This window comes from Streptomyces sp. NPDC101776 (assembly GCF_044766845.1).
Taxonomy (GTDB): Bacteria; Actinomycetota; Actinomycetes; order Streptomycetales; family Streptomycetaceae; genus Streptomyces.
This window is the reverse complement of record NZ_JBIWMV010000033.1, coordinates 1-57,671: the sequence shown is the minus strand read 5'-3', so window position 1 is coordinate 57,671 and position 57,671 is coordinate 1. Positions and strand designations below refer to the sequence as shown.

The 57,671-nt window shown below is 69.1% G+C and carries 51 protein-coding genes and 1 pseudogene (1 of these 52 running past the window's edge); 24 read left to right on the top strand and 28 right to left on the bottom strand.

What is annotated here, in order from left to right:
- The 3 genes in view from ACIRRY_RS48805 to ACIRRY_RS48795 are tightly spaced (at most 44 nt apart) and all read right to left on the bottom strand, a layout consistent with a single transcriptional unit that may run on beyond the window.
- Positions 1-847, bottom strand: partial view of a PEP/pyruvate-binding domain-containing protein gene (locus ACIRRY_RS48805; protein WP_403986610.1) — the 5' portion only. It extends 1,403 nt beyond the left edge of the window; 847 of the gene's 2,250 nt are visible here — the first part of the coding sequence; the start codon lies at positions 845-847; its stop codon lies off the left edge, out of view.
- Positions 848-861: 14 nt separating this feature from the next.
- The gene (locus tag ACIRRY_RS48800) at positions 862-1,743 is read right to left on the bottom strand and encodes a class 1 isoprenoid biosynthesis enzyme (protein WP_403986607.1); all 882 of its coding nucleotides are present in this window, start codon (positions 1,741-1,743) and stop codon (positions 862-864) included.
- A 44-nt stretch (positions 1,744-1,787) separates the two neighbouring features.
- On the bottom strand, positions 1,788-2,384 hold the full coding sequence (locus tag ACIRRY_RS48795; RefSeq protein ID WP_403986604.1) for a hypothetical protein: 597 nt from the start codon (positions 2,382-2,384) through the stop codon (positions 1,788-1,790).
- Positions 2,385-2,673: 289 nt separating this feature from the next.
- Here ACIRRY_RS48795 and ACIRRY_RS48790 point away from each other — a divergent pair.
- Positions 2,674-2,867: pseudogene (locus tag ACIRRY_RS48790) on the top strand (hypothetical protein); the annotation flags it as partial.
- A gap of 678 nt (positions 2,868-3,545) precedes the next feature.
- On the opposite strand, the gene ACIRRY_RS48785 reads toward ACIRRY_RS48790, so the two are convergent.
- Together ACIRRY_RS48785 and ACIRRY_RS48780 are read right to left on the bottom strand one after the other, a co-directional pair.
- Positions 3,546-3,965, bottom strand: a complete 420-nt coding sequence (locus ACIRRY_RS48785) for a hypothetical protein (protein ID WP_403986601.1) — start codon at positions 3,963-3,965, stop codon at positions 3,546-3,548.
- 104 nt (positions 3,966-4,069) lie between these two features.
- Positions 4,070-4,981 carry an RHS repeat-associated core domain-containing protein gene (locus ACIRRY_RS48780; protein WP_403986598.1) on the bottom strand — a complete coding sequence of 304 codons (912 nt, stop codon included), beginning with the start codon at positions 4,979-4,981 and terminating at the stop codon, positions 4,070-4,072.
- A 210-nt stretch (positions 4,982-5,191) separates the two neighbouring features.
- Here ACIRRY_RS48780 and ACIRRY_RS48775 point away from each other — a divergent pair, with 210 nt between their 5' ends.
- Positions 5,192-6,307, top strand: coding sequence for a hypothetical protein (locus ACIRRY_RS48775; RefSeq protein ID WP_403986595.1), 1,116 nt, complete (start codon positions 5,192-5,194; stop codon positions 6,305-6,307).
- Positions 6,308-6,357: 50 nt separating this feature from the next.
- On the top strand, positions 6,358-6,930 hold the full coding sequence (gene mug / locus ACIRRY_RS48770; RefSeq protein WP_403986643.1) for a G/U mismatch-specific DNA glycosylase: 573 nt from the start codon (positions 6,358-6,360) through the stop codon (positions 6,928-6,930).
- Here mug and ACIRRY_RS48765 read toward each other — a convergent pair.
- The 11 genes from ACIRRY_RS48765 to ACIRRY_RS48715 form a co-directional block, all read right to left on the bottom strand.
- Positions 6,915-7,199, bottom strand: a complete 285-nt coding sequence (locus tag ACIRRY_RS48765; RefSeq protein ID WP_403986592.1) for a MarR family transcriptional regulator — start codon at positions 7,197-7,199, stop codon at positions 6,915-6,917. The genes mug and ACIRRY_RS48765 overlap by 16 nt on opposite strands.
- Before the next feature lie 293 nt (positions 7,200-7,492).
- Positions 7,493-8,083 carry a peroxiredoxin family protein gene (locus ACIRRY_RS48760; RefSeq protein ID WP_403986589.1) on the bottom strand — a complete coding sequence of 197 codons (591 nt, stop codon included), beginning with the start codon at positions 8,081-8,083 and terminating at the stop codon, positions 7,493-7,495.
- A gap of 4 nt (positions 8,084-8,087) precedes the next feature.
- Entirely contained in the window at positions 8,088-8,951 is an 864-nt protein-coding gene (locus ACIRRY_RS48755) for an alpha/beta fold hydrolase (protein WP_403986586.1), read from the bottom strand.
- Positions 8,948-10,309 carry a dihydrolipoyl dehydrogenase family protein gene (locus tag ACIRRY_RS48750; protein WP_403986583.1) on the bottom strand — a complete coding sequence of 454 codons (1,362 nt, stop codon included), beginning with the start codon at positions 10,307-10,309 and terminating at the stop codon, positions 8,948-8,950. Before ACIRRY_RS48750 ends, ACIRRY_RS48755 begins: the two co-directional genes overlap by 4 nt.
- A 41-nt stretch (positions 10,310-10,350) precedes the next feature.
- Positions 10,351-10,638 carry a hypothetical protein gene (locus ACIRRY_RS48745; RefSeq protein ID WP_403986580.1) on the bottom strand — a complete coding sequence of 96 codons (288 nt, stop codon included), beginning with the start codon at positions 10,636-10,638 and terminating at the stop codon, positions 10,351-10,353.
- 48 nt (positions 10,639-10,686) lie between these two features.
- Positions 10,687-11,304, bottom strand: a complete 618-nt coding sequence (locus ACIRRY_RS48740) for a VOC family protein (RefSeq protein WP_403986577.1) — start codon at positions 11,302-11,304, stop codon at positions 10,687-10,689.
- 160 nt (positions 11,305-11,464) lie between these two features.
- Complete coding sequence (locus ACIRRY_RS48735; RefSeq protein WP_403986574.1) at positions 11,465-12,160, bottom strand: type 1 glutamine amidotransferase domain-containing protein; 696 nt, start codon at positions 12,158-12,160, stop codon at positions 11,465-11,467.
- 251 nt (positions 12,161-12,411) lie between these two features.
- Positions 12,412-12,630: a hypothetical protein gene (locus ACIRRY_RS48730; RefSeq protein WP_403986571.1), complete on the bottom strand. Its 219-nt coding sequence runs from the start codon at positions 12,628-12,630 to the stop codon at positions 12,412-12,414.
- 176 nt (positions 12,631-12,806) lie between these two features.
- Positions 12,807-13,520: an SDR family NAD(P)-dependent oxidoreductase gene (locus tag ACIRRY_RS48725; protein ID WP_403986568.1), complete on the bottom strand. Its 714-nt coding sequence runs from the start codon at positions 13,518-13,520 to the stop codon at positions 12,807-12,809.
- Between the two features lie 21 nt (positions 13,521-13,541).
- Positions 13,542-14,522, bottom strand: coding sequence for a DUF4331 family protein (locus ACIRRY_RS48720; RefSeq protein ID WP_403986564.1), 981 nt, complete (start codon positions 14,520-14,522; stop codon positions 13,542-13,544).
- 410 nt (positions 14,523-14,932) lie between these two features.
- Positions 14,933-17,725 (bottom strand): AAA family ATPase, encoded by a 2,793-nt coding sequence (locus tag ACIRRY_RS48715; protein WP_403986561.1) that lies wholly within the window; start codon positions 17,723-17,725, stop codon positions 14,933-14,935.
- 136 nt (positions 17,726-17,861) lie between these two features.
- Here ACIRRY_RS48715 and ACIRRY_RS48710 point away from each other — a divergent pair, with 136 nt between their 5' ends.
- Complete coding sequence (locus tag ACIRRY_RS48710; protein WP_403986640.1) at positions 17,862-18,140, top strand: LuxR C-terminal-related transcriptional regulator; 279 nt, start codon at positions 17,862-17,864, stop codon at positions 18,138-18,140.
- Between the two features lie 216 nt (positions 18,141-18,356).
- On the top strand, positions 18,357-18,668 hold the full coding sequence (locus ACIRRY_RS48705) for a hypothetical protein (protein WP_403986558.1): 312 nt from the start codon (positions 18,357-18,359) through the stop codon (positions 18,666-18,668).
- Between the two features lie 436 nt (positions 18,669-19,104).
- Here the strand turns inward: ACIRRY_RS48705 and ACIRRY_RS48700 are convergent, their stop codons facing one another.
- The 4 genes from ACIRRY_RS48700 to ACIRRY_RS48685 form a co-directional block, all read right to left on the bottom strand.
- The gene (locus ACIRRY_RS48700) at positions 19,105-20,301 is read right to left on the bottom strand and encodes a PP2C family protein-serine/threonine phosphatase (RefSeq protein ID WP_403986555.1); all 1,197 of its coding nucleotides are present in this window, start codon (positions 20,299-20,301) and stop codon (positions 19,105-19,107) included.
- A 958-nt stretch (positions 20,302-21,259) separates the two neighbouring features.
- On the bottom strand, positions 21,260-21,400 hold the full coding sequence (locus ACIRRY_RS48695) for a recombinase family protein (RefSeq protein WP_403986637.1): 141 nt from the start codon (positions 21,398-21,400) through the stop codon (positions 21,260-21,262).
- Between the two features lie 322 nt (positions 21,401-21,722).
- On the bottom strand, positions 21,723-21,974 hold the full coding sequence (locus ACIRRY_RS48690) for a hypothetical protein (RefSeq protein ID WP_403986552.1): 252 nt from the start codon (positions 21,972-21,974) through the stop codon (positions 21,723-21,725).
- Positions 21,975-22,145: 171 nt separating this feature from the next.
- Positions 22,146-23,291, bottom strand: coding sequence for a LacI family DNA-binding transcriptional regulator (locus ACIRRY_RS48685; protein ID WP_403986549.1), 1,146 nt, complete (start codon positions 23,289-23,291; stop codon positions 22,146-22,148).
- A gap of 99 nt (positions 23,292-23,390) precedes the next feature.
- Here ACIRRY_RS48685 and ACIRRY_RS48680 point away from each other — a divergent pair, with 99 nt between their 5' ends.
- Positions 23,391-25,619 carry a glycoside hydrolase family 36 protein gene (locus tag ACIRRY_RS48680; protein ID WP_403986546.1) on the top strand — a complete coding sequence of 743 codons (2,229 nt, stop codon included), beginning with the start codon at positions 23,391-23,393 and terminating at the stop codon, positions 25,617-25,619.
- A 105-nt stretch (positions 25,620-25,724) separates the two neighbouring features.
- Here the strand turns inward: ACIRRY_RS48680 and ACIRRY_RS48675 are convergent, their stop codons facing one another.
- The gene (locus tag ACIRRY_RS48675) at positions 25,725-26,738 is read right to left on the bottom strand and encodes a hydroxyacid dehydrogenase (protein ID WP_403986543.1); all 1,014 of its coding nucleotides are present in this window, start codon (positions 26,736-26,738) and stop codon (positions 25,725-25,727) included.
- A 359-nt stretch (positions 26,739-27,097) separates the two neighbouring features.
- Between ACIRRY_RS48675 and ACIRRY_RS48670 the strand changes: the two genes are divergently transcribed.
- The 7 genes from ACIRRY_RS48670 (at position 27,098) to ACIRRY_RS48640 (ending at position 37,506) form a co-directional block, all read left to right on the top strand.
- Positions 27,098-28,429: an ABC transporter substrate-binding protein gene (locus ACIRRY_RS48670; RefSeq protein WP_403986540.1), complete on the top strand. Its 1,332-nt coding sequence runs from the start codon at positions 27,098-27,100 to the stop codon at positions 28,427-28,429.
- Between the two features lie 84 nt (positions 28,430-28,513).
- Positions 28,514-29,473, top strand: coding sequence for a carbohydrate ABC transporter permease (locus ACIRRY_RS48665; protein WP_403986537.1), 960 nt, complete (start codon positions 28,514-28,516; stop codon positions 29,471-29,473).
- Positions 29,474-29,499: 26 nt separating this feature from the next.
- The gene (locus ACIRRY_RS48660) at positions 29,500-30,339 is read left to right on the top strand and encodes a carbohydrate ABC transporter permease (RefSeq protein WP_403986634.1); all 840 of its coding nucleotides are present in this window, start codon (positions 29,500-29,502) and stop codon (positions 30,337-30,339) included.
- Between the two features lie 50 nt (positions 30,340-30,389).
- A complete protein-coding gene (locus ACIRRY_RS48655) occupies positions 30,390-33,791 on the top strand; it encodes a Tat pathway signal sequence domain protein (protein ID WP_403986535.1) in 3,402 nt (1,133 codons plus the stop codon).
- A gap of 71 nt (positions 33,792-33,862) precedes the next feature.
- Complete coding sequence (locus ACIRRY_RS48650) at positions 33,863-35,092, top strand: hypothetical protein (RefSeq protein ID WP_403986532.1); 1,230 nt, start codon at positions 33,863-33,865, stop codon at positions 35,090-35,092.
- A gap of 18 nt (positions 35,093-35,110) precedes the next feature.
- The gene (locus ACIRRY_RS48645; RefSeq protein WP_403986529.1) at positions 35,111-36,703 is read left to right on the top strand and encodes a glycoside hydrolase family 43 protein; all 1,593 of its coding nucleotides are present in this window, start codon (positions 35,111-35,113) and stop codon (positions 36,701-36,703) included.
- Positions 36,700-37,506 carry an alpha/beta fold hydrolase gene (locus ACIRRY_RS48640; RefSeq protein WP_403986526.1) on the top strand — a complete coding sequence of 269 codons (807 nt, stop codon included), beginning with the start codon at positions 36,700-36,702 and terminating at the stop codon, positions 37,504-37,506. The genes ACIRRY_RS48645 and ACIRRY_RS48640 overlap by 4 nt, the downstream gene beginning before the upstream one ends.
- Positions 37,507-37,715: 209 nt before the next feature.
- Here the strand turns inward: ACIRRY_RS48640 and ACIRRY_RS48635 are convergent, their stop codons facing one another.
- Positions 37,716-38,231 (bottom strand): SRPBCC domain-containing protein, encoded by a 516-nt coding sequence (locus ACIRRY_RS48635; protein ID WP_403986523.1) that lies wholly within the window; start codon positions 38,229-38,231, stop codon positions 37,716-37,718.
- Between the two features lie 192 nt (positions 38,232-38,423).
- On the opposite strand from ACIRRY_RS48635, the gene ACIRRY_RS48630 reads away from it, so the two are divergent.
- Positions 38,424-39,374, top strand: a complete 951-nt coding sequence (locus ACIRRY_RS48630; RefSeq protein ID WP_403986520.1) for a LysR family transcriptional regulator — start codon at positions 38,424-38,426, stop codon at positions 39,372-39,374.
- 371 nt (positions 39,375-39,745) lie between these two features.
- Here the strand turns inward: ACIRRY_RS48630 and ACIRRY_RS48625 are convergent, their stop codons facing one another.
- From ACIRRY_RS48625 to ACIRRY_RS48605, 5 genes are all read right to left on the bottom strand, one after another.
- On the bottom strand, positions 39,746-40,735 hold the full coding sequence (locus ACIRRY_RS48625; protein WP_403986517.1) for a sugar kinase: 990 nt from the start codon (positions 40,733-40,735) through the stop codon (positions 39,746-39,748).
- Positions 40,736-40,777: 42 nt separating this feature from the next.
- Positions 40,778-42,250 carry a DHA2 family efflux MFS transporter permease subunit gene (locus ACIRRY_RS48620; protein WP_403986513.1) on the bottom strand — a complete coding sequence of 491 codons (1,473 nt, stop codon included), beginning with the start codon at positions 42,248-42,250 and terminating at the stop codon, positions 40,778-40,780.
- A complete protein-coding gene (locus ACIRRY_RS48615) occupies positions 42,247-43,179 on the bottom strand; it encodes an aldo/keto reductase (RefSeq protein WP_403986510.1) in 933 nt (310 codons plus the stop codon). The genes ACIRRY_RS48620 and ACIRRY_RS48615 overlap by 4 nt, the downstream gene beginning before the upstream one ends.
- Positions 43,179-43,769 carry a carboxymuconolactone decarboxylase family protein gene (locus ACIRRY_RS48610; protein WP_403986507.1) on the bottom strand — a complete coding sequence of 197 codons (591 nt, stop codon included), beginning with the start codon at positions 43,767-43,769 and terminating at the stop codon, positions 43,179-43,181. The genes ACIRRY_RS48615 and ACIRRY_RS48610 overlap by 1 nt, the downstream gene beginning before the upstream one ends.
- A 322-nt stretch (positions 43,770-44,091) precedes the next feature.
- Entirely contained in the window at positions 44,092-44,916 is an 825-nt protein-coding gene (locus ACIRRY_RS48605; RefSeq protein WP_403986504.1) for an alpha/beta hydrolase, read from the bottom strand.
- A 201-nt stretch (positions 44,917-45,117) separates the two neighbouring features.
- Between ACIRRY_RS48605 and ACIRRY_RS48600 the strand changes: the two genes are divergently transcribed.
- The 10 genes from ACIRRY_RS48600 (at position 45,118) to ACIRRY_RS48555 (ending at position 56,662) form a co-directional block, all read left to right on the top strand.
- Positions 45,118-45,921, top strand: coding sequence for an IclR family transcriptional regulator (locus ACIRRY_RS48600; RefSeq protein ID WP_403986501.1), 804 nt, complete (start codon positions 45,118-45,120; stop codon positions 45,919-45,921).
- A gap of 554 nt (positions 45,922-46,475) precedes the next feature.
- Complete coding sequence (locus ACIRRY_RS48595) at positions 46,476-48,086, top strand: ABC transporter substrate-binding protein (protein WP_403986498.1); 1,611 nt, start codon at positions 46,476-46,478, stop codon at positions 48,084-48,086.
- A 66-nt stretch (positions 48,087-48,152) separates the two neighbouring features.
- Positions 48,153-49,091: an ABC transporter permease gene (locus ACIRRY_RS48590; RefSeq protein ID WP_403986495.1), complete on the top strand. Its 939-nt coding sequence runs from the start codon at positions 48,153-48,155 to the stop codon at positions 49,089-49,091.
- Positions 49,088-51,079: a dipeptide/oligopeptide/nickel ABC transporter permease/ATP-binding protein gene (locus ACIRRY_RS48585; protein ID WP_403986492.1), complete on the top strand. Its 1,992-nt coding sequence runs from the start codon at positions 49,088-49,090 to the stop codon at positions 51,077-51,079. The genes ACIRRY_RS48590 and ACIRRY_RS48585 overlap by 4 nt, the downstream gene beginning before the upstream one ends.
- Positions 51,072-52,127 (top strand): oligopeptide/dipeptide ABC transporter ATP-binding protein, encoded by a 1,056-nt coding sequence (locus tag ACIRRY_RS48580; RefSeq protein WP_403986489.1) that lies wholly within the window; start codon positions 51,072-51,074, stop codon positions 52,125-52,127. Before ACIRRY_RS48585 ends, ACIRRY_RS48580 begins: the two co-directional genes overlap by 8 nt.
- 51 nt (positions 52,128-52,178) lie before the next feature.
- Positions 52,179-53,657, top strand: coding sequence for an aldehyde dehydrogenase family protein (locus tag ACIRRY_RS48575; RefSeq protein WP_403986486.1), 1,479 nt, complete (start codon positions 52,179-52,181; stop codon positions 53,655-53,657).
- A gap of 413 nt (positions 53,658-54,070) precedes the next feature.
- Positions 54,071-54,619 carry a hypothetical protein gene (locus ACIRRY_RS48570; RefSeq protein ID WP_403986483.1) on the top strand — a complete coding sequence of 183 codons (549 nt, stop codon included), beginning with the start codon at positions 54,071-54,073 and terminating at the stop codon, positions 54,617-54,619.
- A 60-nt stretch (positions 54,620-54,679) separates the two neighbouring features.
- On the top strand, positions 54,680-55,219 hold the full coding sequence (locus ACIRRY_RS48565) for a hypothetical protein (RefSeq protein ID WP_403986480.1): 540 nt from the start codon (positions 54,680-54,682) through the stop codon (positions 55,217-55,219).
- 68 nt (positions 55,220-55,287) lie between these two features.
- Positions 55,288-55,647, top strand: coding sequence for a hypothetical protein (locus tag ACIRRY_RS48560; protein ID WP_403986477.1), 360 nt, complete (start codon positions 55,288-55,290; stop codon positions 55,645-55,647).
- 109 nt (positions 55,648-55,756) lie between these two features.
- A complete protein-coding gene (locus ACIRRY_RS48555) occupies positions 55,757-56,662 on the top strand; it encodes a hypothetical protein (RefSeq protein WP_403986475.1) in 906 nt (301 codons plus the stop codon).
- 393 nt (positions 56,663-57,055) lie between these two features.
- Here the strand turns inward: ACIRRY_RS48555 and ACIRRY_RS48550 are convergent, their stop codons facing one another.
- A complete protein-coding gene (locus tag ACIRRY_RS48550) occupies positions 57,056-57,520 on the bottom strand; it encodes a hypothetical protein (RefSeq protein ID WP_403986646.1) in 465 nt (154 codons plus the stop codon).
- Positions 57,521-57,671: the final 151 nt, after the last annotated feature.

Here is a 57,671-nt window from a genome sequence, read left to right as displayed (position 1 = left end):
GGCGGATGTCCCGCCGCCACTCGCCGCGCGGGGGCGCCGGCCAGGCGACCGAGTGTTCGTCGCCGCCGGCTGTCGGCCGAGCCTGCAACAGCGTGATCCTGCCGTCCAGGAGGGCCCACTCGACCTCGGCGCGGCAGGACAGGTGGGCGGAGACCTGCCGGGTCAGCTCGGCGATCGCGACCGCCTGGTCGGGCGTGATCGCGTCGTATGAGTTACGCACACAGGTGGCGGCAGAGACCGTCACCGTCCACTCGTCAGCGGCCGTCTCGCCCTGCATCAGCCGGTCCGCGCGGCCTCGCACAGCGGAAACGGACACGGCCGTGGTGTCACCATCCTTCGGGTCGGTGGCGAACGCGGCGCCGGCGGCGTCGGGTTCAAGCATGCGTTGCACCAGGACGGCCATTAGCGGTGCTTCGGTGACTCTCTCGCGCTGAGGCAGAGCCACGTTCTCCGCGGACCCCCAGCACTTCAGTACGGCGGCTCGCAGGGCGGTGGCTCCCCTGACGTCCAGCACACTCGTGAAGTGGCCGGCGCAGGACGCCTCGTTCGTGTCCTCCACGGTGCTGGAGGAGCGGACGGCGAGCAGGTCCGAGTGATGAACGTCCGTGATCTCGTCCAGGGCGCGTTCAAGATGTGCCGACGTTTCACCGTCGTCCGAACCGGTCTTGCCACGCTCCTGGAAGTGCTGGTGGATCCAAGCCGGAATCACCATGCCGTCGGCGCAGGGAAAACCCGACCTCAGCAACTGTGCCAGCGTCGCCGCCTTGCGCCCGCTCACCCGGGTGTCGGTTGCCCGGTCGTCGGTGAGTGCCACGGTCGTCGGTGGCGCGTCCGACGGTCTGTCCATGCGGAATTCCCCCTCTAAGCCCGAGCAGCCGTCACACCATCGGCCGTGGCACGATGACCGCTGCGGCCCGGCTCCATCATCAAGTCGGCGGCGATGCGCAGGGTTTTCGAGCGAATGCGCGCGTAGTGCTCCTCGTAAAGACGCGTGAACTCGGCGAACGCCGTGGGACACAGCCGACACCATTGTTCCTCGTTCATCCGGGTCCTCGACTTCTGTGCGTCCGTGAGTCGTCGAGCCTCATTCGGGTGCCGGGCAAGGGTGGAGAGGAGAATGTTTCCAGCGCCTGTCTCGCTGTCCTTCTGCCAGTCCCTCAGATCGTCGGCAAACCTGCAGGCAAGGCCGAGCGCACAGAAGTCGTCCAAAGCGGCCTTCGGAGCGTCGACACCCTGGAACAGGCCCGTGATCTCGGCGAGTTGCCTCATCACGGCACCGCAGTCCACGTCAGCGTCCTCCAGAAGATCGTCCACCGATGGAGCGGCCCGCCGGTTCTCGATCGACGTCGCGTAGCGCCGGTACTCCGTGTCGACGGTCTGACGCAGTGCCTGCCGGATCAGGTCGCACCGGGAAGGGTCGCAGGTGCAGCCCAAGTACGCCCGCAGGTCCGCAATAGCACGTTCGACGTTCGCAGCCGTGGCCAGATCGTCGAAGTGAACGGATTCCCTCCCGATCCGGCGCTCGAATTCGTCATCCATCAGGAATGCGATCCTGTTGACCAGGATGAGCAGTTGTGCCGTTCCTCGCCGCACCGGCCGTCCAGTGAACTCGGCGAAGCCCGACAGCAGAAGGTTGAGGAAGAGGTCGTAGGCGGCGATCTCCCGGCCCCGGCCACCTGCCGCGGGGGGCAGATCCGTCCGGTAGGGGCGGAACAGCAAGTGCCGCCCGTAGACGGGAAGCAACCGGAGTGCGGTACGCGCGCGACCGCCAGTCCGCGGTAGCGCGGTCATGGGATCGCCCAATGCGCAGGCACGTGTGGCGACATGGTACTGACGACGACCCGTCTGCTCTCGGGGAACAGCGCATGCGAGCAGGTCGCCATGTGCTCCGGATGGGTGGCGAACAGTTGGGTCAGGTAAGCCCTCGTCCGGCGATCGGCTCCGGCGTGCTGGGCGACGAAGTGCTCACACGCTGCCGAAACCTTCTCTCGGTCACCGAGTTCGGCCCCGAAGAGCGTCAGGGAATGACGCATATACCGCCAGTAGCGGCGGCAGTCGTCGACGTCGAGAACCAGCTTCAAGGCACTTCCGGTCCGCAGACATGACAGGGCGATGATACCGGCGAAAAAGTCGACATAATCGCCGCGCATGCCGTGCAGATCTCGGTGAAGCTCGCCGAGATCGGTGAGCAGTCGGCGAACCATGGGATTCGCTATGCCGCCGTCCGGTACGGTCTCGTCACTGATACCCAGGAGACCCACCAAGAATTCCTTTTCCCGCCCACCGTCGACGATCCTGCGTAACATCAGGGCTTCCCCATGCCCATCGACCGATCCCACACGGGAAAGCAAGGGAAGGGTCGCATAGGTGGTGAAGATGAACATGCCTGCGCCACCCAGCATCCTCGGGGCCGCCCAGATTTTGCGGACAGCACGCAGGTCTTTCGCATACTCCGGTGACTCTACGTACCGAATAACCCTCTCGGGCATGCTTGCAGCCCCCCCCGATCCCCCTCACGGATAAGAAGGGTCCCGCCCATCGCCCACCGCGGTCAATAGGTTGAACGACTCGAAGATTCGTTCTATGCAATGTCGCGGGGCATCACTGCGATATGCGCCGCCGTACCCACGCCAGCCAGTACCGGACGCCGCCGGCGACCCGCGGTGCGGAAGCCTGGAGCCATGCGTGACCTGGGTGCATTGCTTCGGATCCGAGCGATTGCGAGCCTGCCTTTTCGGGCCACAGGGTGTGTTCTCTGCCCGACTCCCTGTGCCAGGAGTCGGTGTGCGAGATGGAGGCGGCGCTGGGAGCCGGGTGAGGCAACGGACGACACACAGCTGGCCGTTCTGGTAGGCGAGTCAATCCTGCTGTCGGCCTGGTACTGCAGCCGCAGATCTTCGAGTTCGTGATAGAACCTGATCGTTTCCCGCTCGGCGACCGTGTCTGGAAGGGGTCAGATGTGCCCCGCAGGCCGCCGCTCCCTGCCGCGCTCCAAGGCAGTGACCGCTTCCGATCGTATGCGATCGACTGCCCAGGAAGTGAGGCTGTAGTACTAGGCCGTCCTGCCGCAGGTGGCACTCGATCCGTGCTTCCGCTCCGGCAATCACGACGCGCATCCATACGGACCTCGCCCATCAACCGCCACGACCACAGTGATTCCTGGCCATGACCGCTGTCTCAACGACGACTATGAGGTAACCCGAAAGATTGAACGCCCTGACCAGCGCTTCCACGCGACTTGTCCAATTGGGCATCCGCTAGACATGGTGGCCCGGAATTAGACAGCGAAGCGCGGAACCTACAAAATGTCTGTAGGGAATCATCGTCCATGTCTTACGGCGCTTTTGTGACTTGCGACTTCGCGCGGTGTCTCACGGAATGTCAGCAGAGAGCCGTCTCACCGCGATGTCAATTTCTCGGAGATCCGCCATCGTGAAGGTCAGCCGCGACCGACAGAGGGTGCCGCACCATGGCACGGCACCCTCTCGGTTCGAGCGGATCAGAGGTGCTGTTCCGCCCGACAGTTGTTGCCTACAAGGTCCTCCTCATCCGTCGCTGTGGCATGTGAGCTGTGCATCGATCTGCGCGGCGGTTCTGGCACCGTCGCGGGTCCAGTACTGGCCGTCGGGTATGTGGGCTGCTTTGACCTCGCGGATGTTGAGCACATCCCCGGTGCCGTCATCGGCTCCGGCGAACGTGACGGAGATGTCGAGGTTGGCCGGCAAGATCCTGGGCTGTGTCCCTGAACTCGCCTTCAGGAAATCGTCCGCCATCCACAAGGTGACCGCACCCTGCCTTCCTTCTGCGGTCTTCGGGCCGCTTGCCCGCCAGAGCAGCTTTTCGGAGTCGCTGTTGTACACCTCGACCGTTCCCACCTTGTCCGTTGGGCAGGTGGGCATCTTGACCGAGATGCGGGAGTCGTCGATCCGCATTCCGGTCAGGATTGTCGTGGCCGGGTCGGACATGCTGTAGACGCCGTACACCCAGGTGCCCGCGGCCGCGAGGACGGCCAGTACGAGTACCGAGCCCCCCACGGCGAAGGGCCACACGGGTACTTTCCGGGGTTGACTCAAGGGCATGGGTAGCCGCCGTCCGCGTATCCAGCGCGGCGCTCCCACTTGTTGCGGCACGCTACGCCACCAGCTCTGAGGTACATGTAGGCGAAGCGCCATCCGTACTTCATCCACTGCTTTTTGTGTTTATTTTCGTGCCGGATCCGGGCTTTGGATGTGTAGTAGCTGTTGTTCCAGGTGAAGTACGTCGTAGCGAGTGTGGTTCCGCCGCGGGCGTGGAGACCGTAGCCGCCGGTGCACACGTGCATACCGTAGCGGTACCGGCATCGGTAGCCGAGGTAGCGGGACCCGACGTACGCGAGGCCGAAGCCGACGATGCGGGCCTGCTGGCGGTTGTTCCACCGGTTGGCGGCCCGGTAGAAGCGCTTTCCGTAGTGCCAGGCGAGCTTCGCGCCGACGCTGACGTGGAAGCCCCAGAACCTGCCGTCGAGGTCGTAGCGGTTGATCGGGTCGCCGCCGCAGTACTCGTAGGCGTTGGCCGAGCCGCCGGGTACGGGGTCGATGGACAGGAAGCGTCCGGTGGCGGGGGCGTAGAAGCGCACGCCCATGAGGGTGACGCCGGTGACCGTTTCGCTGGAGCGCTGCTTTTCACCGAGCCAGCCGTAGCGGGTGGCGGTGGTGTCGCCCTGGGGGGTGCCGTACTCGTCGTAGGCGAGTGCGGTCAGGGTCTGGCTGGTGTCCAGGGGGAGTTCCACGGTGACATCGCCGTGGATATCCGCGAGTTGCAGGACGGTGTCGCCGGTGGCGCTGGTGACAGCGCCGAGGTCTCCGCCGATGTCCTGGACGTTGCGGCTGATCGTGGAGCTGGTCTCCTGGATCCAGTCGGGGCTGTCGCCGTCGGCGCCGTAGTGGCTGGTCTTGGATCCGGTCTGGGTCCAGGTGCCGCTGCTGCTGGTTTCGGTGCGCACGCTGTACGCGGATGCGCTGCTCCGCCGGGGCGACGTGAGCGCACGGCAGGTGGAGGGCGCACTGCAGGACTTCCGGGGGGCCTTGAGCGCGCCTTCGCCGAGACCCGCGTCCCGCCCGGCCGGTCTGCCGCGCAGGCACCGGGTGACGCCGGTGGAGCGGGTGGCCGCGAAGCCGCCACCGCGATCTCCGAGGCGGCGGCCCGCCGCGTCATGGCCACCCAGACCGACCTGCCACCCGGCTTCACCGTGCACCCCCGTGTGCTGCCGCAGCTGGACAGACGGGCCACGGCGCTCGACAGCGGCACCATCGACTGGGCCACGGCGGAGACCCTCGCCTTCGGCTCCCTGCTCCTCGACGGGGTTCCGGTCCGTCTGACGGGGCAGGACTCGCGCCGCGGCGCGTTCGGGCAACGGCACACCGTGCTCATCGACCGGAACACCGGTAGGGAGCACACACCGCTGAACTCGCTCGGCGCACAGGCACAGTTCGCACCCCACGACTCCTCTCTGTCCGAGCTCGCGGCACTCGGTTTCGAGTACGGCTACGCCCTCGCCCGGCCCGACGCACTGGTGCTGTGGGAGGCGCAGTTCGGCGATTTCGCGGACGAGGCCCAGACCGTCATCGACGAGTACATCGCGTCGGCGGAGCAGAAATGGGGGCAGCTCTGCGGGCTGACGCTGCTGCTGCCGCACGGTCTGGAGGGCCAGGGCCCGGACCACTCCTCGGCCAGGATCGAACGGTTCCTCCAGCTCTGCGCACAGGGGAACATGAGTGCCGCCATGCCTTCTGTGCCCGCCAACTACTTCCATCTGCTCAGGAAGCAGGCGCTCGGTGCGCGCGAGGGCAGGAGACCTCTGGTCGTCTTCACCCCGAAGTCGATGCTGCGCCTGAAATCGGCCACGTCCACACTGGCGGACCTCACGACGCACGGCTTCAGCCCGATCCTGCCGCAGGAGACAGCCGACGCCGACCGGATCAGGCACGTCATGGTGTGCTCGGGCAAGATCTTCTACGACCTAGACGCCTACCGGCGCGCCCAGGACGCCACCGACACGGCCATCATCCGCGCGGAGCTCCTCCACCCGTTCCCGGAGCGCGAACTCGGCAAGGAGCTCGCTCGTTTCCCCACTGACGCCGAAGTGCGGTGGGTGCAGGAGGAGGCGGAGAACCAGGGGCCCTGGCTGTTCGTGGCGCCGTACCTGCAGCGCCTGGCGGGCCGGCCCGTCGCATGCGTCAGCCGGCCGCCGGCATCGGCGCCGGCAGTGGGTTCCGCCCACCGGCACACCGCCGAGCAGGGGGCGCTGGTGGCGACCGCCTTCCGCTGAACTCCCGTCCGCCGGACGGGACCTGTGTTTCGACCAATTGTGGAGCGGTCATCGACAGCGATACGTACCCGACCCTGGACGACGTCCTCGCCGAGCACCTGGACGTCGTCTTCGTCGGGATCAATCCAGGTCTGGCATCAGCGGTTCGGGGCCACAGCTTCTCGACGCCGGGCAACAGGATGTGGCCGGCCCTCCACCGCTCGGGTTTCACACCGCACCGGTTCCGGCCCGAGCAGGAACGCGACCTGCTCGGCCTGGGCCTGGGTATCACGAGCATCGTCCGGCGGCCCACGGCTCGGGCCTCGGAGCTCACGGCCGACGAGTATCGCCAGGGGGGTTCGGACCTCGTCCGGCGCATGGAAGCCCTGAGCCCGGCATGGCTCGCCTTCCTGGGCGTCACCGGGTACCGCGCCGCGTTCGGCGCGGTCGACGCGAGCGTGGGTCGGCAGTCCGCGGTCATCGGCGGAGCACGCGTATGGGTCCTGCCGAACCCCAGTGGTCTCAACGCGCACTATCCGCCGTCGGAGCTCGCCGTGGAGTTCGCCGGGCTACGGGTCGCCACCGGCCTGCCCGATCGTTCGGGCCTGATCGGCGACGGCCCGTTCGCTCAGCGGTTTGAGTGAAGGTCGCCATGGCGGCGCAGCCATGTGCGCGCGGTTCCCTCCGCCTCGGCGAGCCGGACGCGTCCCGCGTCGGTCAGGGTGACCTCGATCGTCCTGCGGTCTCCCGCACGGCGATCGCGTTCGATCAGTCCGGTCGCCTGCAGACCCTTGAGCACGAAGGTCATACGGCTGCCCGATTCCTTGAGGGACGCTGTCAGCTCGGCCACGGGCACGGCCCGCCCCCCGGCTCCGGCCACGGCGCCGAGAACGAGGTACTCGTGGAGCGACATACCGTGGAGCATCCGCAACTCTCCGTGCAGGAGCCCGAGGCTCCGCAGGACGAACGGAGACTGTCGCGTGGTGTCCGACGGACCAAGGGCGCTCATGACTGCTGCAACCAGGTCCGGTGCGACGCCGATGGCGGCCCTGGCGGACACGACGGCCTCGGATCAGGACACGGAGGCGCCCGGCCGGCAGCTCTTCCGCCGGGCGACACACCGCTGTCCCGGCGGCGGCCGGCCGGGATCGCCGTCGCCCTGCGCGCTTTCTCCGCGGTCACCGCGCACGAGTGCCGTAGGCGCACCTACGCCGTCGGTTCGGCGGCTTGCCTGTCCCACCCGTGGAAGGACGAGTGGTCGCCGGAATCCCACGCCTCGCGCAGGCCAGGTCTCGCGAGGTCCCAGTCCGACCGGGTCTCCCTGGTCGCCTCGCGCAGGTCACGCCACAGGTCGTAGGCCGACGGACGCCCCCAGAACCAGTAGCCGTTGTAGACGCTGTGCACGACCAGCCCCGGCTTCAGGACCAGTGTGTGCGGGATCATCGGGTCGTGCTCGGGGTCGGTGTACTCCTGGATGTCCAGCTCCCGTTGGACGATCCGGCCCGGGTCGGACAGGAAGGTCCACTGCGCCTTTACCGACAGGCGGAACTCCTGCAGCGTGTGGTGTTCGTCGGTGGAGATGGTCGCCATCTGTGTGTAGGCCACCGCCGCTTTAGGCTGGAGCACCTCGGCCAGCTCCAGGTGCTGCTGGTGCTCCTTCGGGCAGTAGTGCCCACGCGCCAGCGTGAGGACCAGCGGGTCACGGCCCTGGAGCTCGCTGAGCTTGCGGACCGTGCCTGTGTGATCGGGCAGTGCGAAGTCCGGGAAGACACCGCCCGGAACGATGTCGGAACGCATGGCGTCAGCCACCTTTCTCTGTCGGCGCCAGGAAAGACCGGATCAGCAGCGCGGCGTCGTCGGGGCAGGTGTCCAGGACGAAGTGGCCGCCGTCGAGCAGATGCACTTGGGCCTCCGGCAGGTCGGCCTGATAGGAGTCGGCCTCCTGTGCCTGGAACGACGCGTCATGGCGCCCCCACAGAACCAGTGTGCGGGGCTGGTCGCGGCGCAGCCACTCCTGCCACACGGGATACGCCGCGACGTTGGTGCGGTAGTCGTAGAACAGCTCCACCTGGATGTCGGTCCGGCCTGGCCGGCTCAGGAACGCGAACTCGTCCGTCCACAGGTCGGGGTCGTAGCGGTCGGGCGCCGGGTCGTTGCCGACATGCCGTGCCCGAGTGGCGTCCAGGGACAGGAAGTTCTCCCGCAGCGCCGCCTCGTGACCGGCCCGGTCGGCCCAGAAGGCGCGCCGGGTCCGCCACAGCGGCCCGAGCCCGTCGGCATGGGCCACGGCGTTCTGCACGATCAACGCGTGCAGCCGCTCCGGATGCGCCACGGCCATGCGGAATCCCACGGGCCCGCCGTAGTCCTGCACGTAGAGCGAGTAGTGCTCGATGCCGAGCGCCCCCACGAAGCCGTTCGCCACCTGCGCCAAGTGGTCGAAGGTGTAGACGAAGTCGGACGGCGCGGGCGCACTGCTGTGTCCGAATCCCGGGTAGTCGGGGGCGATCAGCCGCCACCGGTCGGACAGTTGCCGGAGGAGGGGTTCGAACATCCGCGAGGAGGACGGGAATCCGTGCAGGAGCAGCAGCACCGGGGCATCCGCCGGCCCGGCCTCCTGGTAGAAGATGTCGAGGTCGTCGACCTTCAGGGAGCGGTAGCGCGTCATGCGGAGGCCCTTCCCCCGACCGCGCTGCCGCGCGCGATCCGGTGGCGCAGGTCGGTGAGCGTGGCGACGTAGATCTCCGAGAAGGTCGGGAACGGCTGGATGGTGTCCCGCAGCACCTCCAGCGGGATCCGGGCGCGGACGGCCAGGGTCGCCTGCTGGAGCCACTCCCCCGCTTCCGGACCCACCGCGTACGCGCCGGTGACGGTTCGGCCGTCGCTGAGCAGCGTCAGGAACCCCACGGCGTCGGCGTACGCACGGGTGTAGGCGGCCGTCTTGGCGACCTCGGAGATCGGGACCGTGGCGCTGAACCCCGCCTCGCCCGCGCCCACGGCCGCCGCCTGCGGGTCCGTGTAGACCACGCGCGGTACGGCCGTGTAGTCCGCGTCGCGGGGATGGCCGAGGATGTTGTCGGCGACGACCTCTCCTTGGTATTTGCCGACATGGGTGAGCATCCAGAGGCCGGTTGCGTCACCGATCACCCACAGCCGTTCGGCGGCGCGCAGCCGGCGGTCGACCGGGATGCCACGGTCGCTGCCGCTCACGCCGACCGTTTCCAGGCCCAGTCCATCGACGCGCGGGCGGCGTCCGGTGGCCACGAGCAGCTTGTCGCCGCGCAGCTCCTGACCGTCGTCGAGGACCAGGACGTAGTCCTCGGCGTCGCGCCGGGCGGCGACGGCGCGCCGGCCCAGGACGAGTTCGACGCCGTCACGCCGCAGTGCCTCGCCGAGCGCCCGGCCAAGCGGCTCGGGCTCGCGGGGCAGCACGTGGTCGTCGTGGCCGGTGAGCACCACCTCGCCGCCGAGGCGCCGTACCGCCTGGGCCATCTCGACACCGACCGGTCCGGCCCCCAGAACGAGCAGCCGACGCGGGACCGCCTTCATGCCGGTCGCCTCTCGATTGGTCCAGATCCCGGTCAGGTCGCGCAGGCCGGGAACAGGAGGCACGACAGGCGAGGCCCCGGTGGCCAGTACGACATGCCCGGCGGTGAGGCGGGTGCCGGCCACCTCCACCGCGCCGGGTCCCGCGAGTCGGCCCGAACCCCGCAGCAGGTCTATGCCCTTGCCTTCCAGCCAGCGTTCCTGTCCGGCGTCGGAGTAGTCCGACACCATGAAGTCCCGCCAAGCCAGGGCCTTTTCGACGTCCACCTCGGCGGTGGCCGCGGCCTCGCGTGCGCCCCGGACGGCCTCGCCCGGGCGCAGCAAGGTCTTGGACGGGATGCACGCGAAGTACGAGCACTCCCCGCCCACCAACTCCCGCTCCACGAGCGCCACTCGCAGACCACCGTCCGCGAGGGCCCCCGCGCAGTGCTCACCCGGTGAGCCGCCGCCGATGACGATGACGTCGTAGTCGAGTCTCATCCGTCCGTCTCCCATCACCCCTGCCCGGTCAGCACCTGTGGTCACCGTGTCTGGTCACCGGCGCGAACCGGCATCTCGTTGACGACCACCCGCCGTTCCCGCGTGACGATGCAGCCGATCGCGTCCGCGATGTCGTCGGCCTGCAAGAGCTCGACCACGCTGACGCGGACGCGCCGCCTCCGCGAAACCGTTGGACCGGACTTGGTCAGGTTGTGGACACCGCTCGCCGACCGGGCGACCTGTCCGGCTGTCGAGCTGACGTTCACGATGTCGGCCACCCGCCGCGGGGACGTGGCGGCGTCGATCAGGTGCGCCGAAACGTTCGGCACCCGCGGCGAGGGTGACGGCCCCGCCCAGTGGGGTGCCGGACACGGAGCTCATGTCGGCAGCTCAGTACCGGCCTGCTCGCTCACCATGTGCCGCGCGTACCAGTCCGGCCAGTCCTGGTCCTCCTCATCGGTGCGCGCCTCGTGCTCACCGTGCGCGACCGCCGCACGGCGCAGCGCGCTCGCGAGGTCCGAGGCGGAGGCGAAGACCGTCGTCGCGGGGTCCAGGCGGCCCGGGAGCCGGGTGGTGATCTCCTGCAGCATCCAGCCGTTGCCGTCCGGATCGCTAAACGACAGGAACGAGCCGTAGCTGCCACGTCTCGGGTCCGGTCCCGGCACGCGCGCGTCGGTTCCCGCGTGGTGGAAGACGCCTCCGGCGTCGTGGAACACGTCTGTGGGGTCCGCGCCGCGCCGTTTGAGCTCGTCGTGGGCGGCGCCGATGTCGTCGACGATCAGATGCAGGCCCTGGGCCGAGCCCGGCGTCTGCGACGAGACCGAGGTGCCGAAGATGACCGATGCGGGCGAACCCGGCGGGGTCACCTGCACCACCCGGAAGTGCTCGTCGGTGGCGACGTCGGCGTCGAGCCGCCAGCCCAGTGCCGTGTAGAAGTCCCTGGCCCGGTCCACGTCCGCCACCGGCACCACGACGACCTCGAACTTCATGTCCATGGTTCACGCCTCCGAACTGCGCCGAAAAGCCGACATCAGGAGGGTCCTCCTGGCGGCCGGTGCCTCGCGCCAGGGATTCTCACTGGCCGGCCCGGACCCGGATCGTCCGGGCGACCGGAACAAGGGGCCCGCAGCACACGGGCCCCACCGGCCTGCGCGGCTACTTGAGCAGCACGAGCAGCCGCTCGGCCAGGACCGCGGCTGACGCCGGGTTCTGTCCGGTGATGAGGTTACGGTCCTCCACCATGTACGGCTTCCAGATCTCGCCGCGGCTGAACTCGACGCCGATCTTCTCCTTCAGCTCGGTCTCCAGCAGCCACGGCGCCCGGGAGGCCAGCCCGACGCCTTCCTCCTCCTCGTCGGTGAAGCACGTGATCCGGTAGCCGGTGAAGGGCGACTTGCCATGGATCCTGGTGGCCAGGATCGAGGCGGGGGCGTGGCACACGATCGCGAGAGGCTTGCCCGAGGCGAGCTGCGTCGTCAGGATCCGGCCCGCGTCGGCGTCCCACGCCAGGTCGGACATCGGGCCGTGGCCGCCGGGGAGGTACACCGCGTCGTAGTCCTCCAGACGGACATCCGACAGCTGGAGCGGCCGACGCATCACTTCCGCGGACCGGATGATCTCCTCCAGGTCGAGGGCTGCCTGCTCGCCGCCCGCCATGGAGGGGCGCAGGCTCATCATGTCGACGTTCGGTGTCACGCCGTTCGGGGTGGCGACCACGACGTCGTGCCCCGCCTCGGTGATCGCCTTGTACGGGGCCGCGAACTCCTCGGCCCAGTAACCGGTCGCGTACCTGGTGCCGTCCTTGAGGACCCAGTACGTCGCTCCGGACACCACGAAAAGCACCTTCGCCATCACGACCACTCCTGCCGTCCGGGATCCGGCCCCGCGCCGTCGGCGCGAAACCGCTGGCTCCCGTCACCATGCCCCGCGAAGGCGGTCGGTCGCACCGGTGGAACACACTGGTCCTCACCGGCCCGCCCGGCGTGCTGTGGCTCGATATGTGTCGGCGACCCCTCACCTCAGGACATGGTCGACAGACCTGCCTCTGTCCCTGCCTGCGCTGCGCATCATGGGTCTCTCGCTGCCGACCCGCCCTGCACCGCTCACCGCGACCACGACGACACGTCCGCTCCTTGGACCTTCCCGGCCGAGGTGATCACGTCCGCCCCGCCCTCGGACACGATCCGCACCCGATACCGGCCCCCGAACCCGTTGGCCGAGGCGAAGACCTCGACGGGGCCGGTGACATCGAGCAGTCGCACGCCCTGGAACACCAGGACCGTGACGCTCAGCGTGTTCGTTCCAGGACGGTTGCCGTTCATCGGATGCTTCCGGGCCGTGCTCGACGGGCACCTCGGACTGTCCGGCAGCACGGACCGGCCGGTCGCGGCAGGCCCGGCGTGCCCAGCAGCTCACTTCGTCCATGCTCCGTCCCCGACAGTGGCCGACGCCACGACCTGTCCGCCCCCTGCTGGGAGACGCAGCCCCCCAGCACTGCTCAGTGGCCGGCGCTCCGGCCCCCGTCGACGGGTAGCGTCACGCCCGTCACGAAAGACGCCGCCTCCAGGTAGAGGACTGCCTCGACGACGTCGGCCACCTCTCCCATCCGCCCGAGCGGATGCCTTCTCGCGAGTTCCCCGCCGGGGTCGCCGGGGTGCATCGGGGTTCTGACGATGCCCAGCGCGACCGTGTTGCTGCGGATGCCGTGAGCCGCGTACTCGATGGCGAGGGACTTGGTGGCGGACTGGAGGCCGCCCTTGGTCAGGGAGGCGAGCAGCGAGGGTTCGGTGGAGCTGGCGTGGTCGGCCAGGCTGGTGGTGATCTGGACGAGGTGACCGCTGCCTTGGCGGAGCATCTGCTCGACGGCGAGCTGGGTGATGCGGAAGAAGCCGGTGAGGTTGACGCCGACGACCGCCTCGTAGTCCTCCAGGGAGTACTCGGTGAACGGCTTGCCGATAAAGAGGCCGGCGTTGTTGACCAGAGTGTCGATGCGTCCGAACCGCCCGGTCACGGCGGCGGCGAGGCGTTCGGCCGTGCCGGGGTCGGCGATATCGCCACGGACGGTGAGAACGTCCGGGTCACCGGAGGGAGGGATAGTTCGGGAGGTCGCGGCGACCCGGTAGCCCAGCTCGCGGTAGGCATCGACCAGGCCCGCACCGATGCCCTGTGACGCACCGGTGACGACGGCGACCTTCCTGCCAGAGGTGTTCATGATCAACCGCCTCGGTCCCGATCACCTGTGGGGTGACCCGAGATACGGGAACTCGGCCAGCATGTCGTCATGCGGCGACAGTCCGTCCGAGGTGACCTTTCCATGGGTCAGGAAGGACATACGGGCGCTGAACACGTCGTCGGTGAGGCTCCGCCCGTTGGGGTAGGCGGCCGGCTGGCCGCGGTCGTAGCGCAGGACGTCCGGCAGGACGGTGGTGACCGCCGCGGTCGCCTCCTCTGTCGGATAGCCGTTCTCCTGCAGGATCTTCACCCACGGTTCCAGGTACTTCGCGACGTCGTCCGCGGGATGCCCAGCGTTGTACTCGTCCTTGGCGTAGTCGGGATTGATGAACGGGTTGATGGTCGGGTTCCCTCCGCGGTCCACCTGAACCAGGGTGTTGCCCCGGCGTACGCTGACGGTCGCCCAGACGGAGATCGCCGGGTCGGGTCCGAGCATGTCGTCGGGTACCTGCAGCGCGATGCACTGCACGTCCTTGCCGGCGAACGAGTCCTCGCCCGTCCACTCGAAGCCGTGCAGCGCTCCCTCGGCATCGGCGAAGAAGGGATCGCTTCGAACTCCCACGAACAGTTCGCAGGCGCCCGCCCCGACGGGGTGTGCCGCCGCGTCGAAACCGACGGGCACCGCCGAGGCGATCACCTCACCTGACGGCTCCGTCTGCCGGGCCTCGTCGCCGACGGCGTAGAAGACCGTGCCCGTCTGCCGGCCTGCTTCCGCCTCCGTGAACACGGCGGAGAAGGCGACGTCGGCCCGGTTGTCCCCGTCGTTGTCGACGTTGATGCGGTACACCGCTTCCGGATGGAACTCCGGGCTCATCAGGAAAGGCGGGGTGGCGCTGAGCCCTGTGGTGAAGGGGTTCACGTCGATGATCAACGTCCTGCCCCCCGAGGCGCCGGGCGTCCCGAAGACGTAGAGGTCGGTCAGGTCCAGGCGCGCGTCATCGCCGGGGAACCTGAGATAGGCCGCACTGAAGTGATTGGACATCCCGTCTCCCTTCCACGGCCGCGAGGGGTCCCGCATGGCCTCCCTCCACAGTCACGCCGCGCCAGGCGGGTCGCGCCCGTGGAAGTCACTGGTTCATCGCGCGACAGGCGGCGGAGAGCCTGGCTCGATCCCTGATCGGCCGATGGCCGGCAGCGGGCCGCCCGTCGCCCACCTTCTCGCCACGGGCGGCGGACCGGTCTGTGCACCGATCCCCCAGATGGAGTTCGAGCAGATGCAGAGCGTACTGGAGGAACATCTGCCAGGCTCGCCACGCAGCGCACGGGAATTCGCGACGCTTGTCGGTCCCAACGGGTCGTGGGACCGTCGCACGTGGCGACGCTCTCCCCGCATCCTTTTGACCGACACGGCAAGCGCCGGGGTGGCCTACGATGTTGACGGCGACCGGCAGCTCATGCCCTGAGCCCCTGCTCCGGTGCGAGCTCGTACGCGCTGCGCGGCAGGACCTCGCGAAGCTGTCTCCGGGAGGTGATCGACAGCTTGGTGAAGATCTTCCGCAGGTGCCACTCGACCGTCCGCGGGCTCAGGAACAGCCGGGACCCCACCTCGGGGTTGGAGAAGCCGTCCGCCACGAGCAGTGCGATCTGTTGCTCCTGCGGCGTCAGCTCAGCCCCCGACGATGCCTCCAGCCTGTGCTTGCGGATCGACTCCCCACTGGCGAGCAGTTCGCGGCGGGCCCGTTCGGCGAACGCCTCCATCCCCATAGCCGCGAACATCTTGTGCGAGGTCCGCAGATGGCCTCGTGCCTCGACGCGCCGGCGCTCCCGGCGCAGCCACTCCCCGTACAGCAGATGGGCCCGGGCCAGCTCGGGCCGCAGCCGTGTCCGGGACAGCCGTTCGATCGCCCTGCGGTAGAGGCGGTCCGCAGGCGGCCCTTCACTCAACAGGGCCTGGCTTCGTGCCAGGACTCCCTGAGCCCAGTCGGTGTCGCACGGCCCTGCCGCGTCCGTGAGCTGCTCCAGCGCCGCGCCGGCGGCCTTCACATCACCCACGTGCACGGCCGCCTCCACGAGTTCGGGCAGTGCCCAGACCGAGACCCACAACTCGGGGATCCGGGCACTGGTCTGCGCCGCGGCCAATGCCTGCTCGTAGCGGGCGAGACCGTTGTAGAGCACGGCGGCCGACCACTGGGCGACGGTGACGCCCATCAGCCGGCCACCCCCACCGGCTTCCTCGATCGTGGCCGAAATGAGGGGCTCAACGTCAGCGGTGCGGCCTCTCAGCGCGCCGAGGCGGAGCTTGACGTGCGGGGCGGGGGGAACACCGGTCGCCGCGGCGACGGTGTCCGCCTCGTCGACGATCTCCGCGGCGACAGAGAAGTCTCCGGCCCACGTGGTCGCCATTCCCAGCGACGAGAGACAGAACGAGAGCTCGGTGAGGGCGCCCGCGGCACGCGCCACCTCGACGGCCCGGCCGCACAGGGCGCGCATCGCCCGGTCGTCCCAGACGGCCGCGCTGACGCCGTTGGCCACCCAGCCCCACGTCAGGAGATCGCGGGCAGGCAGATTCTCCAGTGCAGCTGCCGCGCGCCGCAGGACGGGGACGGCGGCGGCCCGGCCTTCGGTGACCAGCAGGGCATAGCCCTCGATCACGAGATCGATGGTACGGGGCGCCGCCCCCGACGGCGGGAGCGTCTTCATGGCCTGGGAGATCGCCATGAGGCCGTCGGTGTCGGCGGCGACCAGCGCGGAGGTGCCCCACGCGAACAGATAGGTCTCGCGGGCGAGGCTCGTGTCGAACCGCTCAAGCCGTTGCGCTGCCGTGAGCAACAGCAGTGGTGCCTTGCCGTCGAGTCCGGCCGCGAAGGTGATCTGGCTGCGTACCCGGTGTGCTCGCACAAGCTGGAACTCGCTCTGAGCGTTCTGGTCCGCCACGTCCACGAAGCGGCGGGCGGCATCGAGATCACCGGCTTGCAGACTGGCGTCCGCGGCCGCGACCGCCCGGTCGGCACGGAGCGACGCGTCCACCGTCAGGACCACGGATCGCTGGAGGAACGCAGCCGCGGCGGCGAGCCCACCCCGTGCCTGTGCACGTCCGGCCGACTGTTCCAGCTCGGCCGCGACGGTCTCGTCCGGGCCCGCGGTGGCGGATGCAAGGTGCCAGGCGCGGCGGTCGGGGTCGACGCGCGGATCGGTCTCCTCCGCCAGTGCCAGGTGTGCCGACCGGCGCTCGCTCTCACTCGCCGCCCGGTACACGGCCGACCGCACCAGCGGGTGCCGGAAGGTCACGGACTCGTCGAATGACACCAGCCCGTCCGTGCCGTCGGCGAGCGCTTCCTCGGGGGTCACACCCAGCCGGTCCGCAGCCCGCCACACCAGGGTGGGATCACCGACGGGTTCGGCAGCGGCTATCAGCAGCAGCAGCCGGGTCTGTTCGGGGAGGGCATCGATCCGGCGCAGGAAGCTCTGCTCGATCAGGCCCGGAAGGGTGTCGGTGTTCAGAAGACCGAAGCCGCCTGCCAGCTGGGTCACGGACAGTGTGCGGGGCAGTTCGAGGAGGGCGAGGGGATTACCCTGGGTCTCCGCTACGAACCGGCTGCTTATGTCGTGGTCGAGGCGGGTGTGCGTGGCGGATTCGAGCAGGGTGTGCGCGGCCGTCTCCCGTAGCCCGGTGACTTCCAGGTCCGGCAGACCGAGCAGGTCGGGAACCCGCTCGCGTGTGCCGAAAACCAGGGCGATCGACTCCGCCAGGAGACGGCGGGCGACGAAGCCCAGGACCTGCGCCGATGCGCGATCCATCCAGTGGGCGTCGTCGACCAGACACAGCAGCGGGCGCTTCTGCGAGGCGTCGGACAGCAGACCGAGTACCGCCATCCCGACCAGGAAGCGCTCAGGCGGTGGTCCTGCGCTGATACCGAAAACGGTCTCCAGCGCCGTCCGCTGCGGAGTCGGCAGGTTCTTCAGCCGATCGATCAGCGGTACGCACAGCTGGTGCAGCGTGGCGAACGGGAGTTCCATCTCGGATTCGATGCCGGCCGCCCGCAGCACACGGAGGCCGCCCGGCGCGTCCGTCAGGTGTCCCAGCAGCGCCGACTTGCCGATACCGGCTGGCCCATGGGCCACGAGTGCGCGGCTTCCTCCCGTACGGACGGCGTCGATGAGCCTGTCGAGGACGGCGCACTCGACCCGGCGGCCGAGCAGGCCGGTCTTGTCCCCGCGTCCCGGGCCATGCTCCGGATCCACCACGGTTGCCCGCTTCCATTGCGGTTGGCCCCCTGGCCTTCTTGCACAGTACAGGGGTGACATAGTGGTCGGAATCCTCACCGGGTAAAGACCGGTCCGCTGTGGAACACGCCCGCGAACAGCACGGTCGTGGTCCGGAATCCACCGGCATCACCGTCTCCACCACCGCCGACGCCTGCCTGGCCACCCCACCCCACCCCACCCCACTCCGCCCCGCCCCGCCCCGCCCCGCCCCGCCCCGCCCCCGCAGCAACGCCAGATCTCCCAACTCGCGGCAGCCGGGCACACCTACAAGGAGATCCCCGCGCGCGTCTTCCTTTCCCCGCGGAGCGTCGCCGCCCACCTCTACCGCGTCTTCCCGAAACTCGGCAGCGCCTCGCTGAGGGCTCGCAGAGAATCAACGTGTTGCTTCGCGTGATCTGGCTCGTTGATCTGCTCTGGGGTTTCCGATGAGGTTCGTGGTCAACTCGCCGTGAAGTTCGGGGTGTTGTTCCCGCATCTAGACGAGCGGCAGCGGCGGCTGATGATGGGCCCGAGGCTCGGGTCCTGGGTCACGGCGGTATCCGGGCCCGCGCCGGCGGAAGCGTGGACGAGCTGGCGCAGTTGCCGCTGCACCCCGAGCACGAGGGTGGCCGTGCCCGAACTCTCGCACCACGCTCAACAACTGCGCGCCGTGGCGGACGCCCTCGAAGCGCAGTCCGACCCGCCCGCCGACCCCCTGGCCCCCCACATAGACACACTGTCGATCACCAAGGTCCGCCATACCAGCCGGGGACAAATCAACTACGCCGTTCCCGACGACCTCCAAATTCAGCGGCGCGTCCGTCGTTATCACGCGAACTACGGAGTCCAGCACGGCGACATCGTCGCGCTGGCACTCGACGCGTTCCTTCGCGCCAAGGGATACCCTCCCGATCTCAACGCCGCCAAGACGGACGCCACGTGAGCACAACGAGCCATCAGCTTCTGTTGGAAGACTGCGCTCCTCGGTCCCGCCCAGCAGAGTCGACCGCCGAGCAGCTTTCGCTGCTTTGGAAACCTCAGCCCAGGAGTCCGTGGTGCACGTGCTGCGCGTCGTCGGCCTCGACGAGATCCTTGATGGCCATCCCACCGTCGAGCAGGCCCTGAACCCCTGAACTCCCTCCCCGGGCCGGTCCGGGAGATATGTGATGCGTTGTCAGCACCCGTGGGCTGCCGCCGACGGCGGTCCTGCACGACTCCCAGGCGATCGCACAGCCTCCCCCTCCGCCTGAGTCCCCCTCATCTCCCCGCTCACACGCACTCTGTGGCGGTGATGACCAGGCCCCCCGCGGCAGCGGTCTCGAACCGACCGGGAAAACGATATCCGCCCCCTCGGATGCCGCCTCGCGGGCATGAGGCGGTCAGTGCGGGCCGGTGTCGCCGTGCCATTCGCAGAACAGGACGGTCGCATCGTCCTGGAGCTGTCCGTCGTGGTAGTCCATGACGGCGTGCATGAGACGGCGCAGGGTTTCCGCGACGGGCAGGTTGTCGGCCTGGTGGCGGATGATGAAGTCGGTGAAGCGCTCCACACCGAATTCCTGCCCGTCGCTGTCACGGGCTTCGATGATGCCGTCTGTGAACATCAGCAGCCGGTCACCGGGCTCCAACTGCTCGGTGCACTGGGTGACCGGCAGATTGAAACCACTGCCCATTGGACCCGCCGGCGGGCAGTGCAGCGTACTGGCCCAGCGGCCGCCGCGAATCAGCACCGGCAGCAAATGGCCGCGGTTGACCCAGCTGAACAAGCCGGTGTTCAGCTCAAGGTCCGCGAGGATACCGGTGGCGTAGCGGCTGTGCCCGAACTGCCCGACCAGGGTGTCCTCGATGGCCCTGCTGGCGTCGGGGATGCTCGCGCCTGCGCGGCGGCGGCTGCGGCAGGTGGACATCGCCAGAGCGGCGGTCAGACCCGAGGAGGTGTCGTGGCCCATTGCATCGAACACCGCCAGGTGCAGAGTGTCCCCGGCCACCGCGTACTCGAAGGCGTCACCGGCCACCTGGTAAGCCGGTTCCATGAACGCGCTGACGGTGACCCGGTGGTCGGAGAAGGTCTGCGGCGGCATCAGCGCCCACTGCAGTTCCGCCGGCACTCCCATCGGCCGGGTCCGCGTCAGCCGGGCGTGGGAGTCACTGTTGGCCCGCTTGGACACCAGCAGCAGTCCGGCTATCGACGCCAGCACCCGCATCACGTCCTCATCAGGCCTGCCCCCATCGCCGGGGCCGGGCTCGATGTGCAGGACACCCAGGCGCTCCGCACCGTCCAGCACCGGCACCCAGCACGCCCCACCCCGCGCCGGCACGGTGATCTCACTGACCTGGTACGCACGACCCGGCAAAGTGCCCTCGATCTGGAACTCCTCGCCGCCCGCGCCGGCATTCAAGCCCAGTCCGGTGACCTCCCGCAGCACCTCCTCCTGCAAATCCGCCACGAACAACCGGGCCCCACCCGCACCGGCCGCCTTCGCCGCGGTATCGAGAAGGCGGGACAATTGCTCGAACGGCGCCGTATGACTGGCATCCAGCAGCCCCGTCACCGCCCGCGCCAACTCCTGTGCCGTCATGCCCGCCACCCCAGCCCAGGGCCCTGAGCCCGACTCTCCCGCCAGTCCTGGCCGAAGCCGGCGAAGTGACCGTTCCTCCGCGCCGACTTCCGCAACCTGGCGCTGCGAACCATGCCGGGACGCCGCCCGCACTCCCCAGCGACCTCGCACCACCCGCACCGCGGTGCGTACCCCGGCGCCGCCCGCTCCCGCGGAGTCTTCGCATCCAGCAGCATCACATTCACTGCCCCGGCATCGAGCACTTCCATCATGATCTGTCCCCACACGGGCAAGCCCAAAAAAGGCCTACGTATCGACGTAATGCCACCGGGGACCACGGGACTCAGCCCGAAGGAACAACACCAGCGCGGCTCCTGCACCCCGGCCCTTGAACAGGACGCCCGGGACGGCGATCTCCACAAGCCTCCCACACACAAGCCGCTCCCCCGCCGACTGCCGTGACAGACGTGGGGCACCGCAGTGGTCAGCTCCGCATGGCACCGACTGCCGGTACGCGCCTGGGAGGGCAAGGCACAACGTCACACAACGCACAGGACGCAACGCGCTGACCTCGCACCACCGGAGCCCGCAGACCGCAGACCGCAGACCGCAGACCGCAGACCGCAGACCGCAGACCGCAGCGAACGATCCGCAAGCCCCGACCCTCGTCCTCGCAGCTGCTGCCGAGTGAGGCGACTCCCGCAAACCCCAGGCCGCAAGGACGACCCCGCGCATGTGCTCACGGCCAGCGAAAGAACGCGAGCAGTCGTGCACGGCGGCCGCCGTCCATCGCCGACTACAGGCGGCACGAGGACATCTGCCGTAATGAGCGCGGAGACGGGGATGACGATCCACTCCTCGTGGAGCCGGTCCTCGTACGTGATGCGCGTGGGGTGGTCCGGCCCTCCAGGCGGCCCCGGTTGTTGAGATCCGGGGACTCGTGGAGGGTCTGGGGCTTGCCGAAGGCGGCCTGGCCGGCCTAGGCGGGGTTGCGGAGCATGCCCCAGACGACGCTGCGGTCCCAGCGGGTCTTCCCGGTGCGAGTCGGGGTGTTACCGCTGGTGAGCCAGCGGGTGAGATCCGCGATAGATGCTCCGTCGTCGGTGTAGCGCCCGAACAGCCACCCGGGCGGGCCGGGTCACGGCAACGTGATCCGGCTACCCGACCACACCTATTGAGTCGAGGCGCGACAGGTGCCACGTAAGAGGGCTGGTTGTCACCTGGGGGTGATTGATTCCTTCGGTGGGAAGACTGTTCGGGCGCGTGTTCTCGGGCTTCGGCTGGGGCGTCCGGGTGCGTGGGCCACGACCGCCGGCACGCAGAAGCGCCCAAGAGGTGTGCTGCCGCTATCCCCACCACCGCCCCGGCGACACTTTGGCGCTGTCCATCCGCGACGTTCTGGCCGCACTCAGCTCAGGCCATTGCTTGCGCGATCACTCCGATCAAAGCAGAGGCCAGGCCAACTCCGGCGGCTGCCAGGAGTGCCTTCCGGCCTGACCAGGATCGGGTACGGCCGGTGGAGTCAGGACGGTCATCATGGCGGCGCCGGCCAGGGCTGTGCCGAACAGGGTCCCGGCCAGCCAGCCGCAGAATGCCGAGACTCCCACCTTCTTGTAGCCGTCGTCCGGCGTGCGTTGCACCGGAACCACGGCGTCTGTGGTGGGCGGCGGGGAGATGGTCGCGTGCCGCTCCACGGTCCTTCCTCATCAGAGTGGACGGCGTCTCGCCGCATTGTGTGTGCCGTTCTTTCGGAGCTCCGGCCTCGGCGCAGTAACAGACGACGAACGGGCCGGGGGTCCCCTTGTGTACCACTTGACGAGGAACCGCACTTCCCGCGCTTCGAACTCCGGACAGCCGCCGCAGTCTCAGGAGGACCGACGTGCTTGGTCGCCATGATGTGCCCCCGGCGGCCGCACCGACTGCCGGATCACCAGTTGCGTGCTCAGTACGACGTGGTCGTCGGCGAGCGACGGATCCCGCTCCAGCGCCAGGCGTACCGCGGTGCGTCCGAGTTCCTCATAGGGCACGCGAATTGTGGTGAGCGCGGGCGTCAGGTCCGTGGCGAAGGGCACGTCGTCGAAGCCGACCAGGGACACGTCTCCGGGCACGGTCAGGCCTGCCTCGCGCAGCGCGGCCAGAGCGCCGACGGCCACCATGTCGGTGCCGGCGAAGATCGCCGTGAAATCCGGCCCCTCCTGCAGCGCGGCCCGGGTCCGCTGGTAGCCGGAGGCCCTGGTGTACAGGCCGGAGACGTCCAGTTCCTCGGCGTAGGGCACGCCGTGTGCCCGTAGAGCCTGGCGGTATCCGGTCCTGCGCTGCTCGGCGCTGCTCATGAGGGGATTGCCGCCCAGGAACAGGACGCGCCGGTGTCCCATGCCCAGGATGTGGTCCATGGCCTGGAAGGCTCCACCGCGGTTGTCGTAGTCCACTACTGTCACCGGCAGGCTGGACGTAAGCGGCGGCCGGCCGCACAGCACCAGGCGGGAACCGGCCGCGTCCAGCACCCTGGCGTACTCCGCCATGCGCTCGTGATAAGCGTCGTCCATCACCGCGCCGCCGACGAGGACCACCGCGGCCGCGTGCTGCTCGCGCATGAGCTGCACCAGGGCGTCCTCCCGGTCCCGGTCGTTGTGGGTGACGCAGACCAGACTGAGCCTGCCGCGCGCCGCCGCCTCCTGCTCCACCCCTGCTGCGACGTGGGCCAGGGAGGGGCCTGTGATGTCCTGCAGAACCATCGCGATGGGGCCCGCGACTCCGCCCGAGAGGGCTTTGGCGTGGACGTTCACCACATAGTGCAGGGACTCGACCGCCGCCATGACCCGGGCGCGGGTGGCCTGAGAGACCGGATAGTTTCCGGCAAGCGCTCGGGAAACGGTTGCTACCGACACGCCCGCCTGCACAGCGACATCACGAATCGTGCTGGGCCCGTCACTCGGACGATTCGCACGTCGACGCCTGCGGGGCTGACTGGGTCCAGAGCCTGTTGGAGCGCTGCTTCCGTTGTCCGTCACGGCTCGACGTTACTGCATGTGACGCCTCTTGTGATCGGCCTGTGCGCAAACTACCGTCGCCGACAGTAATCGTTTACCAACATCTCGGGAGCCGCTGCCGTGTCCGTCACCCATCTGCGTTGGGGAACCGACGAGTTGTCCCTGCTCCTGTCCCTCGACACGGCCGGTCCGGTCAGAGTGCTGGCAGCGGGCGAAGCAGCCACGCTGCCGGATCCAGGGCGTGATCCCGACCTGTGCACCCGACTCACGCACCGCGCCCTTCCGCTGGTCGAGATCCAGACCGCGGGCAGCGGCCGTCTCGGAACCTCGGGCAAGCGCCATGTGGACGGTGCCGCCTCCCTCGCCCTGCGCTACACCGATCACGAGGAGATCCACGGACGGCACGGCGACGACGGGGACGTACGGACGCTGCGTGTGCGGATGGCCGACGAGAACACCGGCCTGCGCGTCACCGCCGTCTGCACACTGCACGAGGGCATCCCGGTTCTCCGCACCGAGGCTCATCTGGAAAACACCGGCGAGCGCCGGGTGACCTTGGAGTACGTCTCCTCCTTCGCGTACTCCAACCTCGCCCGTCACCTCGGGGACGGCGAACGCTGGGAGGACGGTGTGGCCCTGTGGCTGGCGGCCAATCCATGGAGCGGCGAATTCCGCTGGTCCAGAGCCACGCTCGCCGAACGCGGTCTCCACGACGTGGGCATGGTGCCCTTCGGCCAGACCGGCTCCAAGAACCGGATCGCCGTGACCAGCACCGGCTCCTGGTCCTCCTCCGAGCATCTGCCCATGGGCTGTCTGGAGGAGACGCGGACCGGTCGCGCACTGCTGTGGCAGATCGAGCACAACGGGTCCTGGCACGCCGAGGTCGCCGATCGTTTCGACGACGTGTACCTGGCCTTGTCCGGGCCTACCGACCGCGAGCACCAGTGGCGGCGCGTTCTCGGCCCTGGCGAGTCCTTCCGTACCGTGCCCGCGTCGGTCGCCCTCGTCCCCTCGGGAGGCCTGGAGGCCGCACTCGCCGCCATGACCCGGTACCGCCGCGCCACCCGGCGGCCGCACCCCGACCACCGGGGCCTGCCCGTGGTGTTCAACGACTTCATGAACAGCCTGATGGGCGAGCCGAGCACCAAAGCCCTGCTGCCTCTGATCGACGCGGCGGCCGCAGCGGGCGCCGAGTACTTCTGCATAGACGCCGGCTGGTACGACGCCGAGCCGCCCGGTGCCGTGAGTCCGGGAGGGGTGCCCGGCTGGTGGGACTCGGTCGGCGCGTGGATGGAATCCGCCCCGCGCTTCCCCGGCGGGCTGAACGAGGTGCTGGACCACATCCGTCACGCGGGCATGGTCCCGGGGCTGTGGCTCGAACCCGAGGTCGTCGGCGTACGCAGTCCGGTCGCCGCCGCGCTGCCCGACGAGGCCTTCTTCCGGCGGGACGGCGTCCGCCTGGTGGAGTGGGGCCGACACCAGCTCGACCTGCGGCATCCGGCCGCTCGGGCACATCTCGACACCGTCGTGGACCGGCTGGTGCGCGACTACGGCGTCGGCTACCTCAAGCTCGACTACAACATCGACATCGGCGCGGGCACCGACGGGCCCACGGGTATCGACAGCCCCGGTGACGGCCTGCTCGGCCACAACCGCGCCTACCTGGACTGGCTCGACGGAGTCCTCGACCGGCATCCCGGCCTGGTACTGGAGAGTTGCGCGGCCGGGGGCAGCCGTACCGACCACGCCGTACTGTCCCGGCTGCCGATCCACTCCGTCACCGACCAGCAGGACTTCCGCCTGCTGCCGGCCATCGCCGCCGCGGCGCCCACCGCTGTGCCCCCGGAGCAGGGCGCGATGTGGGCGTACCCGCTGCCGGAACACAGTGACGCCGAACTCGGCATGGTGATGGTCTCGGCGATGCTCGGCCGCGTCCACCTCAGCGGCCGTCCCGACCTCCTGGAACCGGAGCAACTGGCCCTGGTGCGCGAGGCGTTGACCACGTACAAGAGCTACCGCCACCTCCTCCCCGACACCCGCCCGCGCTGGCCTCTCGGTCTGCCCGGCTGGCGTGACGGCTGGATCGCCCTGGCACTGACCACGGAGGACACCGCCGGAGAGGGCGGCAGGACGCTGCTTGCTCTGTGGCGTCGGGAAAGCGCGCCCGAGAGCATGACCGTGCCGCTGCCGTGGGCCGACATCGGCAGCCGGCCGCGTCTCCTGTTCGAGGCGAGACCGCGTTCGACATACGACTGGGACGACCAGGAGCGGAGTCTGCGAGTCCGCCTCCCCGCCGAGCAGTCGGCAGTCCTGCTGTCCTTCGGCCCCGACCTGGACGTACCGGCCTGAGTACCAGACCCCACGAATATGCCTGCGGCCCCTCGGCGAACGCGAGTTCATCGAAGGGCCGACTCCCTTGACAAGGAAGGGAGATGGGGCAGGTAGCGGTACGCCTCAGGCGCTGATCACGAGGTCTGCCCGACGGACCTCGTGGGCGAGTTGGAGGCCGGAGGCAAGGCGTGTGAGTTCGTCGACGACCGTACGGCCGAGTCGTTCCAGTTCGTTGCCGAGTGATCCGGCGATGTGCGGGGTGAGGAAGACGTTGGGCAGTCGGTAGAGCGGGGACTCGGCGGGCAACGGCTCGGGTTCGGTGACGTCGAGCACGGCGCTGATCCTCCCGCCGACCAGTTCGTCGGTGAGCGCCTCGGGGTCGATGAGGGCGCCTCGGGAGGTGTTGATCAGTACACCGCCGTCCTTGATCAGTGCCAAGCGGTCGCGGTCGAGCATTCGGTAGGTCTGCGGGATGTCGGGAGCGTGCAGGCTGACGATGTCGCTGGTGCGCAGCAACTCCTCCAGGGACATGGGTACGGCACCCAGCGACGCCGCCTCGGTCTTGTCCACGTAGGGGTCGTAGAGGGAGACCGAGAGGTCGAAGGGGCGCAGGAGTTCGAGCACCCGGCGGCCGACCCGCGAGGCGCCGATGATCCCTACGCGGCGACCGAGGTTGCCGATGCCCGCGTAGTCGGTGGGGGCCGGGTAGACGCGCTCGGACTGAAAGCGCTCGCGCAGGCCGAAGGCGTCCTTGCCGACGAGCAGGATCGCGGCGAGGGTGTACTCCGCCACCGGCATCGCGTTGGCCTGCACCGCGCTGGAGACGGTGAGTCCTCGCTGCCAGACCTCTTCGCCGACGAGACTGCGCACGCTGCCCGCCGCGTGCAGCACGGTGCGCAGCCGGGGCGCGGCGGCCAGCGCCTCGGCGCCGATGTGCGGGCAGCCCCATCCGGTGATCAGCACCTCGGCCTCGGCCAACGCGGCCTGCGCGGCCGGGTCGGTGAAGTCCTGGACGACGAGCGTCGAGTCGATACGGACCAGTTCACCCAGCCGTGCCATCAAGTGTGGCGGAAGAAGCTCGGGCAGGTGCACCGGGTTCATCGCGAACACGGCTGAGGGCAGTTGTGGGTCTGGCATGGGGCTCCTGCTTCGCGGCGGTATGAGCTCTGGTTCAGTAAACGTATTCCACGCTAGAGACGAATCCGGCCACAGGTCAATGGCCGCGACGGAGGCAGCGGCATTACGCCCACAACCATCCCCGAGTCGATCGATGCCCCATCAGCACAGCTCAGGGCACACATTGGGTAACCCGCCCGAAAGTTCGACGAAACAATCCGGCCTCGCCTCTTGTGGATCCAGCCACTCGCGACTTACGGTCCACCCAGCAAACGGTTACTTCCCGTTCACCGGTAGGGCGTCCTGCCCCCTGCCTCGCTGACCACCGCGCCGGCCGGCCCCCACACCGCACGCGCCGTTCTGTCCCCTGTGGAGGACCGATGACCACGTTCCGTGCCAGAACCCTCGCCTCGTCGGCCGCAGCCGCTTGCCTCTGTCTGGTTCTCGCCGCCTGTTCCAGCGGCAGCGACACGAACACCGGGGCCCAGCCGAGCACGAAGGGCAAGGTCAAGCTGCAGTTCTGGAGCTGGACCGAGGGCATCGAGGCCCAGGTCAAGACCTGGAACAAGATCCACCCCGACACACAGGTGGAGTTCTCGCAGGAGGCCGGCGACACCGTCTACCAGAAGCTGCGGGCCGCGGTGAAGGCAGGCACCGCGCCGTGTCTGTCCAAGATGGACGGACAGGACCTGGCCACCTTCGCCGCCGACGGCCTGCTCACCGACATCAGCAAGACCGCCGCCCAGTACAAGAGCGCGTACACGACCGCCGCGTGGAACTCCGTCAGCCCCGGCGGCACCACGTACGGCATCCCGATGGGCTCCTCCCCGCTTTTCACCGCGTACCGCGCGGACCTGTTCCAGAAGTACGGGATCACCAAGGCCCCGGCCACCTGGGACGAGTTGATCGCGGACGGCATCGCGATCCAGAAGAAGAACAAGAACATCAAGATCTTCAACATGGCCGGCGAGGACCCCAGCACCCTGGTGGACCTGTCCTGGCAGGCGGGCGCCTCCTGGTACAAGGTGGACGGCAACCAGTGGAAGATCGGCTTCACCGCCCCCGCGGCACTCAAGGCCGGTGACGTGGTCCAGCAGCTCATCGACCACAACCTGGCGTCCAACGCCTCCTACGCCGACCCGGGCGTCTTCAAGACCTGGGACCTCGGCAAGACCATCCTGATGACCACCTCCACCTGGCAGTTGCCGATCTACGACACCAACTTCCCCAAGTCCAAGGGCAAGTGGCAGCTCGCCGACGCCCCGCTGTTCGACACCGCGACGCCCCGCACCTCCAGCTTCTTCGACACCACCGCCGTACTGAAGGGCTGCAAGTACCCGGACCGCGCCGCCCAGTTCGCGGCCTGGCTGAGCAGCAGCAAGGAGTCGGTCACCACGCTGACCGACCCCAAGTCGAAGTCCGGCCTGTTCCCCGCGCTCAAGGACGTCACCCCGTACGTCGACAAGATCATCCCGACCGAGATGTTCAACGGGAAGTCCAACAGCGCCCAGATCATCACCACCGCCGCGGCTCGGGTCGGCGACCAGTGGCAGTACGGCCCCGACTACGCCGACATGTTCGCGGAGATGCAGAAGGACTGGGGCAAGGTCATCAACAAGCAGATGACCGTCAAGGACATGCTCACCCACCTCCAGTCGTGGACCCTCTCCGACCTCAAGAGCAAGGGCATCAACGCCTCCGCCGCGAACTGACCCCACCGCCCCGAGCCAGGGCATGACGCCCGGCGACGCCGGTGCAGGCTCGACGAACAGCGCACCCGACCGTAGGAGAGATCCGTGTCCACCGCCCTGCGACGCAGCAGCGCCGCACCCCCCGCCCCCGTGTCAGGACGGACTGCCGTCCCGCGACCCGCACGAGCGCGGGGAGCGTACAAAGGGCTGCTGTTCACCCTGCCCTTCCTGGCCGGCTTCCTGGCGACGTACGTCATCCCCATCGGCTACGCCATCTACCAGAGCCTCTACCAGAAGAAGAGCTCGGGCCTGGGCTTCGGCCCGACCCGGACGGTCTTCACCGGGCTGGCCAACTTCGCCGACACGTTCTCCGACGTCTCGTTCTGGTCGAGCATCGTCCGGGTGGTGCTGCTGGGGGCCGTGCAGATCCCGGTCATGCTCGGCATCTCGCTGCTGATGGCCCTGCTGCTGGACAGCGTGGCCGCCCGCGCGGTGCGGTTCTTCCGTTCCGCGCTGCTGATTCCCTACGTCATCCCCACCGTGGTCTCCACCCTGATCTGGCTTTTCCTCTACAGCCCGACCGGCAGCCCGATCCACGACGTGCTGGGCCGGGCCGGCGCCGACTTCGACTTCTTCGGCGGTGTCACCACCTACCTGGCGCTGGGCAACGTACTCACCTGGCAGGGCATCGGGTTCAACATGATCCTGATCTCCGCCGCGCTCCAGTCGCTGCCCCGCGAGATGTACGAGGCCGCGCACCTGGACGGCGCCGGGGAGTGGCGGATCGCCTGGTCGGTCAAGGTGCCCAACATCACCGGAATCCTGGTCCTGACCGGCATGTTCTCGGTCATCGCCCGGCTCCAGCTCTTCGGTGAACCACTGATCCTGCGCCAGGTGGCACCGGAGTCGATCAACACCGACTTCACCCCGATGCTCACCATCTACTACAAGGCCTTCCAGACCGGCGAGTACCAGTACGCCGCCGCCCAGTCGCTGATCCTGGCCCTGGTCACCGGCGTGCTCGCCCTCGCCTACTTCCGCTTCACGAACCGGGGGGCCAAGTGAGCACCGCCACCACCATCAAGTCCCCGATGGCCCCGAGCCTGCGGGCGAAGATCGTCACGACCGGTCTGCTGGTCCTGTTCGTGCTGTACTCCCTGGCGCCGACCTGGTTCCTGCTGGTCTCCAGCACCAAGAACCAGACCGACCTCTACTCCACCTTCGGCCTGTGGTTCTCCGCCAACCACTTCACGGACAACCTGCACGACATCTGGGTCTACCACGACCACCTGTTCGTCCGCTGGATCGGCAACTCGATCCTCTACTCCGGCGTCGGCGCGCTCGGCTCCACGCTGATCTCGGTCGCGGCCGGCTACGGCCTGGCGAAGTTCGACTTCAGGGGCCGGGGCGCGATCTTCGGCACGATCGTGGGCGCCTCCCTGCTGCCCGGCACTCTGCTGGCCCTGCCGCTGTACCTGCTGTTCGCCCAGATCGGACTGACCAACACCGTCTGGTCGGTGCTGATCCCGTACTTCGTCAACCCCTTCGGCGTGTACCTCGGCAAGGTCTACGCCGACAGCTCGGTGCCGGCCGAACTGCTGGAGGCGGCCCGCATCGACGGCGCGGGCGAGCTGCGGATCTTCCGGTCGATCTCGCTGAAGCTGATGACCACGGGGGCCATCACCATCTTCATGCTCGACTTCGTCGGCATCTGGAACAACTTCTTCCTCCCCCTGTTCATGCTCAACGGCGAACGCTCCTTCCCCGTCACCCTCGGCCTGTTCGCGTGGGAGAAGCAGTCCCAGTCCGGCATCAACATGAACACCCTGGTCCTCACCGGGTCGCTGCTGTCGATCATCCCGCTCGCCGTCTTCATGTTCGCGCTGCAGAAGTACTGGCGCAGCGGCGTGCTGGTCGGCAGCGTCAAGTAGCTCTCGCCCGGCCGGGCTTCACCCCGAACCGCCTGACGAAAGGCACAGCCATGTCCACAGCCCCACGACGGCGTGAGGTACTGAAGTACGCGGGATCCACCGGTATCGCCGTGGCCGGCATCGGCTGGCTCGGAGCACCGCCCGCCGCGGCGACGCCCACCGCCGCCGCGGGCTCGGGGAACGCAACGGCGAGCGCCTGCAAGCCCCTTGACGTCGTCGTCTTCGGTGACACGGATTCCGAGAGCGCTCACCACCTCGAAGCCACCCTGTCCGACACGGTCACCGGTGGCCTCGGCCAGAGGGCGCGCGTCCTCAGACCGGCCGACACGGCCTCGTACTGGGGCGGAACGCTCACCTTCGACGTCAAGGTCAGCCCCACCGGCACCACCTACGTGACGGTCCGGCTCTGGGGCGACGACCACGACCCCACCGCCACCGAGGCGGGCTTCGGCTCCAACAACTGGCGGCTCCAGCTCTTCTGCGAGGGCCTCCAGATCGGCTACCAGGACGAGGGCGCCGTCGACAGCCTCGACATCCTCGACACCTCGCCCCGCACCCCGGGCCGCTTCTTCTTCCACACCCTGCCGCTGCCGGAGAAGCTCACCGCGGGCAAGGAGACAGTGAGCCTGGAGATCCGCTCGATGGGCCGCATCTGGTCCTACGGCCAGAACCAGGCGCAGTTGTACCGCGACCAGACCACGCCCTCGCGTGGCATCTACCGCCTCTACACCCACACCGATCCCTGCTTCGTCGCGCCCAGGGGCGAGGTCCAGGGTGCGGCTCCGGTGCCCGTGGCGCGTACCACCGGCGCGGAGGTGCTCGATGCCGTCAAGGCCCGGGTCCAGAAGGAACAGACGAATTACCTGACCACCGCCACTCCCGCCGCTATGGACGGCTGGGCGATGCAGTCGCTCGCCGAGGGCTATCTGTGGTCCGGCAGCCCCGCCTATCAGCAGGACGCCGCCGTCGAGCGCGTCCTACAGGCGATCGACGGCCGTTATATGGCCTGGCAGTCCGACGCGACCGTACTCACCGGCTCGGACCAGCAGTGGCAGGGCTTCGGCCGGGTCGGGCTGTGCCTGGACCTGCTCTGGGAGCACCTCGGTGACCGGCTCGACGCGAAGGTCACCGGCTCCCCGTACGAGATAGCCAACGCCGGCTTCGAGGACGGCGGCGCCACTCCCACCTCCTGGGCCGTGCCGAGCTGGGCCTCCGGCGGTGGCGGCACCTGGGCCCGTGACACCACGGTCTCGCGCACCGGCTCGGCCTCCCTCAAACTCACCGCCACAGCCGCGAGCGGCTACAGCTACGTCTACTCCACCCCCAGGACCAAGGTCGGCTCCGGCACCTACACCTACGGCGCCTGGATCAGGACCGACGGCGTCACCGGCCTCGGCGCCCACATCGACCCGCTGTTCTTCGACGCGAGCGGCACTCTGGTCGGCAGCGACCACAAGGTGTTCTCGACCACCGGCACCCATGACTGGGAGTACGTCTCCGTCGACCTGGCGACCCCGAGCGGCGCCACCCAGATGGAGCTCCACCTGCGCCTGACCGGCCCTGGCAGCGCCTGGTTCGACTCCGTCACCCTCGTCAAGCCCACCGAACTGCGCAATCCCGGCTTCGAGAGCGGCGGCGCCACCCCCGACCACTGGGCCAAGCCCAACTGGGCCACCAGTGGTGGCGGCACCTGGGCCCGTGACACCACCGTCTCCCGCTCCGGCTCCGCTTCCCTGAAGCTCACCGCGACCGCCTCCGCCGGCTACAGCTACGTCTACGCCACCCCCAGGATCCAGGTCGGTTCGGGCACCTACACCTATGGCGCGTGGATCAGGACCGACGGCGTCACCGGCCTCGGCGCCCACATCGACCCGCTGTTCTACAACGCGAGCGGCAGCCTGGTCGGGAGCGACCACAAGCAGTACGCCGCCACCGGCACCCATGACTGGGAGTACGTCTCCCTCGACATCGCGACCCCCGACGGCGCCACCCAGGTCGAGTTCCATCTGCGCCTGGCCGGCCCCGGCAGCGCCTGGTTCGACGACATCGATCTCATCGCTCCGGCCGCCGAAGCCGAAGAACAGCCGGTGCGTCGGGCGGCGTACAAGACGATGCTGCGGACCAGCCGCGACTACTGGCGGCAGCACTTCCCGCACTACTCCAACCAGGCCCAGATCTGCGCCATCGGCATCTATCAGGCCAACCGCGGCCTGGGGCTGCTCGACCCGGACCTCGCCCTGCCGGAGGCCAAGGCCCGCGACTACCTGTACCAGTCCATCGGCATGGTGCCCTACCTCGGCCCCGAGGACGCGGACGGCAACCCGGCCAAGCCGCTGGGCGCCGACTACTACCAGGTCACCAAGGCCGGTCTGACCCGCGAGCTGGGCTACGTCGGCAGCTACGGCGAGGTCACCGACTGGCTGGTCATGATGTACGAATCGGTGACCCGGGGCTATGGCGGCCAGGACGCCCCCGAACTGCGCAAGCAGATGATCAAGATGGTCAAGGCGCGCGGCCGGTTCCGGGTCGTGGACGTGGACGGCGACAACGCCCGGGTCTCCCGGACCGAGACGGTCATCGGCTGGCGCAACGAGGTCTACCCCGGCGCGATCGCCTACGCCTCCCGTACCGCCTGGGACTCCCACCCGCTGATGTCCGCCGCTGTCTTCAAGGACCCCGACCTCGTCGGCTGGACCCAGGAGATGGTGGACGACGGCCAGCTCTACCCGCAGCTCCAGCTGATCGCCACCTACAACTGGACCCGGGTCGGCCTCAACGCACTGCGCCTGGTCTCCCGCGACTGGGACGAATTCCAGACGCTCGCCGCCCGCCCGGGCCGGCTGCCCACCGGCTGGGACAGCCCCGACTTCGTCTTCACCGACGAGGAGAACGGCGCCGTCGCGATCAAGCACGGCCAGGAGGTGCTCTTCGCCTCGCTCTACTGGCGGGCCCGCCAGGGCGTCAACAACTACGCCCGCGTCCACCACGTCACCCCCGTCGACCAGCGGTCGGCGACGATCCGCCAGCACTCGGCGGGCACCACCGACGACACCTTCACCGCCCGCGACTGGATCCTGTGGGACTACGCCATCAACGACCCGGGCGCCGGCGGGCTCCCGCCCGGCGGTTTCCCCCCGCCCGGCGACACCCTCCACCAGTCCCAGGAGGGCGACGTCTACCACCTCGCCCCCGTGCCGGCCGACGTCCCCGACCCCACCCTCGGCGTCCACTTCGACGGCGTGGAGACCATGCTCGTCGGCCGCGCACCCTTCTACTACTGCGAGTACGGCGACTACCTGATCGCCATGAACACCAGCACCGACAAGGTCTTCACCCTCCCCGCCCGCCAGGACTTCGGCCCCGCCCGCGACCTGGCCACCGGCAGGACCATCGGCGCCGGCGTCCGCCCCAAGGTCGGTCCGCGCAGCACGCTCGTCCTCCACCGGATCTGACCGCTGTCCCACCCCGTTCCCCTCGTCCCGTTCCCTTCACCGCACTCAGCGTCGAGTCGACAAGGAACCCCATGAACGAGCCGCAGAGTTTCCCGCCCCCTCGCACCTCCGAACTCCTGGCCCCCGCCGACCCGTACGGCCCCTCCGCCCCGCCCAGTCGGCGCCGCCTGCTGAAGCTCACCGCGATCGGCGCCGGCGTGGCCGGGATCGCGGGCGCCGCAGGGCTGGCGGGGGCGACGAGTGCCGCCGCCGTCACCTCGGGTCTGACCTCGCTGACCCACCCCGGCGTGCTGCACAGCCTCGCCGACCTCAACCGGATGCGTACCAAGGTCGCCGCCGGAGCCTCACCCTGGATCGAGGGCTACAACGTCTTCGCGGCCGACTTCTTCTCGCGGTCCTCGTACGTGGTCGCGGGCGGCCGGGCGACCGTCACCCGGGGCACCAGCCCGGAAGACGGCAACATCGACCTCTGGTACGACTGCAACGCCGCGTACCAGAACGCCGTCATGTGGTACATCACCCAGGACACCGCCCATGCCTACAAGGCGCTGGAAATCATCAAGTCCTGGACCAACGCACTCCAGACCATCAACGGCGCGGACGCCGAACTCGCCGCCGGAATCTACGGCGCCAAGCTGGCCGCCGCCGTCGAGATCATGCACTACACCGGCCCGGCGGGCAGTTGGTCGCTCTCCGAACTCGCGGCCACCGTCGCGATGTTCCAGAACATCTTCGTGCCGCTCATCAACATCTACGGCGACGGCGGCTACGGCCTGATGGGGCTCAAGGGCATGATGCAGATCGCCGTGGCCTGCAACAACCTCACCCTATTCAACGACGCGTACAACGCGTTCTACACCAACGGCTGCTGCGGGCTGACCAAACTCGTCCAGTCCGGCACCGGTCAGTGCTGCGAGTCGGGCCGCGACCAGGCGCACACCCAGCTGATCCTGGGATCCCTCGCGGAGATCTGCCAGACCGGCTGGATCCAGGGCCTCGACATGTTCGGAGCGTCCAACTCACTGCTGCTGTCCGGCTTCGAGTACACGGCGAAGTACAACCTCGGCAACACCGTCGCCTACGACGCCACCTTCGGGCGGTGCAACTGGCACTGGTCCGCCATCTCCACCGACGGGCGTGGCACGTTCCGGCCCATCTACGAGATGGCGTACAACCACTACGTGAAACGGGCCGCCAAGTCCGCCCCCTACACCGCACAGGTGGCAGGCAACCTCCGGCCCGAGGGCGCGCCGTTCCAGTGCGACCATCCCGGCTTCGGCACCCTGCTGTTCTCCCTCTGAGCTCTGAACGGACCTCATGTGATCCACAACCCCGTCCTGCGCGGCTTCGAGCCCGACCCGGTGATCCTGCGCGTCGGCGACGAGGACTACTACATCGCCACCTCGACCTTCGAGTGGTACCCGGGAGTGCGTCTCCACCACTCCCGGGACCTGGTCAACTGGCGCGCGCTGGGCGGCGCGTTGGACAGCCGCAGGCTGCTCGACCTGTCTGGGGTCCCCGACTCCGGCGGGATCTGGGCACCGGGCCTGTCCTACGCCGACGGGCTGTTCCACCTGGTCTTCACAGTGGTGGACACCTACGCCGAGGGCTGGAAGGACCTGCCGAACCAGGTGACCACCGCGCCCTCGATCGAGGGCCCTTGGTCCGACCCCGTACCGCTGCACGGCCGGGGTTTCGACGTCTCGCTCTTCCACGACCGGGACGGCCGCAGTTGGCTACTGAACATGCGCTTCGACTGGCGCCCGGAGCACGACATGTTCGCCGGTATCGAGTTGCAGGAGTACGACCGCACCTCGCACAAACTCCTCGGGCAGCCCAGGACGATCACCGTCGGCACGGACGCCGGGGTCGCCGAGGGCCCGCACCTCTACCGCCGTGGCGACTGGTACTACCTCGTGCACGCCGAGGGCGGCACCGGCTACGAACACGGAGCGGCGGTCGCCCGCTCCCGCGACCTGTTCGGACCGTACGAGCCGGACCCCGCCGGGCCGTTGCTCACCTCTCGGCACGATCCGACGCTCGAACTCCAGAAGGCCGGCCACTGCTCGCTGGTCGAGACCCCTGCCGGCGAGTGGTATGCCGCCCACATCACCGCCCGCCCCTACACCGAGCGGGGCCGCTGCGTGCTCGGTCGGGAGACCGCGCTCCAGCCGGTGACCTGGACGGAGGAGGGCTGGCCGCGCATCGCGGGCGCTGTCCCCACGGTCACCGTCCCGGCGCCCGACCTACGGCCCGCGCCCTTCCCCACACCGCCCACGACCGACCACTTCGCCAGACCCATCCTCGGCCCCGACTGGTCCACCCTCCGCCGCCCCGCCGACCAGAACTGGCTCAGCCTCACCGAACGCCCCGGCCACCTGCGTATCCACGGCGGACAGTCACCCGTCGGCCGCCGGACCCCCAGCCTGGTCGCCCGCCGGGTCACAGCCCCGCGCTGCTCGTTCGAGACCCGGGTGACCTTCGACCCGCGCACGCCGGACCACCTGGCAGGCATCACCGCGTACTACAACACCCGCAACTGGCACTACCTGTACGTCACTTCGACCGACGACGGCAGCCCCGCCCTGCACGTCCTCAGCTGCGAACAGCGCACGCGCACCGCCCACCCCGTCCAAGTCCCCCTGCCCCCAGGCACGTCCGTCGTCCTGCGGGCCGAACTCGACCTCCCCGTACTGCACTTCGCCTACGACACCGGCGACGGACCCGTACCCCTCCCGCTGGAACTCGACGCCACCGTCCTGTCGGACGAGGCCGCCGACGAGTTCCACGACGGCCAACTACGGGTCCTCGGCTTCACCGGTGCGATGCTCGGCCTGTGGGTCCAAGACCTCGACGGGGCGGGCGTGCACGCCGACTTCGGCTACGCCACGTACCAGGCGGTGGCCGAATGACGACAACCGTGGACCTCTTCCACACCGTTCTCGACCCGGATCCCGCCGACCACTCGGACGCCAACACCCTTCTGCTGGTGCATGGTTGGGGTGGCGACGGCCTCGAATGGTCCCTGCACGCCGAGACGCTGGCCGCCGCCGGACACCGCGTGATCGTCCCCGACCTGCGCGGCCACGGCCGCTCGCCCGTCCCGGACGAGGACAACACCCCGGCGGCGATGACCCGGGACCTGACCGCACTGCTCACCCATCTGCGAACCGGGCCCGTCGTTGCCGTCGGCCACTCCATGGGCGGCCAGGTGGTGAACCTGCTCGCCGTCCACCACCCGGACCTCGTACGCTCCGTCGTCACCCTCGACCCCGCGCACGGAGCGCACGGAGCCGAACTCGACGAGATCCCGCGCCGCCTGACCGCGTACCGCGAGCAAGGATCCAGTGCCGCCGTGCCGCTGGTGGCCGGCGCCTTCTCCCCCACCGCCCCAGCCGGCCTGCGCACAGCGCGCATCCGCACCATGCTCGGCACCCCGGGCCATGTCATCGCCCAGGCCTACGCGGGCATGTACACCGACCCCGACGCGGTCGGCGTCCGCCCGCACAGCGAGACCTACCTGCGACGTCGCACCTGCCGCGCCCTGACAGTGTGGACATCAGCCGAAGCCGCCGACTGGGAACGCGGCACCCTACGGGCGCCCGGATCCCGCGTCGACCACTGGCCCGGCACCGGCCACTATCTGCACGAGGAACATCCTGAACGCACCGTCCGACTCATCGGGCAATGGACTGCGGGCAGGGCCGCGTACTGATGCCTCGTTCGACGAAAGACATGGGATTGGCCAGATCGCCCACCACCGCCGGGCTCAGCGGCGGAACTCCACCGCACCAAACGCACGAGGACGACGAACGAGAACAGCGAGCGGGGTGAAGCGGGGGCGCGAACAGGGGGAGCGAATGGGGGAGCCGACGCAGATCCGGTTCGAACTCAGCCATCCCGGTAGGGGTGCGCCCGGAGCCACTACTTGGAGGCGGCACCGACGAGCCCGTCAAGCCAGGCCTGGTGGCCGTTGAGCATCGGATTGGGGCGCTCGTCCGCCAGGGCTGCCGCGGGCTCGCCGATCTGGGTCTCCTGGGTGAGGATGCGGACCCTTCCGCGAGGCAGGTCCTCCACCAGCCAGGCGTGCAGGACGTCGAGTCGCTCGGCGGGCTTGCCGTCCTGCTTCGCCGTCCAGGACAGGCGGCCCGGGACGCCTTCGGACGGGGTCTGGAACTCGACCACGTGCGCGTCCAGAGGCGGAAAACCGAAGGTTCCGAAGCTGAACACGAGGTCGTCCTTCAGCTTCGGGCCCTCGCCATGCGGGAAGGAAATGTCGGCGACATTGTCGTAGTACGACTCCCAGGTGGAGGTGTCGGTCAGGTAGTGCCAGACCCGAGTGGCGGTGATGTCCTGGACGATCACCTCGTTGGAGACGAAGTTGTCCCCAGTGCCGGGGAGGTACTTCTCGGGCCAGTTGATCGCGTTCTGCGTGGTCACGGTGGGTGCCTTTCGGTAAGTGCGTTGGTAGGAAAGTTTCTTGAGCAGTTCTGCTGCGTCGTCGCCATTCGGGCGGTCCGTGGCCACTCGGCGACATTCATGACCGTAGGGTGGCACGCCATCCGATTGCCAATAGGGAATCCGATTCCCGCCATCGGAAGTCCGATGCGAAAAGTCGTTACGCTGGATGCCATGGAGAACCGGACCCACGCCACGGCCGATACCCCGGCGGCCGCTACGGGCAAGCAGTTGCCGCCGCACGCGGACCTCAATCTGCTGCGCACGTTTCTGGCCGTGCACCGTTCCGGGTCGTTCACGGCGGCGGCGCCACGGCTCGGGCTGTCCCAGCCGACCGTGACCGCGCAGATCCGCACACTGGAGCAGCAGACCGGGCGGGAGCTGTTCACCCGGCTGCCCCGCGGGGTGGAGCCGACCCCGTACGCGCATGAACTGGCCGGGCAGATCGCGGGTCCGTTGGACGCGCTGGCCACGCTGGAGGATGCGGGTGCCACGGCTGCGCCCGTGCACCTGGCCGGACCGTCGGAACTGCTCTGCGTCCGCGTCCTGCCCGCCCTCGTCCCGCTCGTCGCCGACGGCGCCGAGTTGCGCGTCACGCAGGGTCTGTCCGAGCCGTTGCTGGAGGAGATGCGGTCCGGCCGGCATGACCTGGTGATCACGACTCGGCGTCCGCGCGGCCGGGCGCTGGAGTCAGTGCCGCTCTCGGACGAGGAGTACCTGCTGGTCGCCAGTTCGGTCTGGGCCGAGCGCGTCGACGGGCGTCCCGAGGCGGATGAGCTGTGCGCCGCGCTGCGTGACGTCCCGATGGTGACGTACGCCGAGGACCTGCCGATCGTCCGCCGCTACTGGCGCAGTGTCTTCGGCAGGCAACTCACCGCCCGCGCCGCCGTCACCGTGCCCAATCTGTACGCGGTGCTGTCGGCGGTCAACGCGGGTGCCGGCTTCAGCGTGCTGCCCCGTTCGCTGTGCCAGGAGTACCTGGATTCCGGCCGCCTCGCGCTCCTGCACGATCCGGAGGAGCCGCCGCTGAACACGCTCTTCTTGGTCCAGCGGCCCGGCGCCGACACCAATCCCGCCGTGCGCCGCGTCCGCGACCGCCTCCGGCAGGCGGCCCGGGCCTGGTAGCCGGGCTCACTGGCCGTACCGCAGCCCGTGGACCAGCCCGCCGGGAAAGGTGTGACGGCTGACCTGGCACGGAAATTACACAGCAGTCCCGGCAGCGGTGTGGTTGCCCGCCGTGTTGTACGGGTTCGTCTACTGCCCATCCGCCCGGCTTCGGTGCGCACTCCAGCCGAGGAGGCTCAGCGTCACCACAGCCGGTTCGTGAAGCTGCCTGGGCCCGCCGCACGGCCAGGCAGCCTCGGATTCGGGAGCCGAGGCTCCGCTCAACCCGCGCGCGGAGTTCACACGCAACGTCAGCCTCTCCGTCGTGTCCGCCTCCGGCACCTCCGCCCATCGCCAGGAGACGGTAGTCACGGCGACGGACGTGCGGTGCTTCATCGGGATGCCCTCCCCACGGCGGACTCGTGCGCGGCGGCCGCGAGGTGGCTCAGTACCGAGGGGCGGTCGGGGATCGGCCGGACCGCGCCGTGCCCCGTGGTCGTCAGGGCCGCGGCCACCGCCGCGTAGCGTGCTGCCTCCACCGGCGAGGCACCCTCCACAAGCCGGGCGGCGAACGCACCGTCGAAGGTGTCACCCGCGCCGGACGCGTCCACGGCGGTCACCCGGTGCGGCGGGACGCGGGTCACCTCGCCGTCCTCGGCCACCAACGCCCCCTCCTCACCCAGCTTCAGGACAACCACCCTCGGGCCCCGGGCGCACAGTGCCCGCAGCACCGCTTCCGGGGACTGCTCCCCCGTGAGCATCCGTCCCTCGTCGAGATTGGGGAGCGCGACGTCGCACAACTCCAGACTGCGCAGGATGACGGCACGTGCGCGCTCCTGCGACCACAACGCGGGGCGGTGGTTGGGGTCGTAGGTGACCAACGTGCCGTGGGTACGGGCCACGGTCATGGCGTGGAACGCCGCGTCGCACACCGTCGGGCCGATCGCCTGCGTGATGCCGGTGACATGCAGCAACCGCGCCTGGGCTACGGCTTGTTCGGGAATGTCGTCCGGCGTCAGCCGGCTCGCGGGCGAGCCGGTCCGGTAGTACGTGAAAGCGTGTCCGGCCGGACTTCGGGCGATGAAGTAGATGCCCGTACGGCCGCCCGGCTCACGGGTCACATGCTCCGTGGCGACGCCCTCGCGCTCCCACAACCGCGTGAGCGCGGTACCGAACGCGTCGTCACCTATCCTCGCCACATAGCCGGCAAGGCCGCCTGAACGGGCCGCGGCCACAACGAAGTTGGACGTGTCACCGCCATAGCCCACGGTGAAGGACTCGGCGCGGTCCAGCGCCCCGTTCGCATCGGCGTTGAACTCAAGCATCGGCTCACCGACGGCGAGGATCTGTGCGGTGGCGGGTTCGGTGTCGGTGGGTGTCATGGCCTCGGGTTCGGATCGGCGGGCAGTGCACGGGGGGAGCCCTCACGGGCCTGTGGTTCGCCTCAGCCGCGCGGCTCCGCCGGGCGCGGGACGAGGGCCGGGGGCGCCGTACGCCTCCCGGACCCGTCGGTCGCTGACCCGTAGGGCAAGGAGGGAGGCACACAGGCACAGCGCGGCCAGGGTGAAGAAGGCGGTCCGGTAGGCGAACGCGCCGTCGGCTCCGGCCGGTGAGGCCAGCGACGCCGCCAATGTCCCGGCCAGGGCCACCCCGAAGGCTCCGGCGGTCTGCCGTTGCATGGTGAGGAGGGTGGTGGCGTCGGCCGTACGGGAGGGCGGGATCGTGACGAAGGCGGCGTTCTGGGCGCTCGCGAAGAGCAGGCCGACGGATACGCCGAGCAGGTATGTCGACGGGTACAGGGCGAGGGGCTGGGGGGTGACCGTGAGGATCGCCAGGAGGACGATGACCAGCGCGGCTCCGGCGCCGCCGACGACCATCAGGCGGCGGGGGCCGACCCGGTCGTGGACACGGGGCACGATCTGGGAGGCGGTCAGCATGCCGAGCGCCTCCGGGAACGTGGCCAGTCCGGAGTGGAGGGCGTCGTAGCCCAGGTCGGTCTGGAGGAACTGGGGGTAGAGGTACAGCACGCCCATGAAGGCCGCCCCGGTGGGCAGCAGGACCAGTTGGGTCGTGCGGAACAACTCGTCCCCGAACACCCCCAGATCGATCATCGGATGCCTGGCGCGCAGCTCCCACGGAACCAGTGCGGCGAGGAAAGCGGCGCCGCCCACCAGCGGGACGAGGACGGCGCCGCTTTCCCAGCCACGGTCCGGGGCGCCGGTGAGGGCGTACAGGACCGCCGCGAGTCCGCCGCCCGCGAGAAAGAACCCCGGCACGTCGAAGCGGGGCGCACCCTCGCCGGGGAAGTCGGGCAGCACGCCCAGGCCGAAGCACAGGGCGAGCAGTCCGACGGGCAGGTTGACGAGGAACACCCAGTGCCAGGAGGCCGCGTCGACGAGCCAGCCGCCCAGGACGGGTCCGAGTGCGGGAGCGACGGCGGTCGGCAGCATGACGTACTGCTGCGCGCGCAGCCGTTCCGCCACCGGGAACGCCCGCAGCATCATCGTCATCCCGACCGGGGCGAGCAGACCGCCGCCAATGCCCTGGAGGACGCGGTATCCGGTGAGCGCTTCGAGCGAGTCGGCGGTGGCGCACAGCCCCGAGGCCACGGTGAACAGCAGCAAGGCGGTCAGCGCTGTGCGCCGGGTGCCGAAGCGGTTGCCGAGCCAGCCGGAGACGGGAATGAACACCGCGAGGGCCACGAGGTAGCCGACGTTGACCGAGCTGAGGCCGGAGGTGTCCACCGCGAAGTCGCGGCCGATGGCCGGAAGGGCCACGTTGACGATGGTGGTGTCCATGATCGCCATGAAGTTCGCGGCGACGAACAGGACGCAGACGGCGACCTTCGCGGAGACCCGGTGACCCAATCGCGGCCCGGTCCGCTGCTCGTGGCTCAACGGCCGTCCCTGAGCCAGCGGACCTGCTCCTCGGTCAGGGTGAGGTGGCGCGCCTGGAGCGAGGTGTCGATCTGCGCGGTCGTCCGCGCTCCGATGGACGGCCACACACCGGGGTGGTGGAGGGTCCAGGCCAGGGCCACGGTCTCGGGCAACGAACCGAGTTCTACTGCGAGTTCGCGGCAGCGGAGCCGTCGGGCGCGGTTGTCCTCAGTGTCGTACGGATCGGGCTTGCCGTGGTGTTCCTTCGGTCCGGTGCGCGCGAAGTGGCCGCGGGCCTGCGAGGACCAGCCGATCAGGGGTAGCCGTTGTCCGCGCACGACGTCGAGTACGGCGCTGTCGGCGTGCAGGCTGCCCTCCAGCAGCGCCGGGTCGGGCTCGGCGAGGCTGAACTGGTAGCTGGCGACGGGGGTTTGGCCCCGCTCGCCGAGTTCGACGGCGAGCTGCGACAGCCGTTCGGCGGGCCAGTTGGAGACGCCGACGCGGCGGACGTGTCCGGCGTCCACGAGGCTCACGAGGGTGTCCGCGAGTTCGGTGACGGGCCGGGCGAGGTCGTCGCAGTGGTAGAGGAGGACGTCGATGGTGTCGACGCCGAGGTTCTCCAGCGCGGACCGCACGTGCTCGAACACGGTGTTACGGTCCAAGGGAATGTCCCCGCCGGTCGTGTCGTGGCCGACCTTGGTGGCCACCCCCAGAGTGCCGGGGTTCCTGCGCAGCCAGTCGCCGACGGCCGCCTCGGCCTTTCCCCCGGCGTAACTGTGCGAGGTCTCGACGAGGAGCCCGCCGGCGTCGGCGAAGTGCGCGAGCCGCTCGGCGGTCGTCTCGGCGGGCTCCGCTCCGAAGGGACCGCCCAGGACGAATCTGTGCGCGGCGGTCTCCATGCCTTCCTCGTCGAAGAGGCCGTCGAGCAACTGCAGAGGGGAATGCGGCATCAGGCCCCACCGTCTTGGTTCGGGGCGTCCACCCGTCGGAATCCGTCGACGTCGGCGAAGGGCCGGGGCAGGTGCGGACGGAGCGGGACCTGGAAGGTGTTGAGCATCATCGCGGACATGCTGAAGCTGCCGATGCAGCCGATCAGGTCCAGCACACCTTCCTCACCGAACAGCGCGATGGCCTCGGCATAGGTCTCGTCCGTGACGAAGTGGTCGTAGAGCATCTCGTGCGCGAAGGCGTGGAAGACGCGTTCGTCCTCGGCCTTGAACTGCGGGTCCTCGCCGCGTGCGAGGCGTTCCAGGCACTCGGCCGGGACGCCTTCCTCGACGGCCTGCTGGATGTGGGCGTTCCAGGCGGCCTGGCTGTCGAAGTGCCGGCCGCAGATCAGCACGCTCAACTCGCGCAGCCGCTGCGGAAATCGAGACTCGTTGCGGCAGTAGCGGCCGAGGTTCTCGACCCAGTGGGCGAGTTCCATGTTGCGCGCCCAGACGAGGAAGGGCGGGGGCGGCTCTTCGGCTCCGGGGCCGACGATGGTTTCGAGGAGTTCGGTCTGTTCGGGGGTCAGGCTGGTGATGGGGGTCAGGCGCATGGTCGCGCTGCCTTTCGGAAGATGTGGGGTCGCCGAGTCGATGTCTGCTCGCGCGGGGACGGCGGTGAAGTCCGCCGGAGAGGCCCGCGCTCGGGACAGCGCCGTCCGTGGCCACGGCCGCGCGTCAAGGCGTGCGGTCTCGTGGTCAGGGGCGGATGAAAGGGGAGGTGCCCCGGGCGCGGACGCCCGGCACCGGGAGGCCGGGAAGGGGATGGATGGTCGGCCGACCGGGCGGGAACGGGGGGCAGCGTGGCGACTCGGGCGCGGGGAACAGCCCGGACGGGGTGTTCAACCCGCAGAGGGAAAGCCTGAACGCGGTACGTCAGGCGGTGCGCCACCAGGCGTAGTACTTGTCGCCGTAGCCGTCCATGATCTCCGCGTACTCATGGTCGGCGTCCGGGAACTCGAAGAAGTCGTGCGGGACTCCGAGGTCCGTGAAGCGGGTGTCCAGGTCACGGATGGTGGGCGCCAGGCGGGTGTCGAGGCGGCCGGACAGCAGGCGGACCTGGCTGGTGCGGCGCAGTTCGGGGGCGTTGGCGAGGACCAGGCTCCAGGGGTGGCAGAGGTCGTAGTACTCCTGGTCACCGAAGTAGGTGTTGTTGACCCGGTCCTCTGGTTCGTCCTTGAGGTTGCGCAGGATCGCCCCGGCGATCGACGACACCTTTCCGAAGATCTTCGGGTACTTCAGGCCGAGGTGCAGGGCGCCGAAGCCGCCCATGGAGAAGCCCTCGACGGTACGGGCCTGGGCCTCGGGAATCGTGCGGAAGGTGTCGTCCATGTGCTGGACCAGGTCGAAGGCGGTGATCTGGGCCAGCGGGCGGGCACCGTCCTTGGAGTCGACGTACCAGCCGATCGGCAGGATCTGCGGGACGACGACGATCGCCGGAGGCATCACCTCGTTCCGGATCGCCTTGTCGATCCGCGCAACCATTTCGGAACCCTGCCGGGCATTGCCGAAACCGCCGTGCAGCCAGTAGATGACAGGGAACCGTCGTTCCGGCTCGGTCTCGTACTGGGGCGGGAGGTAAAGCTGGTAACTGCCTTGGGCATCCGCGCTACCGCGCGAGGGCTGGGGGTAGAGACCGAAAGTGGTGAGTTCCTGGTCCTCTCGGACCTCGTCGATCCACTGCTGTTCGATCTCTGCCATCTGCTCAAGCGTGGTGCGTACCTTGTGAACCTTCTCGGCCACGGGGTCTGTCCTCTCGGGGATAGGTTGTGGTGCAGATCCGGGATCCTCCGAGGCAGGTGCGGCAGCCCTCCGACCCACCACCCGGATGTTCCATTACGTAGAACGCTGTATTCTTTTGTGGAACGTTCATCAGTGAAACGCTGCGACGGGAGCCTGTCAATGGCCGGGATCGAAACTTCGGTGGACTCACAGACCGGCGGCCGCGGAGGGCGCAGTTCACTCGCGGGCAACGCCACCGACAAGGCGCTCAACCTGCTGGAGGCGGCGTCGGCGCCCGGTTATCCGCACCGGCTGGGCGATGTGGCCGCGACCGCGGGGGTGCCGAAGGCCAGCGCCCACCGCATCATGCAGAACCTCGTGGCCACCGGTTTCCTGGCCTCCGACGGCGCCGGCGGCTACGGCCCCGGGCCCCGGGTCCGCGCGCTCGCCGCCCGGATCTCCCAGGGCTGCGAGGAGGACCAGGTGATGCGCGCCGAGCTGGAGGTGCTCGGCCGGAGGATCGGTCACACGGTGCAGATCGGCGTGCGCACCGGCGATGTGATCACCCTGCTGGTGAAGGTGTCGGGCCCGAACCCGGTACAGGAGTCCTCCCGGGTGGGCATGCAGCTGCCGCTGCACACCACCGCGATCGGCAAGTGCGTCCTCGCCGACCTCGACGACGAGCAACTCACCGACCTGGTAGGCCGCTTGGGCCTGCCGCCCCGCACGCAGAACTCCCTCACCGACCTCGCCGGACTGCGCGCGGAACTCGCCAAGGTGCGCGAGCAGGGCTTCGCGCTGGACGACGAGGAGAACGAACTCGGCGTGCGCTGCCTCGCTGTCCCCGTACGCGACGCCAAGGGCTCGGCCATCGGCGCCGTCAACGTCTCGACGATCGCCTTCCTGGAAACCCGCGAGACCCTCCTGAGCCGGGTCGACGTCGCACGAACGACGGCAGGCGCGTTGCACGGCCTGCTGGGCTGAGCCCTTCGCCTACGACGAGATCCAGCCAGGGCGCAACGTGATGATTCGCACGCATATCTTGTGGGCCTGTCGCACATTCACCGTGTACCAGCTCTGGACAGCAGGGCATCGTTTCAGCAGGGTTACACCACTGGGCCGATCACGTCTCGTCCGCACTGCTTGAGGAAGACGACCGCGCCCCTGTTCACCGGCCAGCCCCCGGTGAGCCTGCACCACCGCAGCATCTGAGCCTGATCCTCGCGAGCAGCGGGAGCACCTCCGGTTCGTCGCCGCTCATCCCTGAAGACCGTCGGTCTCGCACGGCCCGTCCTACGGCCGTCGCCGCACGGCGGTCCCCAGCGACGCACCCGACCCTCCTCACCTCCCGGCCCTCCGCCGGCCGGCTCGCACTTTCCGTGAACACGCGCAGGTGGAACCCGTTCTTGGGCGCCACCCGGGCCCCGCGGCCGTCGTCGCCCGTGCCCGACGCGTACAGATGTTCCTCATCACCTTCAGCTGCCCGCTCTTCCGGTCTCCGCCGCCGTGGCGGATCTCCCGTGGCGCAAGGAGAAGACATGCACTCCCTCGACTCCGCTTCCCACCTGCCCAGCCCAAGAGCACGCCGGGCCGCCCGCGGTGGCCTCGTAGCCCTGTCCGCCGGGCTCGCCCTCACCCTGACCGCCTGCGGCGGCACCGCCTCGACCATCGGCGCCAAGAGCACCGGCAAGGCGGTCGCCGGCGACACGCTGACCGTGGCCGAGCAGCAGGCTCCGCCCACCATGAACCCGGGCAGCCTCGACCTCGGGTTCGTCGACTTCACGATGCTGTCGTACGAGTCGCTGTTCTACCTCTCCCCCGACGGCACCGTGCAGCCGGCGCTCGCGAAGTCCTGGAATTACGTCGGCTCGGGCAACACCGAGCTGTCCATCACACTCCGCCCGGGCGTGAAGTTCGCCGACGGCACGGCCGTGACCGCCGACGCGGTCAAGGCGTCCCTGGAGTACGCGAAGAAGGCGCAGGGCAACCAGGCCCACTACCTCACGGACGCGACGATCACGGCCACGGGCCCGCTGGCGCTGACCGTCAAGCTGGCCAAGGCCAACCCGATCCTGCCGACGCTGCTGACCCAGTCGTACGGCATCGGGCAGATCATCAGCCCCAAGGGACTCGCGAGCGCGTCGAAGCTGACGCCGACCAACACGAGCCAGGGTGCCGGGCCCTACATCTACCAGCCCTCGCAGAGCGTGGCCGGCGACCACTACACCTATACGTCCAACCCGTCGTACTACGACAAGTCGAAGCAGCACTACAAGAAGATCGTCATGAAGATCGTGCAGAACGGCCAGACCGCGGTCAACGCTATGAAGACGGGCCAGATCGACGTCTACAAGGGCGACTACACCTCCGCCGCCTCGGCCAAGTCGGCGGGCATGTCGACGGTCGGACTGCCGGTGATCCTCCAGGGGCTGAGCCTGATCGACCGTGGCGGCGAGGTGTCCAAGCCGCTCGGTGACGTCCGGGTGCGACAGGCGATCAACTACGCGATCGACCGGGACGCGGTGACAAAGGCGCTGCTCGGTGACAGCGGAACGCCGACCGTGCAGACCGTCATCAAGGGCGGCGACGGCTACTCGGCAGACCTCGCGGACTACTACACGTACAACCCGGCGAAGGCCAAGCAACTGCTGAAAGCGGCCGGCTATCCCGACGGCTTCACGCTGCCCGTCCTCGCGGCCACGTTCGTCGGCTTCGACACCATGGCTCAGGCCATCGCCGGTCAGTTGTCCAAGGTGGGCATCAAGGTGAAGGTCACCGCCGTCACCAGCATCACCTCGTTCGTCGAGAACCAGACCAACAAGAAGTACCCGGCCGTCTCGGGCGGCTTCACCGAGGAGCCCATGTACCTGGAGGGCCAGGACCTGTTCATGCCTGGCTCGAAGGTCTTCAACGGCTTCGGCACCACCGCGCCCGAGCTGACCAAGCTGTTCGACCAGGCGGCCGCCGCCGACACGGCCGAGCGGGCCGAGCTCGACCAGCAGATGCAGGAGTACCTGGTGAAGAACGCCTGGTTCGCGCCGGTCGCCTTCACCCCCGTCAACTACTACGTCCGGCCCGGCATCGGCGGGGTGAAGGTCAGCGCGGGCGCGCCCTTCGCCAGCCCGCTGGCCTTCTACGCCACCAAGTAGAGACCCCGGGCGGCCCCCTGTACCTGACGACGGGGGCCGCCCGGCCCAAGAAAGGAGTGAGGTGAGATGCACAGGATCCTCTTCCGCTGGCTGCTCGGCGCGATCCCGGTGGTGTTCGGCGTCAGCGTCCTGACCTTCGTCCTGACCAGCCTGGTGCCGGGCGACCCCGGTCGCACCATCCTCGGCGCCAACGCAAGTCCCGCCCAGGTCAAGGCACTTGACCAGCAGCTCGGCCTCGACCACTCGCTGCCGGTCCGCTACTGGGACTGGCTGACCGCCGCCCTGCACGGCGACCTCGGCGACTCCATCACCTCCGGGGTACCGGTGAGCGACCAGCTCACCTCCCGCCTCGGCGTCACGCTCTCGTTGATCGGGGGCGCGATCCTGGTGGCCGCCGTGGCGGGCGTGGTGCTCGGTGTGCTGAGTGCGCTGAAGGGCGGATGGCTCGGGCGGGCTGTGGACGGCATCTCACTGGTCGGGCTCGCCGTGCCGAACTTCTGGTTCGGCCTGGTGCTGATGACCGCGTTCGCCGTGCAGCTGCCGCTCTTCCCCGCCACGGGCTACGTCCCGTTCACCGAGTCACCGGTGCAGTGGTTCGAATCGCTGGTGCTGCCCGTGCTGACGCTGGGTGTGCCGGCCACCGCTCCCGTGGCCAAGCAGACCCGCGACGGCGTGCTCACCCAACTGGACCGCGAGTACGTCCGCGTGCTGCGGGCCCGCGGTGTGCCCGAGCGGTCGGTGATCTTCCGGCATGTGCTGCGCAACGCGGCGGCGCCGATCGTCACCGTGCTGGGCGTGGTCGTGGTGACGCTCTTCGGCGGCACCGTCCTCGCCGAGACCCTGTTCGTGATGCCCGGCCTCGGCGGTCTGGCCGTGACCGCCGCGCAGACGCAGGACATCCCGATGGTCCAGGGCGTCGCCCTCGTCTTCACGGTGACCGTGATGCTGATCAATCTCCTGATCGAAGTGGTGTATTCGATGCTCGACCCGAAGGTGCGGACATGAAGAGCCCGGTGATCGCACGTCAGACGGCACCCGAGAGCGGACGGGAGGGTCCGCGCCGGGGTGCCGCGCGGCGCGGCTTCGTGGCGCGGCTGCTGCGCAGGCCGATCGCGGCCGTCTCCGCCGGCTACCTCCTCCTCGTCGTCCTGGTCACCGTGTTCGCCGGCCCGCTCGCTCCGTACGACCCCGACGAGCAGGACCTCACCCATGCCCTCCAAGGACCCAGCGGCGCCCACTGGCTGGGCACCGGCGAACTCGGCCGGGACGTACTCAGCCGCCTGATGCACGGCGGGCAGATCACCCTCCTCGGCGTAGTGATCACCCTGGCCGTCTACCTGACGCTCGGTGTCCCGGCCGGCATGATCGCGGGCTACCGGGGCGGCTGGTTCGACCGGCTCGTCCTCAAGAGCGCCGACCTGATCTCCGCCGTTCCCGTCATCATCGTCCTGCTGGTGGTCCTCTCGGTCTTCACCAACAACGAGAGCGCCGCGATGGCCGCCAACGGTCTGCTCGGGGCACCGCTTCTCGCCCGGGTCGTCCGCTCGGCCACCCTCGGCGTGAAGGAGGAGCTGTACGTCCGGGCCGCCGTCGCCGGCGGGATCAGCGACCGGGTCATCATCCGCCGACACGTCCTGCCCCGGGTCACCGGCGCCGTCCTCGTCCAGGCCTCCGTGTTCGGCGCCTACGCCGTCCTCCTGGAGACCGGACTCGGCTTCCTCGGACTGGGCACCACCGACGCCAGCTGGGGCAGCATGATCGCCGAGGCGTCCAAGAACATCGGCACCGACCCCTGGCTGCTGATCCCCTCCGGCTTCATGATCGTCTCCTTCATCGTGGCGCTCGGCCTGCTCAGCGACGGCCTGCGCGACACCTTCGCCGAACGCTACTCACCCCCGGCCGACAAGCCGCCCTCCCGCCGGATGGGACGACCGCGCGGAGCCTCGCCCGAGCCGACGCGGGCCACGGCCTCCGCCCCACCGCAGGTGATCGAGGAGCCCGATGCCGACGCCCTGCTGTCAGTACGCGGTCTGACGGTGTCCCTGCGCATCGAGGGCACGCCCACCGAAGTCATCCGGGACGTGTCCTTCGACCTGCGGGCCGGCGAGGTACTGGGCATCGTCGGCGAGACGGGCTGCGGCAAGACCGTCACCGCCACCTCGCTGCTGGGCATGCTGCCCGCGGGCGGCCGGATCTCCTCCGGCACCATCCTCTTCGAGGGCACCGACCTCGCCCAGGCGGACACGGCCACGCTGCGCAAGGTCCGCGGACGCCGTATCGGCTGGATCTCCCAGGACCCCGTCTCCAGCCTCGACCCCTCCTTCACCGCCGGCGCCCAGGTCGCCGAGGTCGTACGTCTGCACACCGGCTGCACCCGCAAGCGGGCCCACGAGCGCGCGCTGGAGCTCTTCGAGAAGGTACGGCTGCCCGACCCCGCCCGGGTGGCGAAGAGCTACCCGCACCAGTTGTCGGGCGGAATGGCCCAACGCGTCGGTATCGCCGCCGCGTTGGCGGGCGACCCGGCCCTGGTGATCGCCGACGAGCCGACCACCGCCCTCGATGTGACCGTGCAGGCCGAGATTCTCGACCTGCTGCGTGAACTCCAGGCTTCCGGCACTGCCGTCGTCCTCATCACGCACGACTGGGGAGTACTGGCCGACCTGTGCGACCGCGCCGTGGTGATGTACGCCGGCGAGGTCGTAGAGGAGGCCGAGGTCACCGCGCTCGTGACCACGCCGACCCACCCCTACACCGCTGGGCTGCTGAGGTCCGACCCCCACCACGCCCTGCCGGGCCAGCCACTGCCCGCCGTCGAAGGCGCGGTGCCGCCCCCGACCCAGTGGCCCGTCGGCTGCCACTTCCAGAACCGCTGCCCGAGGGTGACCGAGGCCTGCAGGGAGAAACCCGTCGTGATCTCTCAGCTGGTCGAGCTGGAACGGTCGACGCGGTGCATCCTCCCGCTCGAACTGATCGGAGGAGGAGCCCATGACTGAACAGACCGACAACAACGTGCTGTCGCCCGACACGGACGGCCCTCTCCTCCAGGTGCACGGACTCGACGTCACCTACGGTCGCTCCCGGATGCGCGGCGGCGACGTCAAGGCCGTACGCGGTGTGGACCTCACCATGGGGCGCGGCGAGACCGTCGGCCTCGTCGGTGAGTCCGGCTCCGGCAAGTCGACCATCGGCTCCGCGGTGCTGGGGCTGGTGCCGACGACCGGCGGCACCATCACGTTCGACGGCGTCGACATCACGCACAGCACACGAGCCGACCGCCGCCTGCTGGCCCGCCGAATGCAGGTGGTCTTCCAGGACCCGTACGGCTCCATGAATCCCGCCCACACGATAGGCGACACACTCGCCGAGGCCCTGCGGTACAACCTGGGCCTGTCCGGCGACGAGATCCGTGAGCGGGTCCTGCGCGCCCTCGACGACGTCGGACTGCCACCCGGCGCCGCGCGCCGCTACCCCGCGGCGTTCTCCGGCGGACAGCGTCAACGCATCGCCATCGCACGGGCGTTGGTCATGGAGCCCGAGTTCGTCGTGTGCGACGAGGCGGTCAGCGCCCTCGACCTGTCGGTCCAGGCCCAGGTCCTGAACCTGCTGGCGCGGCTCAAGCAAACCCGCGGGCTGAGCTACCTGTTCATCTCGCACGACCTGTCGGTGGTGCGCTACCTCAGCAACACCATCGTCGTCCTGTACGCCGGCCGCGTCGTCGAGCGCGGCCCGGCCGCGCTCGTCGCCGACAGCCCCGCCCACCCCTACACCCGCGCCCTGCTCGCCTCGGCACCGGTCCCCGACCCCGTCGCCCAGCGCCTCCGCCAGGCAGAACGGCGCCTCGCCGCCGCGGCCACCCCCGCGACAGGGCGCGTCAGCGAGGGCTGCGCCTTCGCCCCCCGCTGCCCGTTCGCCCAGGAGACCTGCTGGTCCACCCAGCCCGAACTCGTGGAGCACGACGGGGTCGCCGTCGCGTGCCACCGCCGGGACGAGATCGCGGCGGGCGCAGCCCTGCCAGGCCACGCGACAGCCGGAGCCGCCTGACCGCCGAACAGGCCTCGTCCCTCCCCTCTGCCTCACCGCACAAGGAGCACGATGACCACCACCGCCCCCGTCCCCCTCGACATCGCCACTCTGCTCCCCGACGGCACCCATCTCATCGCCGGCGAATGGGTGCCCGCCCGCTCCAAGTCAACGCTCGACGTGGTGAATCCGGCGACCGGCGCCGTCATCGCCCGAGTCCCGCGCGGCACCGCCGAGGAAATCGACGACGCCGTACGATCGGCCGAGGCCGCCCTGCCCGCCTGGCGCGACACCAGCCCCGCCACGCGCGGCGAACTCCTCTACCGCTGGGCCGAGTTGGTCCGCGAGCACGACGACGACATCAACAGGCTGGAAGCCATCGAAGTCGGCCACCCGGTCGGCCCCTCCCCCATCGCGGCCCGGCTGACCTACCTCGCGGGCAAAGCCGACAAGGTCTTCGGCGACACCCTGCCCACCCGCTCCCCCGACGTCCTGGGCCTGACCCTGCGCGAGCCCTACGGCGTGGTCGGCGCGATCATCCCCTGGAACGCGCCCGGCCCCATGACCGTCTTCAACACCGCCGCCCCGATCGCCGCCGGCAACACGGTCGTCCTCAAGCCGGCCGAGGACGCCCCGCTCACCGCCCTCTACCTGGCCCGCCTCGCCCTGGAGGCGGGGATCCCGCCCGGCGTCCTCAACGTCGTCACCGGCTACGGCGCCGAAGCGGGCGCGGCCCTGCCCGCGCACCCCGGCATCCGCAAGATGAGCTTCACCGGCTCACCGGCCACCGGCACCACCGTGATGGAAGCCTGCGCCCGCAACCTCATACCCCTGCAACTGGAGCTGGGCGGCAAGTCCCCCCAGATCGTGCTGCCCGACGCCGACCTCGACAAGGCCGTCCCCGCGATCGTCCGCAGCATCATCATGAACAGCGGCCAGGTCTGCGCCGCCGGTTCACGTGTGCTCGTCCACTCCTCCCTCCACGGCCGGTTGGTCGAGGAACTGGCCGAGCGCTTCCGTTCCGTGCGGGTGGGCTTGTGGGACCAGCCCGTCGACATGGGCCCACTCATCAACGCCCGGCAGGAGAAGCGGGTGCTGGACTATCTGGCGATCGGCCGCGAGGAGGGCGCCGAGGTGGTCGTCGGCGGCGGCAAGCTCACCGAAGTCCCTTACTCCGACGGGTACTTCGTCGCACCGACCCTCTTCGACCAGGTACGCCCGGAGATGCGCATCGCCCAGGAGGAGATCTTCGGCCCGGTGCTCTCCGTCCTCACCTACGAGGACGAGGACGAAGCGGTCACCACCGCCAACGGCACCCGCTACGGACTCACCGCCACGGTGTGGACACGGGACATCGGCCGCGCGATACGGCTCGCCCGCCGCATCGAGGCCGGTCAGGTCGCCGTCAACACCGTCGGCGACGGCGGCCCGACGGGATCGATCGGCACCCCCTTCGGCGGCTACAAGAACAGCGGCTTCGGCCGCTCCATGGGCCCGGACTACCTGGAGGACTGGACCCAGGTCAAAGCGGTCATCATCGACGCCGGCTGACACGCGGGTCCCTCGTCGCAGGGCACGCGCATGAGCTGGTGGTCCGGCCCCTGCGGCTCAGGGGCCGGACCACCAGCGCCTTCCGGCCGACCCCAGGGACCCGCTGTCTCCGCAACCTCTTCCGGGTCTCCAAGGACAGCCTGGCAAGCGACCGTGCCCATGAGTACGTGTCCGGTTTCGAAGACGTCGCCGTCTCCGGGATCGAACAGCACACCGGCAAACTCCGCACGACCCATTCGCTGACGCTGGCTGCACGTGGCCCCGCCGCTGAGCCGTCCCGCCCGACAGGCCTCGCCTGTACAACGACGACCTCTTCACCCCTTGAGATCGGCCCCGACGGCCGGCTCCGCGACAGGGGCATCCGCACACCACGGACCACCGTGGCCAACGTCACCTTCTACCAAGGCTGAGTGATGATCATGTTGAGTCTCCCGCGGCGGAGGCCGCTCACCAGACTGGCGGCAGCGCTGGCGCTGGCGGTCGGCTTGCTCCTCGGCGAGAGCGCCGTACCGGGCGGGCAAAGCTTCGCGGCTACACAGACTGACGCCACCGCCGCCGAAGCCACGTCCTGTCCATCGGTCACCGGCACCGTGTCGTCCAGCCCTAATGCGGCTTGGCTGGCACAGCAGGCGTCACAGTCCTTCGCCACCGAGAAGCTGGCCGCGTCACCCCGCACGTCCCGTTGGGTAAGCCTGCGATTCCACGGAGTTTTGGAGTGGCCGTCCGTCGTTTTCGACGGCATCCGCTATCCGGGGGTGTCCGAGCTCGCAGCCCTCCAGAGCGCCGCGTTCGGGGTGCCGAACGACCGGCACCGGGAGGTCACCCGCATGATGCCCGGCCCGGACGGAACCCGGATGCCGCACAGTCTGCTCACCGAGATCGCGGCGTACGGACGGTTCCCGCGCATGGGCAGCCCGTACTGCCGCAAGAGCGCCAAGGAGAGCGTGGTCTCCAGCGCCTGAACCCCGATCGTCAGCACGCTGCGGCGCGAGTTCGGCCGGCCGGTGCGGATCCTGAAGGTCATGGGTCTGCGCAGCGACGAGGGCCCCGACCGCAAGAAGCGCCCTGCCTTCCGTACGGTGCAGGCCAACGGGGCGCGGGTCGTGGACGAGTGGCTGCCCGTCAAGGACTGGCCGACCGCCGCGGTCAAGGAGTGGCACGCGGATGCGCCCGTGCCCTACTCATGGACGTACGACTCCGTGCCCGGCGCCGGCGACTGGGGAGGCACCTCGCGCTGCTCGTGCTCGCTGTGTGTCTTCGCCTCCCGCCGCGACGTGCTGCTCTCCATCGGCCGGCGGCCGCGGCTTGCCGACCTGTACGCCGAGGTTGAGCAGGTGCGGGGCGACAGCTTCCGCGCGGACTGGCGCATCACCGACCTGATCCGGCACTCCGAGCAGTGCGAGGCGCCAGATCCCGGCGTCGTCTGCCCGGACGACGGCCCGGAGTTCACCGTCCTGCAGGACCAGGTGCGGGCGGCGCTGGCGAAGGAACCCCGCAAGGAGCCCGACCTGGCCCGCCGTCGCGGCCGCGCCGTGTGCGAGGGCTGCACCGTTCACAGCTGATGACCACCGTCTGCCGCGCCGAGGCTCCCCCACGGCGCGGCTGACACCCCCTACAGTGGATATTGGAGATGACCATGGAGATGAACCCCACCGCCCTGCTGCTCGAACTCGCTGCCCAGGCCCGGAACATGAGCGACCCGGATGCGCTGCGCGACGTACTGTCCGCAGGCCACCGTGCCTGGTGCGAGGGTGTCGCCGACGTCCAGGGCGGCATCGGCCGGGAGACCGCGCCCTTGTCCGACGCCGAGGTCGCCGAGCGGTGTGCCGCTGTCGGCGCACCGTGGGAGAAGGGGATGCTGCGCGGTGAGGCGGTCGCCGCTCTCGCGTTCGCAACCTGGGATGCGGCGCCGGCCGCCATGGCCTACACCGATCTGGCGGAGCGGGCGGCGCGCTTCGGAGCGTGTCTGCTGGGCGAGGAAGTCCTGTAGGCAATTTGGCGTCAGGCTGGACAGCAAATCACCTTTTTTGGCATTATCGAACCTGTCGCGCTCGTCCGAGTGCCGACGCCGCCGTGCTGATCCTTGCAGAGGGGACCCGATGTCTTCCGCCGACCGGCTCGTGGACACCGCGCAGATCGTGTCCGAGTTCGGCACGAGCAAGTCCCGGGTCAGCGAGTGGAGCAACAACGCGGACAGCGGCTTCCCCGCGGTCGCACACGCCGAGGGCCGCAAGCGGTTCTGGCGCCACGCCGAGGTCGCCGCGTTCTTCGCGCAGCGCGCACCGAAGAAGCGCGCGCTGCCGGCCGCGGTGCTCGATGCCGACCAGGACGAGCTTCTGACGAAGCGGGAAGTAACCCAGATTCTGGGATACACCCGCACGTCGACCATCGACGCCTACTTCCGCGACCGGCCCGGCTACTTCCCCGAGCCCGACGAGGACGCCGACGGCCAGAAGTGGCGCCGCGGCACGATCGTCACCTGGGTGGCCAACCGCCCCGGCAAAGGCCGGCGCAGCTCCGCGCCGGCGGCTGCGCGGCCCGCGGTCTCGGCGGACGGCGATCCCGAGGAGCTCCTCGGCACGGCCGCTGTTGCCGTCCTGCTCGGCTACAGCAGTACGGCTTCCTTCTCCAGCGCCCTGTATCAGGGGCGCATCCCCGAACTGCCCGAGCCGGACTCCCTGGAGAAGGAAGAAGGCAGCCGCGGGCCAGCGCACAAGATGTGGCGCCGAGCCACGGTCGTCGCTGCCGCCCGCACGCGTGGTGTGCTGCCGCCGGCAGACCAGGACGAGAACGCGGACCTGGTCGGCGCGGCCGAAGCAGCCCAAATCCTCGGATACAGCAGCGCCGACAGCTTCATCAGCGCGCTCGGGCACGGACTCCTGCCCGACCTCGACCAGCCCGACGGGTTCGAGTACCGGCGCGGAAGCGCCGGCCGCCCCCGTCAGCAGCGCTGGAAACGCTCACGTATCGAGGACCTGGCCGCCCGCCGGTCCTCGAGGTCCTGACTGCAGCGGAACTGCGTCACAGGCGGGATACCGTAAGACCGCGGCCTCTGGTTGAAGGGATCGACGAACTCCCGGCGGGCCAGAACGCCGCACGATGGCCGGTATGGAGAGGCCAGCCACCCCTCCACCGCGAAGCCACACGGCATCGCGGAACCGGCCATCGCTACGGACTCCTGAGTACGTCGATGACGGGAAAACGAAGAACGAATGTCAGCCAGTGCTGGCAGCGTTGCTGGCCTGGGGTGCCTGGACATGTCGGTCAGAACCAAACCGGCTGGAGGTTTAGACACCGATTCGACGCATCCACCAGGGGAGGTCTTAGGGTGCGAAGGGATCGTTGAGGGCGCGGTCAAGCGCGCACTCGTCTGCAGGACCGATGACTGCGCTCAGCTCCTAGGCGGTAGAAGTCTGTGCCGGCTTCGATGATGTTGCCGCCGAAGGTGAGGCGGTCGACGATGGCTGCTGCGAAGGACCGAACACCCTGGACACGCAACGGTCAAGGAGGTTCCCGAAGGCTTGCGGCGAACTCACATCCGGGGCAGGGAGCACACCGGCATCATCGATGCTCGCGATGAAGTCGACATCGGCCCAGCCACCGCGGAACAGCACCACGCAAAGCTCGGCCTCTTCCAGCCCCGTGATACGGACGCCGATTGAATCGGGGTCCTCCACTCGCGAGCGGTCCGTTTCAAGCTGCTGAGGCCAAGAAGCTGCTTCGTCACGCCAACTGACAGGCCCGACAGCCAATCCTGCGGACCCCCACCCACGTCGACGCTCCGCAACTTCGACGACCGCTTGATCAAGATCGATGACTCTCTTCACGGTCCGATCATCGATCACGCAGGCGCTGAGGTCCATCGTTTACGGCTCGACCAGACACCGGACTCACCCCACGCCAGGTGGTGTCAGATCTCAGCTCAGGCGTCGTCGAAGGACACGTCAACAGGATCAAGATGCTCAAGCGGCAGATGTACGGTCGCGCGGGCTTCAAGCTCCTGCGCAAGCGGGT

Coding starts and splice junctions, on each gene's coding strand:
- ACIRRY_RS48735 (WP_403986574.1), bottom strand. CDS start 12,160: ATGGCGAAGGTGCTTTTCGTGGTGTCCGGAGCGACGTACTGGGTCCTC.
- ACIRRY_RS48660 (WP_403986634.1), top strand. CDS start 29,500: ATGGCCCCGAGCCTGCGGGCGAAGATCGTCACGACCGGTCTGCTGGTC.
- ACIRRY_RS48655 (WP_403986535.1), top strand. CDS start 30,390: ATGTCCACAGCCCCACGACGGCGTGAGGTACTGAAGTACGCGGGATCC.
- ACIRRY_RS48585 (WP_403986492.1), top strand. CDS start 49,088: ATGAAGAGCCCGGTGATCGCACGTCAGACGGCACCCGAGAGCGGACGG.
- ACIRRY_RS48720 (WP_403986564.1), bottom strand. CDS start 14,522: ATGTCCAATCACTTCAGTGCGGCCTATCTCAGGTTCCCCGGCGATGAC.
- ACIRRY_RS48795 (WP_403986604.1), bottom strand. CDS start 2,384: ATGTTCATCTTCACCACCTATGCGACCCTTCCCTTGCTTTCCCGTGTG.
- ACIRRY_RS48555 (WP_403986475.1), top strand. CDS start 55,757: ATGTCTTCCGCCGACCGGCTCGTGGACACCGCGCAGATCGTGTCCGAG.
- ACIRRY_RS48610 (WP_403986507.1), bottom strand. CDS start 43,769: ATGCGCCTGACCCCCATCACCAGCCTGACCCCCGAACAGACCGAACTC.
- ACIRRY_RS48570 (WP_403986483.1), top strand. CDS start 54,071: ATGATCATGTTGAGTCTCCCGCGGCGGAGGCCGCTCACCAGACTGGCG.
- ACIRRY_RS48640 (WP_403986526.1), top strand. CDS start 36,700: ATGACGACAACCGTGGACCTCTTCCACACCGTTCTCGACCCGGATCCC.
- ACIRRY_RS48765 (WP_403986592.1), bottom strand. CDS start 7,199: ATGTCGCTCCACGAGTACCTCGTTCTCGGCGCCGTGGCCGGAGCCGGG.
- ACIRRY_RS48580 (WP_403986489.1), top strand. CDS start 51,072: ATGACTGAACAGACCGACAACAACGTGCTGTCGCCCGACACGGACGGC.
- ACIRRY_RS48755 (WP_403986586.1), bottom strand. CDS start 8,951: ATGACGCGCTACCGCTCCCTGAAGGTCGACGACCTCGACATCTTCTAC.
- ACIRRY_RS48590 (WP_403986495.1), top strand. CDS start 48,153: ATGCACAGGATCCTCTTCCGCTGGCTGCTCGGCGCGATCCCGGTGGTG.
- ACIRRY_RS48670 (WP_403986540.1), top strand. CDS start 27,098: ATGACCACGTTCCGTGCCAGAACCCTCGCCTCGTCGGCCGCAGCCGCT.
- ACIRRY_RS48550 (WP_403986646.1), bottom strand. CDS start 57,520: ATGGACCTCAGCGCCTGCGTGATCGATGATCGGACCGTGAAGAGAGTC.
- ACIRRY_RS48575 (WP_403986486.1), top strand. CDS start 52,179: ATGACCACCACCGCCCCCGTCCCCCTCGACATCGCCACTCTGCTCCCC.
- ACIRRY_RS48625 (WP_403986517.1), bottom strand. CDS start 40,735: ATGACACCCACCGACACCGAACCCGCCACCGCACAGATCCTCGCCGTC.
- ACIRRY_RS48615 (WP_403986510.1), bottom strand. CDS start 43,179: ATGCCGCATTCCCCTCTGCAGTTGCTCGACGGCCTCTTCGACGAGGAA.
- ACIRRY_RS48650 (WP_403986532.1), top strand. CDS start 33,863: ATGAACGAGCCGCAGAGTTTCCCGCCCCCTCGCACCTCCGAACTCCTG.
- ACIRRY_RS48605 (WP_403986504.1), bottom strand. CDS start 44,916: ATGGCAGAGATCGAACAGCAGTGGATCGACGAGGTCCGAGAGGACCAG.
- ACIRRY_RS48760 (WP_403986589.1), bottom strand. CDS start 8,083: ATGCGTTCCGACATCGTTCCGGGCGGTGTCTTCCCGGACTTCGCACTG.
- ACIRRY_RS48725 (WP_403986568.1), bottom strand. CDS start 13,520: ATGAACACCTCTGGCAGGAAGGTCGCCGTCGTCACCGGTGCGTCACAG.
- ACIRRY_RS48730 (WP_403986571.1), bottom strand. CDS start 12,630: ATGAACGGCAACCGTCCTGGAACGAACACGCTGAGCGTCACGGTCCTG.
- ACIRRY_RS48750 (WP_403986583.1), bottom strand. CDS start 10,309: ATGAGACTCGACTACGACGTCATCGTCATCGGCGGCGGCTCACCGGGT.
- ACIRRY_RS48595 (WP_403986498.1), top strand. CDS start 46,476: ATGCACTCCCTCGACTCCGCTTCCCACCTGCCCAGCCCAAGAGCACGC.
- ACIRRY_RS48630 (WP_403986520.1), top strand. CDS start 38,424: ATGGAGAACCGGACCCACGCCACGGCCGATACCCCGGCGGCCGCTACG.
- ACIRRY_RS48560 (WP_403986477.1), top strand. CDS start 55,288: ATGACCATGGAGATGAACCCCACCGCCCTGCTGCTCGAACTCGCTGCC.
- ACIRRY_RS48700 (WP_403986555.1), bottom strand. CDS start 20,301: ATGACGGCACAGGAGTTGGCGCGGGCGGTGACGGGGCTGCTGGATGCC.
- ACIRRY_RS48600 (WP_403986501.1), top strand. CDS start 45,118: ATGGCCGGGATCGAAACTTCGGTGGACTCACAGACCGGCGGCCGCGGA.
- ACIRRY_RS48740 (WP_403986577.1), bottom strand. CDS start 11,304: ATGGACATGAAGTTCGAGGTCGTCGTGGTGCCGGTGGCGGACGTGGAC.
- ACIRRY_RS48675 (WP_403986543.1), bottom strand. CDS start 26,738: ATGCCAGACCCACAACTGCCCTCAGCCGTGTTCGCGATGAACCCGGTG.
- ACIRRY_RS48785 (WP_403986601.1), bottom strand. CDS start 3,965: ATGTCCGACCCGGCCACGACAATCCTGACCGGAATGCGGATCGACGAC.
- ACIRRY_RS48565 (WP_403986480.1), top strand. CDS start 54,680: ATGGGTCTGCGCAGCGACGAGGGCCCCGACCGCAAGAAGCGCCCTGCC.
- ACIRRY_RS48775 (WP_403986595.1), top strand. CDS start 5,192: ATGGCCACCCAGACCGACCTGCCACCCGGCTTCACCGTGCACCCCCGT.